The organism is Kitasatospora sp. MAP5-34 (genome assembly GCF_029894335.1).
Lineage (GTDB): Bacteria > Actinomycetota > Actinomycetes > Streptomycetales > Streptomycetaceae > Kitasatospora.
The window spans coordinates 111782-169125 of the sequence record NZ_JARXZC010000006.1 but is presented as its reverse complement, the minus strand read 5'-3'; the positions used below and the strand labels follow the sequence as shown (position 1 = coordinate 169125).

The window sequence follows — 57344 nt, the reverse complement described above, 5'->3', positions numbered from 1 at the left end:
CGCCGTACGGCAGGAACGGGTCCTGGACACGCCAGTCGGCGTTCGCGGCGCCCTGGCGGGGCGTGGACACCGTCCAGTACTCGGCGGGCAGTCCGGAGCCCGGCCACATCCGGCGCGGCAGGGTGTGCACGACGGCGGTCGGGCCGCAGCGGGCCCAGCGGTCGAGCACGTCCTTGATCCGCCCGTCGCGCCACGCCGACCCCGCGCCGTCGCTCAGCAGCAGCACCAGGCTCTGTCCGGTCGGGTCGGCGAGAGTGGCCGGGTCGAGCAGCGCCGGGTCGCCGTCGGCCGAGTACCGGTACGGCGTGCCGCTCAGCCGGACGGGCTGCGCGCCGCGTGCGCGCAGCCCGAGCACCCGGACCTGCCGGAAGGCGCCGCTGCGTTCGAGCAGCAGCCGCAGATCGGCGGCCGTGCGGCGCCAGAGCAGCATGGAGACGCCGTCGTCGACCACCAGGTCGCAGCGGAGCCACCGTTCGCGGGCCGGGCGCAGGACCGCGTCCGGCAGGCCCGTCTCGGCGGCCTCGGCGGCGGTGGCGGCCTCGTCCAGCTCGGTGCGCCAGGGGCTGGCGCGGTGCCGCTTGAGCGGTCGCAGCGCCCGGGCGAGGGCCAGTTCGTCGGGGAACGCCCGGCGTTCGGGGACCCGGACCGCCTGGGCCCGCTGCCGGGCCTGCGGCCGGCTCTGCTCCTGGTTCTGTTCCCGGCTCTGCTCCGGCCGGGGCCGGGACTCGGGCGGCGCCAGGGCCGACTGCCCGGCCGGTCCGCCGGAGTCCAACGCCTCGTGCAGGGCGTGCGACTGCGGGGTTTCTGACGAATCATCAGATGTGGTCTCGGCGGCGGCCGTCGAGATGGCGGCGTCAGCCGGCGGCCGGGCCGCGCCCGCTGTCGGAGCGAGTGCGGGCGCGGGCTCGGGCTCGGGCTCGGCGGCGGGCAGCCGACCGGCCAGCCAGAGCGCGTCGAGCAGCTCCTCCGGAGCCAGCTCGATACCCGCGCCGGCCAGCACGTCCAGCGTCCGGCTGAGCGCCGTCTGAAGACCCATGCCCCGTCAGACCGCCCCGCCCAGGCGGTGCAGCACCGCGTCGAGCAGTCCGTCCGCGTCCAGCCCGAGCCCGCCCTTGCGCAGGAAGACGGCGTTGAGCAGCTGGTCGGTGGCCAGCTCGCCGTGCGCCCGCCGCTCCAGGAAGGCGGTGAGCACGTCCTCGGCCTGCGTGAGCGCGTCCGGGCCGAGGTGGGCGGCGACGATGTCGCGCAGCCGCCGTTCGTCCGGGTCGGGCAGGTCGAGGCGGAGGCAGCGACGGAGGAAGGCAGGCGGGAAGTCGCGCTCGCCGTTGCTGGTGATCACCACGACCGGGAACTCGGAGCAGCGCACCCGCCCGCGCACCACCCGGGCCCGGCGACCGTCGCTGTCGGCCGTGAGCACCGCCACCTCGGCGCTCTCCTCGGGGAGCCGGGCCAGCTCCGGGATCTCGTACGCGCCCTCCTCGAAGACGGTGAGCAGGTCGTTGGGCAGGTCCACGTCGCCCTTGTCCAGCTCGTCCACCAGCAGCGCGCGCGGTCGGTCGCCCGGTACCAGCGCGGTGCCGACCGGCCCGAGCCGCAGGAAGCTGCCGATGTCCGGTTCGGCACCGCCGTGCTCGCGGACGAGCGTGCTCTCCCGCAGACGGCCGATGGCGTCGTAGCGGTAGAGCGCGTCCTGCAGGGAGGACCGGCTGTTGACCGGCCAGTGCAGCACCTCGCCGAGGCTCAGTTCGCGGGCGATGGCGTGGGCCAGCGAGGACTTCCCGGTGCCGGGGTGTCCGGTGACGAGCAGCGGGCGGCGCAGGTGGAGGGCGGCGTTGACGATGTCGGCCTCGGCACGGCCGATCAGGTACGGGCGGGGTGGCGGAGCGTCAGCCGGGGCGCCCTCGGGTGAGGAGCCGTCGGGTGACCGGCCGTCGGGTGCGCGCCCGAAGCTGCGCCACGGCGGGGCCTCGGGCATCGCGGGCGTGCGGGGGACGTTGTCGCCGTGGAACAGGCGCCAGTCCGGCGTGGGGCGCTGGCTCATGCGGTGCTCGTCTCCTGGTCGTAGCTGCTGTCGTATCCGTCGTCCGGCGCGTAGTCGTCCGGGTCGGCGAGTTCCAGTACGGGCGGTGGCGGCCGGGACGGATCCTCCAGGGCCAGTACCGGCCGGGCCGGCCAGCCGGCGGCGTCGGCCCAGGCGGCGGCGCGGTAGCTGCGCACCCGCTCGGGCAGCCCGTCGGCGGGTCCGGCCGGGGCGATCTCGCCGAAGTGCGCCGCCGTGACCTCCCCCGGCGCGTGCCGGTCCCAGAGCACCACGGGCACCCCGAGCCGCAGGCAGATCGCCGCGACGGCCGGCCGGCCCGCACGGTCGGCGGTGCCGAGGACGATCCGCGCGGTATCCAGATCCCGGTAGACGGCACCTTTGACCTGGCGCAACTCCTGTCCACCAGCCACAAGTTGCAGCGGCTCGGCACGGTCCCGGTTGGACCAGCGGCGGCGTAACGCCTTTGCCCGCTCACGCTCCCGCACCGGCGAGAGCGAGCCGGCCAGCCGGACCACCACGGGGTGGGCCAGGCCGAGCGGCTCGGGCTCGCCGTCGTACTCCGGGTCGTCCGGGTCGGCACTGTCCCACTCCTCGGCGGGCAGGCCGAGTTCGGGCTCGTCGAGGAAGAACTCCACCACCGGCCCCGGCCGGCCCTCGGCGCCGGACTCCTCGGGCTCGTCCCAGCCCGCGAGGGTGGCGCGGACCAGCCGGGCGACCTCGTCGGGCCCGAGCGGGTGCGGGCCGGAGAGCGGGACGGCCCGCAGCTCACCGTCGCCGGGGTCGGTCCACAGGGCACAGCGGAACCGCCCGGCGGCATCCCGGCCACCGTGCTCGTAGCGGGTCAGCCGTACCGCGACGCGGGGCGCGACGGCGGCGGACCGGGCGTCCTGGCCGCGCGCGGCCCACTCGGCGGCTTCGGCGGCGTACTCGTCCAGGACGGCGTACGGCGCGCCGAGCCGGCCCGCGACCCGGCGGGACCAGGCGCGCAGCTCCTCCCCCGCGCTCTGGCCGGCGCACTGACCCGGGTGCCGCCCCGGACGCTGCTGTCCGGCCGCCTGGTCGAAGGCCGCCGCGCCGTACTCGGCGACCTTGAGCAGCGCGGGTGGGCGGGGCCGGCCGGGCCCGGCGATCGAGTGGCCGCCCGTGTAGACCTCCAGCCGCTCGACCAGCGTCTCCGCGAAGTCCCGTTCTCCGCCCGGGAGTCGGCGCGGCAGCACGAGCCCGGGCAGGACCGCCTGCGCCGCCTCGGCCAGGGCGGGCGGGTGCTGGGAGCCGAGCAGGTCGATCAGCCAGTCGTACTCGCTCGGCGAGAGCAGCTTGGCGGCGCCCGCCGCCCGCCCGAGCGCGAGGAACCGCTCCGCGTCGGCCGGCCGTTCACGTACCAGGCTCTCCACCAGCGCGGCGAGCGCGCGCGGCGTGGCACAGAGCGTCTCGGCCAGCACCTCCGGGGCCGGCGCACTGCCGGCCGGACCGGCGGGCAGGCCGCACTCGGCGGCGACGTACCGGGCGTGGTGGCCGCGCTCCGCCGGATCCGACAGCAACTCCCGTACCAGGATGGCAAGTCGTCGCTGTTCATCGCGCGCAGCGGACCCCGGCGGGAGGGTGCCGGGCTCCGGTGGCAGCAGGGCCCCGAGCGCGGCGGCGCCGAGCACGCGTTCCAGTTCGGCCCGGATGGTCTGCCAGGAGAGGGCGAAGGCGCGGTCCGCGTAGCTGCGGCCCGGCTCGGCCCGCGTCCCGATGAGCTGACCGACCACCAGGCCGACCACCGCCTCCTGCTCGTACGACCAGAGCGGACCGCCGCTGTAGCCGGGGCCGATGGCCGGGCCGGTCGCGAGGTCGGTGTCGAGGTAGGACGCGTCCGGCTCGCACAGCTTGACGCTGGTGTCCACGTACGAGACCCGGTGCCCGGTGCCGTACCAGGCGCGCACCTTCTGCCGCCGGGCCATCCGGTTCCAGCGCTGGGGGCGGACCTGGCCGGGCGGCCGGGTGGTGAGCTCCAGCACGGCCAGGTCGCCCTGCCACTCGAGCGCCCCCAGCACCGCCGGGCCGCCGCCCGGGGCGCGGGGCGGGATCCACGTCCGGATCACGGCCTCGGCGCTGCCGTCCGGGAAGTCGAGCCTCAGGGTGACACCGCCGGGGTGGCGCGGCTCGAACATCGACCGGCCGAGAGCCGCATTCACGACATGCGCGCAGGTCAGCACCGACCGGCCGGCCAGGAAGACGCCGCCGCCGACCGGTTCGGCCGCCGAGGTGTCCAGTACGGTCGCGAAAGCCGCGCGCAGCGCCCGCTCGGCAGTGTCGGCGTCAAGGTCGAACCACCCCACGACTCAGCGGGCCTGCGGCAGCGCGACGCCGGCGACGGGATCCTCGCTCGCGGCAGTCGTCCGCGGCGGGAGCTGCCAGGTCGCGGAGATCGTCAGGCTGGCCTCACCGCTGCCGCTGACGATGCCGAGCTTGAGGTCGGAGCCGAACTGGACCCCGAACTCGACCGACACCTCGTGCGGCCGGTACGGCACCGAGGCGATGGTCTCGTGAACCTCCTGCAGCAGCGGTACCAGCGGGCGCAGCGCGTTGCGCAGCGCGTCCTGCGCGAGCTTGGTGACCTTGGCCGGCTCCCGGCCGCCCTCCTCCTCGCCGGCCCGCCGGCCCACCGGCCGGGCACCCCCGAGGCCGGGCGGCAGCGCGCCGATCGGGGCCTGCGGGTACGGGGCCTCAGCCGGCCGGGCCTCGGGCTGCGGGGCCTCGGGCTGCTGCTCCCGGGGGGCCGGGAAGGTTCGCAGCATGACTGACGATCCGTCGTCGAAGGAGAACTCGATGTAGTCCGACATGGTGACGATTCTGCCGAGTCCTGATCTTCGCCGCAGCCGGATCGGCCAAATCCCTTACCCGAACCGTCAGCGCACGCCCTGGTCCGGGACGTGGGCGGTCCGGACGGTGGGGTTGTCGTCGCCCGAGGTGGTGCCGACGGAGGAGGCGATGTTGGTACCCACTCCGGCGAGGAGGAACAGCACCAGGAACGCCGTGCCCCAGCCGCTGAGCCGCAGCGGGCGGCTGGCGGAGTGCGTCTCGGCCTGCGGGTACGCGGCGTCGCCGAACAGGCCCTTCGGATAGGCCGAGGTGAGCATGAACACGTACGAGTTCAGCCGCATCGAGTAGCGGAGGGTGGCGGCGACGGCCTCGAACAACGGCCTGGGCATCCCGCCGGTGATCAGGACCACCAGCCAGATCAGGAAGGAGAGGGCGAACCAGCCGCTGCTGACCACGCTCTCGATGATCGCGGCGGGGAACATCAGGATGATCCGGAACAGGACGGCCAGCCGGTTCAGCTTCCCGGGGCGGAGCTCGATCTGCGTCGGGTGGTCGGCGGGCGCCCACAGCGCGAACGGCGGGTACCGGTCGACCAGCAGCATCGCACTGGCGCTGACCCGCGTCTGGTAGCCGACGTAGCCGTAGAGGAAACGGGCCACCGGCTCGGGCAGACGGCCCGTGAAGAGCGCCGCGAACCAGCCGACGATGGCGGCCAGCGAGGCGCCGACGGAGAGCACCGCCACCACGATGAACTGCGGCAGCAGCAACAGCCAGCGCAGCAGCACGGTGAGGCGGCGCTGCCGCGCGGGCTCCGGAAGGTCGAGCACCGGCAGCCACTCGGCCTGCCCCTGGTCGGGCACACTCCACCCACCTGCTGCCATGGCTGCTCCCTTGCTGTGCTGTGAGGCCGGTCTACGTTCCCCAAACTGACAGTCCGCCGGGCGATCGGCCCGGCGAGTGGGCCGTACAGGTGGCCGCACGGCGCCCGGCCGGCGGCGGCACGACGGGGTTCGGACGCAGGCTCTCAGCGGCCCGGCGGGGTGGTGAGGCAGTCCGGGTGGCCGCGCAGGGCGCGGCGCGCGTAGTAGGCGAAGGACGCCTGGTTCCGCTTCGGGGTGCTGACCCAGTCGTGCGCCTCGCGGGCGAGCTGCTCCGGGATCTCGCGGATCGTCCCGGCCGCCATCGCCAGCAGCTGCAGCTTCGCGGCCCGCTCGAACAGCACCGCCAGGACGCACGCCTCCTCGACGCCGGCGCAGGCGACCAGCTGGCCGTGGTGGGCCAGCAGCAGCGCCCGCTTCTCCCCCAGGGCGGCCGTGATCAGCTCGCCCTCCTCGTTGCCCACCGGAATGCCCGGCCAGTCCGCGAGGAAGGCGCAGTCGTCGTAGAGCGGGGAGAGGTCCATGTGGGAGACCACCAACGGCTTCTCCAGCATGGACAGCGCCGAGACGTGCAGGGGGTGGGTGTGGATGACGCAGTTGACGTCCGGCCGCGCCCGGTACACCCAACTGTGGAACCGGTTGGCCGGGTTGGCCATCCCGTCGCCCTCGAGGACGTTCAGATCCTCGTCCACGAGCAGCAGGTTGGCGTCCGTCACCTCGTCGAAGCCCAGCCCGAGGCGCTGGGTCCAGTACGTGCCGGGGGCCTCGGCGCGCATGGTGATCTGCCCGGCGAGGCCGGAGTCGTGCCCGGCGTCGAACAGGATGCGGCAGGTGAGTGCCAGCTTCTCCCGGGCCGTCCAGGTGTTGTCGGGGATCTCGCTCCGCATTCTGCGGTGGGCCAGCTGCACCAATTCTGCTTTGGTCGCGCCGAGCGTGTCTGCCATGACTTCTCTCCCTGACTCTCGTCTCCGGACGGCCGACGCGCCCAACGCTATGTCCGGCGCCCCCGGCCCGAGGTCAGAACCCCCAGAGTCCCTTGCCCGGGAACAAGTATTCGCATGGTCATGGTGCACGACAGTACTGACCTGCGCCGCGTGCCTCGACCGGGTATCGCGGCGGTGCGGACTCCACCGGAAATCGGGGAACCGCCTCCGCCCACTGCCCCGGCCGCTAACCTGGCCGGGACCGGGGGGTCTGGACCGGAGGGAGACCGGATCGTGGGGGGCAGGAAGGTGGCGCTCGACGCTGCCGTCGGTCGGGCCGGAACCAGCGGCCGGGCGAAGGGCTACGTCTGCTTCGCCGCGCAGGACTGGTGGTACCACAACAGGGCGCACTCCGACGTGCAGTTGATGCTCAATCTGGCGCGGCAGCGGCCGGTGCTCTTCGTGAACAGCATCGCCATGCGGATGCCACTGCCGGGCCGCAGCTCGCAGCCGTTCCGGCGGATTCTGCGCAAGGCCCGCAGTATGGCGCGCAAGGTGCAGCGTCCGGTGCCGGAGGTGCCCGGATTCGCCGTCATGACACCGGTGTTGCTCCCCTTCTACGGCAGCGCGACCGCCCGGGCGCTCAACGCCCGGCTGATCGCGCTGCAGGTCAGGATGGCGGCACGGAGTCTGGGGATGGCCACCGACGTGTGTGTGGCGACCATCCCGACGGCGGCGGACGTCGTCGAGCACCTGCCGCACCGGACGCTGGTCTACAACCGCTCCGACCGGCACTCCGCCTTCCCGGAGGCCGACACCGCCTCGGTCGAGCTGCTGGAGCGGAGCCTGATGCGCCGCGCCGACCATGTGCTGTACGTCAGCAGCGAGTTGATGGCGGCCGAGCGCGAACTCACCGGCGAACGCGCGGTGTTCCTGGACCACGGGGTGGACCTGGAGCACTTCACGGCGGCGACCACCGAGCCGGCCGACCTGGCGGCGATCCCGCACCCGAGGATCGGGTTCTTCGGCGCGCTGGACGACTTCGTGGTCGACTTCGACCTGCTGGCCCGGGTCGCCAAGGAGTACCCGGACGCGCAGTTGGTACTGATCGGCTCCACCACGCACGACCTCGGGGCGCTGACCGGGCTGCCGAACGTGCACCACCTGGGCTTCCGTCCGTACGCCGAGATCCCCGCCTACGGACGGGGGTTCGACGTCGCCCTGATGCCGTGGCTGGACAACGACTGGGTCCGGCACTGCAACCCGATCAAACTCAAGGAGTACCTCGCGCTCGGCCTGCCGGTGGTGAGCACCGACTTCCCCGAAGTACGCCGCTACGCCGGGCAGATCGCCGTCGCCGACTCCACCGAGGCGTTCCTCGCCGCCGTCGGCTCGGCGCTCGATGAGCAGGACGATCCCGGCGCGGCCGAACTCCGGCGGGCCGCCGTGGCGGAAGACTCCTGGCAGGCGCGCGCGACCGACCTGCTCGAACTGGTCGAGGGCGCGCCGCAGGCCTGAAGGAGTTCCACGTGCGACCTCGCCTTGCCGTACTGCTCGCCCTGAGTCTCACCCTCGCCGCCTGCACCTCCGGCGGACGGCCGCCGCACCCTCCGCCGCCCCGGCAGGCCGGGCCGCCTACCAGCATCTTCGGGTCGGCCGTGCCGTTGACGCCCTCGTTCGAGGACCCGGCCGCCACCACGCTGGGGGTGCGGTTCACCTCCACCCTCCCCGGTGTGGTGACCGGCATCCGCTTCTACAAGGGCGCCGGGAACACCGGCGTGCACGTCGGCGCGCTCTGGGACGCCCAGGGCAGGCGGCTGGCCGAGGTCACGTTCCAGCACGAGACCGACTCGGGCTGGCAGCAGGCCGACCTGGCCCAACCGGTCCGGATCACCGCCGGGGCGACGTACACCGCGTCCTATCTGGCCCCGGTCGGCCACTACGCCGCCATCCCGAACGCCTTCGACGGGGGCCCGGTGGTGCTCGCCTCCGGGCCGCTGACGGCGGTCGGCGGCGGGTTCGCGAGCGGCAGTGCGATGGCCTTCCCCGGCCAATCGCACGAGAACACCGACTACTACGTCGACGTGTCGTTCTCCCCCGACGAGTCGGTCACGCACGTCCCGGACGTCTTCACCCCGGCGTACTGGTCCAAGTGGCCTGCCACCAACGGCTGGAGAGACCCGGCAAAACTGCCCGTCAGCGTCTGGATGCAGGACCCGACCACGCCGTACGACGGCTCGGACGACGCGCACGCCTTCCGTTCGCTCGGGGTCGACACCTTCGTCGGCCTCTGGGGCTGGCCGACGGACGACCACGGGCAGGTCCGGGCGGCGGCCGCAGCCGGGATGGCGGTGATCGCCGGCGGCCACGCCTGCGACCCGGCGCCGGGCGGGCCGGGCGGCTGGCCCTGTGCCACCGCCGACCTGCCGCTCGCCGCCCAGGCCGAGCGGGTCGGCGCGGCCACCCTGACGGGGTACCAGCTGGCCGACGAGCCGGACATGAACGCCCCGAACGGCACCGCCGCCGGGGCCGGCTGTCTGCCGCCGGCGAAGCTGCGGGACTTCGCCGCGAGCCTGCGCCGGCAGGACGGAGCCCGGCCGGTGCTGGTCAACTTCGGTACGGGGGTGGCGGGTGGGGCCCGCAGCGTCGGCTGTCCGACCGACTTCAGCCAGTACACCGCCGCCGCCGACATCGTGTCGGTGGACTTCTACGGCGTCAGCGACCCGTCCTCCCCGCCGAGCACCAAGGGCGTCCGGACGTACGCGAGCACCGCCGCGCGGACCCGCCTGCTGTCGCCCGGCAAGCCGGTCTGGGTCTTCCTCGAGACGCCGGTGCGGATCCAGGCCGGCTCCCGCACCGCGACCGGGGCGAAGGCCGCCTCACCGGCCCAGGTCCGCGCGGCGGCCTGGGCGGCGCTGGTCAACGGCGCCACCGGGCTCAGCTGGTTCTGCCACTCGTTCGTCTCGCAACCCCAGGTGGATGCCTGCCTGCGGGACGCGACCTCGGCCGCCACCATCAAGCAGGTGGACGCGGACGCCCAGACGTACGCCGCCTACTGGAACGCCCCGCCCGTCCTGGTGGGCGTCGCGGCTCAGGGCGCTCCGGTGACCGCCACCCTGCGGACGGCCGGCGGCCGCACCGCCGTCCTGGCGGTGGCGACCGACCGGCCCGACCTGCCCGAGGGCGGCCCGTCCACCGTCACCTTCACCGTCCCCGGCCGGTACAGCGGCCAGGTCCGGACGGACGACGGACGGGTCCTCACCGCCCGGCAGGGCGTCTTCACCGACACCTTCACGGCCTACCAACCGCACGCCTACACACTGGGGTAGCGACTGCGCGCTGACGCGGAAGTTGCCGGTCAGGCCCGGGAGTTGAGCAGTAGCCGTAGCGCCGCACGCGGGCCCTGAAGGAGGTAGCGGCGGGCCAGGCGGCGTGGTTCGAGGACGAGCCGGTAGAGCCACTCCAGGCCGCTGTCTCGCCAGCGGTCCGGTGCCCGGTCGACCACTCCGGCCAGGAAGTCGGCCGCCGCTCCGACGGCCAGACCCACCCGGATACCGCTGGCCACGGCCTGTTCGGCGAGCCACGCCTCCTGGCGGGGCTTGCCCAGGCCGACGACCAGCAGGTCCACCGCTGCGAGCCGGACCTGCTCGGCCAGGGCCGCCGCCCCACCGGGAGCGGTGAGTTCGGCCCGGCTCGGCGCCCAGTAACCCGCGACCGCCAGTTCGGGCCACTCCTCGGCGAGGCGTACCGCCAGCAGCCGGTGAGTCTCCTGCTGCCCACCCAGGAAACCCACCCGCGCGCCCGTCGAGGCGGCGACGGCGAGCAGGTCGGGGAGCAGGTCGGCGCCCGTCAGCCGCTCCCACCGGCTGCCGGTGAGCCGGCGGGCCTGCCAGACCAGCGGCATCCCGTCGAGCAACACCAACCAGTCGGCGTCCTGTTCGGCCCGCTCGACCAGCCCGGCGTGGGCTCCGCCACGGCCGAAGTGGTGCAGGTGGTCGAGGTTGCTGGAGGCCACCACCAGCGGGCGGGCGAGCGGGCCGGTGAGCCGGTCCTTCACCCGCAACAGCAGCCCGGCCAGGTCCCAGCCGTCGGCGGGCGTGCCGCCGAGCACCAGCCGGCGGGCCTCCCCGGCGCGTCCGGCTCCGTACGATCCCGTCATGTCCCCACTTCCCTGGGCACGTTGCGCCTCGGCAGCAGGCGCCGCCGTGGCGAGGAACGCGGTCGGCGGCGGCGCAGATACTCGTCCGTCCAGAGCGAGACGGCCACCCCGCCCACCGTGCCGAGCGCGGCAACCCCGATCAGCCCACGGCTCTTTACGCCCATGACGGGCAGCGCGGTGGCGGGGACGAGCTCGTCGCTGGTGATGTACTGCTGCGCGGGTACGTTCAAGCCGTCCTGCAGCATTCGCAGTTGGGCGGCGAAGGCCTTGATGATGATGTCGACCTCGCGGTCGGTCTCCGTCGGGTCCGTCCCGCGCACGCTGATCTCCACGGTGGGGACCACGTACGCCTCGGTCTTGGTGGTACCGGTGTTGCGCGGCTGCAGGTCGTACGCGCCACTCACCCCGGCGCTGCGGAGTTCCGCCTCCCCGGACCGGCTCTTCAGCACGGTCACGACGGCAGCACCGATGATCGCCAGCGAGGGTCGGAAGTCGGTGAGTCCGCCCGGGTCCTGCCGGGCCTCGGGCGGCTTCACCCGGACCACGGCCGTCGACATGTAGACCAGCCCGGGTTTCACCACCACCAGAGCCCCGGCCAGTGTCAGCCCGGCAGCGAGCACGAGAACCAACCAGCGGCGCATCAGCGCGCGCACGACATTACGGAAAGACACGGCCACCCCCAACCCGTCGGTCATGCTCTCACCCCGCCGAACACGATGACGGCAGTTCGAGGATTGTTCTCCGCCGGATCCTCATTCCAACTACGCTCGTCCCGGGGTGGCTTGAGGGAGCGGTCAGTCCTGCCCAGAACCACCGCGAGACTGGGGGGACGTACGGCCCCAGGGGGAGATATGTTGGACATGCGCGAGGTCCTACGAGTGATCCGCAAGCGCTGGTACGTCACACTGCCGATCGTGCTGGTCACGGTCTGCCTGTCGGTCGTGGCCAACGCCGTTCTTCCGACGACCTATCAGTCGGAGTCGTCGATATCACTGCTGAATTCGCCGGACGTGTCGGCGCTGCCACCGAACAACGGCAATCCGTTTCTGAGTTTCAGTCAGGCGTTGACCGTGACGGCCGACTTCCTCGGCCGCCGGCTAGCCTCGGACGAGTCCGCCAAGGCGCTGGCGAAGCGCGGACTCACCGGCACTTACGGGGTGAAGCTGGCCGACAACGCGATGGGCCCGTTCCTCACCCTGACGGTGACCGGGAACGACCCCGCACAGGTGCGGAAGTCGATCGACATCCTGAACGCCTTCACCGCCGAGCAGCTCAAGGCGATGCAGAGTGAGCAACAGGCCCCGGCCGGCTCGCAGATCGCCTCCACGGTGATCGTGCCGCCGCAGGCGCCGCAGGCGCAGACGAAGACCAAGCTGCAGTCCGTCGCGCTGATCGCGATGGGCGGTCTGGCCATCGCCTTCCTGTCCGCCTTCCTCGCCGAGAACCTGCTGGGCATCCGGCGGCGGGCCTGGTTCGGGCGCAAGAAGGCCAGGAAGGCCGAGCACGCGGAGCAGGCCGAACAAGCCGAACAAGCCGGGCAGGCCGGGGATCCGCAGGCCCAGACGTCCGTTCCCGCCGGGAGGTAGCACCGAATGACCCGTGGGGACGCCACGCTCGAGCCCGTCGCACCCCCCTTACCGGCAGCCGCCGGCCAGGGCGCCGCCCGTGGCGCGTACGGGGTGGACGCGGTCACGGTACTGACCGGGTACCTCCTGCTGGCCATGTTCATCCCGTCGAACCTGGTGCTGCCGGGCATGGGCGGGGTGGGCACGCCCGCGAACGTGGTCGCCCTGATGGCTCTGATGTGGTTCCTGGCGGCCTGGTTGACGGAGCGCATCACGCCCGCCAAGGGCACCAGGGCGCCGCGGATCGCGATGGTGGTGTACGCGTCGGCCGTGCTGCTCGGGTACATCGCCTGCGCGGGACGGCCCGCCATCACGAAGGAGATGCAGGGCGCCGACCGGGGCCTGATCGCCTTACTGGTCTGGACCAGTCTGGTGGTGGTCTCGTCGGCCGGCATCCGGGACCGGGCCAGGCTGGAGGTGCTGCTGCGCCGGATGGTGGTCTTCGCGAGCGTCGTCGCCCTGCTGGGGTGGTACGACTTCGTCACCCACACCAACATCGCGTCCTCGCTGCACATCCCGGGCCTGCAGGAGAGCGCCGCCCAGGTGGCCCCGATGAGCCGGGGTGCCTTCACCCGACCCCGGGGCACCACCGGGCACCCGCTGGAGTTCAGCGGGATACTGTCGATGCTGCTGCCGTTCGCCGTCCAACAGGCCTTCGACCCGGCCCGGTTCGACCGGGGCAGGCTGCGCCGCTGGCTGCCCGTGCTGCTGATCGGCGGCGCGCTGCCGATCTCGATCTCCCGCACCGGCATCATCGGCGTCGTGGTGGCGCTGTTCGCCATGCTGCCCGCCTGGCGCCCGCAGCGCCGGGGCTACGTGCTGGGCGCCGTCGGCGTCGGCGTGGTGGGCATCGGCGCGGCCGTGCCCGGGCTGCTGTCCACCCTGACCGGGCTGTTCAGCTCGTTCTTCAGCAACACCGACAGCAGCACCCAGGCCCGCACCGGCGACTACGCCAAGATCTGGGAGTACATGCAGAGTTCACTGTGGTTCGGCCACGGGATGGGCACCTTCATGCCGGAGCTCTACTTCTTCACCGACAACATGTACCTGTTGACCGCCGCCGAACTGGGCGTGTTCGGCATCCTGGCACTGCTCTTCGTCTTCCTCACCGGACTGCACACCGGCGGCGCCGCCCGGCGCCTGTGCCAGGACGACGCCTCGCGCGAGCTGGCCCAGTGCTTCGTCGCGGCGGCCGCCGTCGCCCTGGTCACCAGTGCCACCTTCGACTCCCTGGGGTTCCCGATGTTCGCCGGCATGTTCTTCCTCCTGCTGGGCGCGGGGGGCAGCTTCCTCGGAAGTGTCCGCTCCCCCGCCCGGCCGGGGGACCTGACGGGAGCCGGCCGGTGACGCTCGCCGCCAAGGTACGGTCGGGCGCCCGGCTGAGCCTGCTCAACACCGTGGTGATCCGGATCGGCAACTTCGCGGCCGGCGTGGCGCTGGCCCGGGGTGTGCTCGGCCCGCGCGAGTGGGGCCTGTACGCAACCGGGATGGTCGCGCTCGGGGTGCTGCTCTCCGCCAACGAGATGGGCGTCAGCCTGGCGATCGTCCGCTGGGACCGCGACGTACGGGAGTTCGCGCCGACCGTCCTCACCCTCTCCGTGCTGTCCAGCACCGCGCTGTACGGGGTGCTGTTCGTCGCCGCGCCCGGCACGGCCCGGCTGCTCGGCTCGCCGGACGCCACCTCGATGCTGCGGGTGCTCTGCCTGTCGGTGGTGATCGACGGCATCGCGTGCGTACCCAACCAGATCATCGCGCGGGAGTTCCGGCAGGGCGCCCGGATGGCACTGGACCTGCTCAACTTCCTGGTCACCACAGCGACCACGCTGGTCCTCGCCTACCACGGCGCGGGCGCGATGAGCTTCGCCTGGGGCGCGCTGGCCGGCAACCTGTGCGCGCTGGCGGGGTGCGCGATCGCGGTGCCCGGAGCGCTGCGGCCGGGCTGGAAGACCGCCGAGGCACGGGCGTTGGTCTCCTTCGGGCTGCCACTCGCCGGCGCCAGTCTGCTGGTGCTCGCCATGCTCAACGTGGACTCGGTGGTGACCGGCGCGCTGCTCGGGCCCGTGGCGCTCGGCTTCTACCAACTCGCCTTCAACGTCTCCAGTTGGCCCGTCCGCAGCATCTCGGAGGCCGCCCGGCGGATCTCCTTCGCGGGCTTCTCCCGGGTCGCGGACTCCAAGGAGGCGCTCTCCGACGCGTTCGGGCGGGGCCTCGGCCTGCTGATGGCGGCGGCCGTGCCACCGTGCGTGCTGCTCGCCACCCTCGCGGCACCGGCCATCGACACCATCTACGGCCCCAAGTGGGCACCGGCCGCCGGTGTGCTGCGCTTCCTCGCCCTGCTCGGACTGCTGCGGATCGCCTACGAGTTGGCCTACGACTGCCTGGCGGCGGCCGGGCGGCGCAGTTCGCTGATCGGCGTGCAGGGGCTCTGGCTGGCCGCGCTCGTCCCCGCGCTGCTGCTCGGCGCGCACGGCTGGGGCATCGGCGGGGTCGGCGCGGGCCATCTGGTGGTCGCGGTAGCGGTGGCGGCGCCCGCCTTCGTCTGGGGGCTGCGCCGGACGGGCATCCGGGGCGGGGTGGTCCTGCGGGCCTGTGCCCGGCCGTTCATCGGCGGGTTGGTGATGGCGGCCGAGTCCGTCGCGGTCTTCCGGTGGTGCGGCGAGACCCGCTGGGGAATGTTCGTGGCGGGCGCGGTGGCGCTGGCCAGCTACGTGCCGGTGGTACTGCCGATGCGGCAGCTGCTGCGCGGCGACCAGCCGGCTGTTGCTGTGGCAGCGGCCCCGCAGTTGGAAGGCGAGCTACGATGAAGGCGGTCCTGCGGCGGGGCAAGCAGGCCCTGCGCGACACGTTCGGGTTTCTGCGGCTGATGGAGACCAGGAACAAGGCCGTACTGGGCTGGACAGCCGTCGGGCTGCGCCGCCGGGAGAACGCCGAGGTGCGCCGCCTGGCTGCCACGCTCGGGTCGCGCCCGCCCGCCCTGGTGGTCACGGTGATCCCGACCTTCCGCAGGCCCGACGGCCTGCGGCGGGCAGTGGACACGGCGTTGGCGCAGACCGTCGCCGATCACGTGGTGATCGTGGTGGACGACGGCGCCGGACTGCCCGAACTGCCCGCCGACCCACGGCTGATCGCGGTGAGCCTGGAACAGAACACCGCCGTGGCCGGGGTGGTGCGCAACGTGGGCATCCGGCTGACCTCGTCCCGGTACGTCGCCTTCCTGGACGACGACAACGAGTGGGAGCCCGACCACCTCGCGGTGGCCCTGGCCGCCCTGCAGGCGCCCGGCGGTCCCGACGCCGTCTACACCGCGCTGCGGCGGATCCGGCCGGACGGCAGTGACATGGACGTGTTGTCCGTCCCGTTCGACCGGCGGCACGCGGCGGAGGAGGGCTTCCTCGACACCAACGCAGTGGTCGCCCGGCGCACCCGGGCCCTGCGGTTCAGCCGGCTGCGCCGGCCACCGCAGGTGGTCCCGCGCGAGGACTGGGAGCTGGTCTTCCGGTACAGCCGCAGCCGCACGGTGGTGCACCTTCCGGTGCCCACCGTGCGGTATCTGGTCAACCCCGAGAGCTACTGGAGCACTTGGGTCGACTGACGCTCCTGGGCAACCACCTTCGGCTCGCAGACCATGAAGACGAAGTCGTGCCCCAGCTCCGGCAGTACGGCGTCCTCCGCCGCGAAGGCGCGCTCCACCAGCGCCGCCGTGGCGGGGGTGCCGTCGCGGAAGTTCTGCGCGATGCCGGACAGTGCGACGTGCAACACCGTTCCGCCGTACGGGCGTTCCTCCAACACCTGGTAGCGCTCGCGCAGCGCGGGCAGCAGCCTGGCGGCGTCGACCGCCTCCGAGGGATCGTCCAGGCGCATCGACAGCAGGCTCGGCCGCACCGCACGGCGCTTGAGCCGCCCGTCGGCCAACCTGCGCCGCTCCTCGGGCAGTTCGGCGAGCAGAGCGTCCACCGCGCGCAGCTGGCCGTCCGTCCACTGGAACTTGGTGGGGCCGACGAACTCGTCCACGATCAGCAGCCCGCCGGGGTTCAGCAGCCCGGCGATGAGGTCCATCGTCTCGTCGAGGCGGTCGAAGTGGTGCAGCGACTGCAGGCCGAGGACGATGTCGTACTTCTCTCCGGCGCGCAGCAGTTCGCTGACGTCGGCGGCGCGGAAGCTGAGCACGTCGGCCAGGCCGAGCTGCTTGGCCTGGCCGGTGGCGTACTCGATCCGGTCCGGGGAGATGTCCACCCCGGTGATCTGCTCGAAGGCGCCCGTACCGGCCCAGATGACCTCGTTGCCGCCGGTGCCGCAGCCGAGCGAGAGCGCGCGCAGCCCGGTGCGCCCGGCCAGCCAGGTCCGGGCGACGTGCTCCGGGAAGCCGACCTCCGGGTCACCGCTGGCGAACGTGTTCCAGCGGCGGACCACCGCCGGGACGGCCCACCACTCCTGCAACGACGGGTCCACGGCGGACCAGTGGGTCACCACCCGCTCGGTGCCGCGCACCCGCACCTTGGAGACCAGCTTGTCGAGCTGCCCCCGGCGCAGTTTGCGGCCCACCCGGAGTGCGTCATGACGGTTGATCAGATTGCCGAACACGCTGTCCCGGCCCTCCTGTTGGCTTCCGGCAGTTCATCTGGATACCCCGCCCGGGTATCGGACCTGGAGCTTAGATGCCGCGCAGCCGCCACGACCGCCACCAGAGCCGCTCCCGGACCTTGGCCACCACGGCGGTGAGGACGAGCGGCTGCAGGTACGGCATCACCCGCGCACCGACCCGCCGGCGCAGTTGGAGCCCCCGGTACTCGGGCAGGCTGCGGTAGGCGGGCCAGCACTCGGCGGCGAAGGCGACGAGTTCGGCCTCCGGCACCTCGCCGGTGCGCCCACGGTCGTAGGCCCGGACGGCCCGGCGCAGGGCGAAGCGGGCAAGCTTGCGGTTCACCGTGTCGGCGAGCCGGGCGGCGTCCGGGAGTTGGTCGGCGCAGCCGGTGACGACGGCGTCGTAGGCGGCCTTGCACTGCCGCAGGTCGTCCATCTGGCCGCCGAACTCGGTAGCCGACATGTTCCCGCCGTGCTTGCGGTAGTACGCCTGGTCGACGCCGCGTACGTAGCCGACGTCGGCGCGCGAGGCGAGCCGCATCCACATCTCGATGTCACCGGCGTGCGGGAGTTCGGGGTCGTAGCCGCCGACCTCCTGCTGCAGCGAGGTGCGGACCACCACCTCGGGGGAGGTGATGCAGCCGTGCGCCTCCTTGAACCGGCGCTCCAGCCACCACTTCCCGGGGAACACCGTGGTGCCGCGCAGCTCGGTGCGGGCGGGCGGCAGCGGGGTGCCGTGCTGGAAGTGGATCGGGTGGCCGTAGACGAAGCCGACCTCCGGGTGCGCGTCCAGCAGTAAGACCGCCCTGGTCAGCGCGCCGGGGGTGAGGCGGTCGTCCGCCGACAGGAGCACGGTGTAGTCGCCGTCGGCCCACTCCAGCAGACCTTCGTTGTACGTCGCGATGTGGCCCTTGTTGACCTGGTGGACCCGGACCTCGATCCGGGGATCGCCCGCGGCCAGCTTCAGCGCGGCCTCGGCCGAATCGTCGGGCGAGCAGTCGTCGATGATCAGGACCCGGACGTCGACGCCCGGTTGCTCGTCCAGCACGCTGCTGACGCAGTCGGCGAGATAGTGCCCGTACTTGTAGCACGGGATCACCACGCTCACGGTGCTCACTACTTTGGTGTCCTCTCGGTCGGTGGAACCAGGTGTCGGCGAGATCAGGGTCTCGGCGGTGAAGCCGGTCCGCTCCCGTCGGCTGACGGGAGCGGACCGGCTCGGGAAGTGTGGTACCGGCTCAGCCGGCCGGCTGGGACATGGTCGGCGCCGGCGCCGGGGCGACCGTCCCGGGCTCGGTGCCCGGGACAGCCGTCGTCGGGCCGCCCGCCAGCCTGCCGGTGACGCTTCCGAGGAGACCGCCGAGCAGGCTGCCGACCGGCCTCGACATACCCCCGACCAGCGGGAGTTGCAGCGAGCTGGAGGCGGCTGAGGCCGACGCGGGCCGCACGTTGGTGAAGACCGGGTCCACCCAGTAGTTGGTCGAGCTGAAGGTGCTGGCCGGGAAGCCGGTGGCTCCGTAGTGGTAGATGCCGTTGGCACTGCCGGGGCCGTCGGCCGAGGCCGTCATCGGGTACGCGGAGTAGCCGGCCGTGAAGTAGCCGCCGCTCGCCGAGTAGTGGCCGTTCGGGGCGAAGTACGAAACCACGTAGCTGGTGTTCGCGGTGATCGCCACCGGGGTGGTGAAGGTCAGCTGCTGCCAGCCGGAGGCCGTCTCGCCGGTGAAGGTGCCGGTGGCGAGCTGGGTGCCGGTGTTGCTCCACAGCGTCGCGGTGTGGGTGCCGGTGTTGGCGACGGACTTGTAGAACCGGACACCCGTGATCCACCCGTTGATCGAGGTGCTGAAGCGGGTGCCCAGTTCGACGGAGGTCGGGTCACCCGAGTCGATCGAGGCCGGGGCGGTGGCGGAGTTCCACAGCGAGCACGGGCAGGTGACGGCGGGCGGGGTGGCGCTGGTGGTGAACGTCCAGGTGACCGGGGCGGCCATCGGGTTGCCCCACGGGTCGCTGGCCTTCACCGTGGCGGTGTAGCTGGTGTTGAGCGCCAGCTGCCCGGTGGGGCGCAGCGTGGCGGTGGCCGTTCCGCTGTCGTAACTGACCGTGGCCGGAACGGACTTGCCGCCGCCGGCCGGGGTCAGGGTGAACTGCAGCGCGGTGGTGTCGATGGTGTGGCTGAAGGTCGCCGTCGGCGCGGCCGTGATCGCCACGCCGGTGCTGCCGGTGGCCGGGGTGAACCCGGTCACCGTCGGCGCGCTGGTGGTGTCGCCCGAGGTGTCGAGCACCGCGTCGACCCAGTAGTTGGAGCTGTGGTAGCTGCTGCTCGGGAAGCCACCGCCGGTGTTGTAGCGGTAGAGCGCGTTGTCGCCGTCGGCGCCCGCCATCAGGGCCTTGATCGGGTCGAGACCCGCGCCCTGACCGGTGAAGTAGCCGTCGTCGTAGGAGTAGTGGCCGTTCGGGGCGTAGTAGGAGGCGATGTAGGTGGTGTTCGCCTTGACCGGGACGGGCGTGGCGAAGACCAGCTGCTGCCAGCCGGAGGCCGTCTCACCCGTGAAGGTGCCGGTGGCCAGCCGGGTGCCGTCCGTGCTCCAGAGGCTGCCGGTGTGCGTGCCGGTGTTCAGCGCGGACTTGTAGAACCGCACGCCGGTGACCGAACCGTTGACCGTGGTACGGAACTTGACCCCGACCTCGATCGAGCCGGCGTCACCCGAGTCGGCGTGCGCCGGGACGGCCGAGGTGGGCCAGATGGTGCAGGGGCACTGCTGCGGGCCGACGGTCAGCGGAACGGTGACGACCGTGCCCGTGATGACGGAGTCGTTCACCCCGCGGACCTGGATCTGTGCCGCACCCTGGGCCAGCGGTGTCCAGGTGTAGCTCCAGGAGGTGGTGCCGGTGGCGCCCTTCCAGGTGGTGCCCCCGTCGATGGAGACCTCCACCCGGGCCACCTGGCCGCCGCCGAGGTCGGCGGCGGTGCCCGAGACTGTGACCGGCTTCTGCACCGGTACGGTGACCCCGGCCGTCGGCGTGGTCACCAGTACGGTCGGGCCGGTGGTCTCGGTCGAGGCGGTGGCCGGGACCAGGCCGGACTGCAGGGTCGAGGGCTGGACGCCCATGTCGGCCAGCAGGTTGACGGTCGCCTGCTGCATCCGGGGGTCCTCGGCCGTGGTGTTGCCCACGTGGAGGGTGTCCAGGCCCCAGGACCACTGGACCGTCCCGGCGCCGAACACCAGCGCGTTCGAGACCGGGTCACGGTAGATGGTCGGGCTGTTGGTGGCGATCCCGTTGCCGTACGTATTGCCGTTGTCCAGCAGGTAGTTGCCGTCGGTGACCGAGACGGTGGTCGAGGACAGGTCGATCGAGCCCGGGGGCCGCGAACCGTTGTCGATGTCCGAGTCCCACTCGTAGCCGAGCGTGCCGGTCGGGAAGGTCGCGACCTGGCCGGGCGGCAGGGTGGCGATCGAGGTGTTGCGCCACATCCGCAGCTTGCCGTACGCGGCGGGCACGGTCATCGCGTCGTTACGGTAGCCGTTCACCTGGAACAGCTGGCCGGTGAGGGCGTTCTGCGGCTTGCCGCCGCCGCGTCCGGCGCCCACCGGGTCCATCCAGGTGCCGGTCCACTGGCCGCTCGGGTCGGGTACGCCGTCGACGCCGGGGATCTGCAGCTTGGTCTCCTTGTAGCAGACCAGGGTGCGGTTGGCGGTGCCGGAGCTGTCGGTGGACGGCTCGAAGCGGGTCCGCCAGAACATCTCGTTGCCGGAGAAGAAGGCCAGGTTGACGCCGGCCGCCTTGGCCGCCGTGACGTTGTCGCGCTGCGCCTGGTTCCAGTACTCGTCATGCCCGTTGGACATGAACACCTTGTGGTTCTGCAGCAGGACGCCCTTGGTCGAGACGTCGATGCCGGACAGGTAGCTGACGTCGTACCCGTTCCGCTCCAGCCAGCCGATCATCGCGTACTCGGAGCCGTAGATGCCGTTGTCGGCGCCGATGTCCAGCGGGCGGTTGTAACTCACCTTGTACGCACGGCCGTCGGGCGCGGGCCCGGAGCCGCCGTAGAGGTTCTGGCCGCCCCAGCTGTTGTACGCCTGCCAGCTCTCGTCCGAGGTCTGCACCACGATGTTCGAGTGGCTCGACTCGTCCCGGATCACGATCGGGTAGGGCATCAGGCCGTTGCCGTCGGTCTGCTCGATGTTGGCGAGGTAGAGCCCGGAGACGGCGTCGCTCGGCACCGTCCAGGTGACGGTGGTGGTCCAGTTGCCGCAGTCCACCAGCCCGGTGGAGGCGTCGGAGAGACAGTTGGGCTGGGTCTTGGCCGGGAAGGTCGCGGTGGGCGAGGCCGGCATCTTGCGGGCCCGGTTGCCCTGGTACCAGCCGAGACGGTAGATCTCGATCTGGTACGGGACGGGCGACTGCACCTTGAACTCGACGGTGTCGCCGGGCTTGTAGCTCTCGTGCGAGGTGAAGCCCTGGATGGATCCCCAGGCGTTCGGGGAGTACCAGTCCGAGAGCGGGCTCCCCGGCTTGGAGTTCTCGCAGGCCACCGGGTTGACGACCGGTGTGGCGCAGGGGTCGGCGGCGTGCGCGGTCGGCGAGGTCAGACTGGTGACCGCCAGCAGGAGTGCGGTGGCCAGCAGGAACCGGGCGAGGCCGCCGGTCCCTTGGAGATATCGTCGTACGAGACTTCCGGTCGGGGATCGCCCCATGGTGTTGCCGATCTTCATGTTCGCTCTACTCCCGATTGTGCCAAGGAACTTCAAGGCAGTGGCGCGGGCGCGTGAACCCGTCCGACCGCCCCCGCCGCCGCGCGGAGGAAGCGGGCCGGAGTCCCGGCCCACACCTCCTGCGGTGGGACGTCGTGCAGCACCACCGATCCCATGCCGACCAGCGACCACTGGCCGACGGTGGTGTACTCGCGTACCAGCGCGCCCGCCCCGAGATAGCAACCCCGGGCGAGCCGTACGCCGCCGCCGAGCCGTACCCCGCTGGCGAGGGTGGCGAAATCACCCACCTCGGTGTCGTGCGTGAGCACGGTCTGCGGCATCACCGCGACGTGCGCGCCGATCTCGGCCCGCGCGGTGACGACCACCTGGGCGAGCAGTACGGTGCCGTGGCCCAGCTCCGCGTGCCGGGCGATCTGCGCGGTGGGGTGGACCACGGTGGCGTACCGGTCGTCGGGCAGCCGCAGCCGGTCGGCCAGCTCCGAACGGCTGGTGTACACACGCGGGTTGACGGTACAGAGCACCACCTTGGCGCGCGGCAGGTCGTGCACCGCCTCGGCCGGGCCGAGCACGGGCACGCCGTCCACCTCGGTGCCGTGCAGCGCCGGGTTGTCGTCGAGGAAGCCGCGCAGCCGCCAGCCGGCGCCTGCCGCGCGGGCGGCCTCGGCGGTCTCCCGCCCGAAGCCGCCCGCGCCGACGATCACCAGGTCCTGGCGGCGCGCCCGACGGGTGACGGGATGTCTCACGAGGGGTCCTCCGGCCTCGCGAGCTCGACCAGGACGCCGCCCCGGGCGAGGCTGAGCGTGGCCGCCTCCAGGATGTCGAGCACCCGCAGGCCGGCCCGCCCGTCGGTGAGCGGTGCGCGGCCCTCCCGGATCGAGGCCGCGAACTCCTCCACCACCCCGCCCAGCGCCTCCTTCTCGCCGAGCGCCGGCGCCACCATCTCGCCGGAGCGGTAGCTGACCTGCAGCTCGCGGCGGGCCCCCGGGTCGAGGTCCTCCGAAGCGGTGAGGTCGACTCCCCGGTCGAAGAGCGAGATCCGCTGCTGGGGGTTGAGGTCGTCCCAGATCACGGTGCGCTTGGAGCCGCCGACCATGGTGGTGCGCACCTTGGTCGGGGAGAGCCAGTTGACGTGCGCGTGCGCGATCGCTCCCGAGGCCAACTGCAGTGTCAGGTACGCCACGCAGGACCGGCCGACCCCGATCGGGTCAGCTCCCTGCGCGGCCACCGCAACCGGCCGGTCGCCCTCCGGCAGCACGAAGTCCAGGATGGACAGGTCGTGCGGCGCGAGGTCCCAGAGCACGTCGACGTCCCGCTGGACCAGGCCGAGGTTGATCCGCACCGAGTCCACGTACTGGATGTCACCGAGCTCCCCCGCCCGGACCAGCTCGCGGATCCGGGTGACGGCCGGGGTGTAGCAGTAGGTGTGGTCGCACATCAGCACCAGGCCGCGCCGCTCGGCCTCCTCGACCAGCACCCGCCCCTCGGCCCCGGTCGCCGCGAGCGGCTTCTCGACGAGTACGTGCTTCCCCGCGCGGAGCGCGGCGAGGGCGACCTCCAGGTGCGTACCCGCCGGGGTGGCGACGGCGACGGCCGCCACCTCCGGGTCGGCGAGGACGGCGGCGTAGTCGTCGGTGGCGGTCACCGTCGAGTACTCGCCCAGCACCCGTTCGGCGCGGGCGCGGTCCAGGTCGCACACCCAGCGCAGCTGGAACTCGGGCGATGCCTGGAAGTTGCGGACCAGGTTCGGCCCCCAGTATCCGGCCCCGACCACGGCGAGCCCCAAGGTCGGTCGAACGGCTGTCACGTCGTGCGGTCCCTTCGGAAGATCTGACGGTTCGTCAATAGTCGTTACGGGTACAGACATCCCAGCAGGAGTCTTGGCGGGCATCTCAGTAGGCGCCCTTCCCCCGGGCCACCGCGCCGGTGGTGCGCAGCAGGATCAGCGCGTCCAGGGAGTGCGACCAGTTGTCGACGTAACTGAGGTCGAGCCGGACGGCCTCGTGCCAGGGCAGGTCGGAGCGGCCGCTGACCTGCCACAGCCCGGTCAGGCCCGGTTTGACCAGAAGCCGGCGGCGGGTCACCTCGTCGTAGTCGAGGGTCTCCTCCGGCAGCGGCGGCCTGGGCCCCACCAGCGACATGTGACCGGCCAGCACATTGATCAACTGCGGTAGCTCGTCCAGCGAGTAGCGCCGCAGGAAGCGCCCGAGCGCCGTGGTCCTCGGGTCCTTGCGGGCCTTGAAGAGCGGGCCCTCGGTGTTCAGGTTCAGCTCGGCCAGCTCCGTCCGGAGGGACTCGGCGCCAAGCAGCATGGTGCGGAACTTGAACATGGTGAACGGCTCGCCGTTCAGTCCGACCCGGCGCTGCTGGAAGAACGCGGGCCCCGGGCTGCTGAACCGGACCAGCATCGCCAGCACGAGCAGCAGCGGGGTGAGCAGGAGCAGCCCGGCGGCGGCGGCGAGCCGGTCCAGGATCTCCTTCGGCAGCCGCGCCGTACCGGACCGGGCCGGTGCCCGGACGTGCAGCAACGGCACCCCGCCGACCGTCCGGACGCTCAGCCGGGAGGCCGCCACGTCGGTGAGCATCGGGCCGAGCAGCAGCTCGACCCCTTCGGCGTTCAGGGCCCAGCCGAGCCGGCGCAGCGCCGTCTGGTCGAGGGCCTGGTCCGGCAGGACGATGACCGACTCGCAGCGGGTGCGGCGGACGGCGGAGAGGATGTTGTCCCGGCCGCCGAGCACCGGCAGCTTGGGGTCGGCCGCCTTGCCCGAGTCGGGACGGGTGGTGAAACAGGCCCCGACCAGGCGCAGTCCGCGCGAGGCCCGCCCTTCGATCGACTCGGCGAGCGTGGCGACCGAGTCCGGATGGCCGACCACGAGCACCCGTCGCGGGTCTTCGCCCACCCCGAGCCGCCCGCGCATCGCGCCGCGCAGTGCGGTGGTCAGCACCGCCGCGCCGGCCAGGCCGACCACCGCGTCGTGGACCAGCCGGTCCGGCCCGAGCGCCAGCTCGGAGCCGAGCACGGAGAGCGCCCCGAGGGCCAGCGCGGCGCGGATTATCCGCCGGTGGTCCTCTGCTCCGTAACCTAACTGCCGCTTCCCGTACGCTCGGACGGCGAGTAGCGCGGCCGGCCACAGCAGCGGCAGGAGGGTGAAGACCTCCGACCGACCGTGGCACAGGTAGACGACGAACGAAGCGGTGGCCGCAGCCATCACGTCCGCCACGATGAGTTTGAGTAGATGGTCGTGCTGCCACTTCCCGCGCAGTTCGCGCGGTGCTATGACATCACGCCTTTTATCCGCATAAGAGGCCGATTCGACGGCCATGCTGCCCCCCAGCCGGTGCGCCCGACAGTTGATGTCCATGCTTGAACAGCGAGCAGCCGGCTCCGATATCCCCCACCAGAGCCCCGACTTGCTCGCGTCGCACCCCACGCGATCCCCAGGAGCAAGGTAGCGGCCCGGCCGGGCCCGGGGCGGACAAACCACAAACAATCTCTACAACTATGTGGCTGTCCGGTGGAGAGCGGACGAGAGGATTCAACATGCGCCCGGCGTCCGCCCCCGGGTGCGCCGGGCGCGCACCACCGGCTCCGGGCCGATCACCTGATCGGCGAATCTCCTGACCACAGGGCCTCCCCCGTCGCATACTTGGCCCCGCACCACCCACGACCGGCCGACAGTGAGGGGCCGGTGCGGGCGCACCGAGGGGTTTCGATGAGGTCTGCGAAAGTCGCAGTGGTTGTGGTCACCTGGAACAGCGCCGAGGTGCTGCCCGGGCTGCTGGCCTCCCTGGAGCAGGGGCTCCAGGGCGTCGAGTGGAGTCTGACGGTGGCCGACAACGCCTCTGCGGACGAGACACTGACGGTTGTTCAGAGTTCCGTCCCGTCGGCCGGGTTGATCCAGACCGGCTACAACGCGGGCTACGCCGCAGCGATCAACAGCGCGCTGGCACAGCTGGAACCGTGCACCGCCGTACTGATCCTCAACCCCGACGTCCGGCTGGCCCCCGGCTGCGTCGCCACCATGCTCGCGCAGCTGGACGAACCGGGCACCGGCGTCGTGGTGCCACGGCTGGAGAGCGAGAGCGGGGTGCTGGCGCACTCACTGCGCCGCGAACCCGCCCTACTGCGCGCCTTCGGCGAAGCGCTGCTCGGCAACCGCCGGGCCGGCCGCTACCCGAGGCTCGGCGAGCTGGTGACGGCCGAGGACGCCTACCGCACCACGACCACCGCCGACTGGGCCACCGGCGCGGCGCTGCTGCTCTCCTGGGACTGCGTCACCGCCTGCGGCCCCTGGGACGAGTCGTACTTCCTCTACTCGGAGGAGACCGAGTACGCGCTGCGCGCCCGCGACCTCGGCTTCCGCACCAGGCTCGCCCCCGAGGCCCGAGCCGTCCATCTGGAGGGCGATTCGGAGGTCTCCCCCCGGCTCTGGACGTTACTGACCCTCAACAAGGTGCGTCTCTATCGCCGCCGCCACTCGCTCGCCGCCGCCACCCTCTTCTGGGCCGCGACGCTGCTGCGCGAGCTCTCGCGCGGGCTGCTCGGCCACCACCGCAGCCGCCGCGCAGCCGCCGCGCTGCTGAGCCCGTCCCGGCTGCGCACCCGCCCGACGGCCGAGAACCTGGTCTGACGGTGTACCTCTCCTCCAGCCGGAGCACCCCGGTCGGCCGGACCGCGAGCGCCACCCGCCGGGTGGCCGCCAACGTGGTGATGCTGGGCGTGGTCAGCCTGCTGACCGACATCTCCTCCGAGATGGTCTCCTCGGTGCTGCCGCTCTACTACACCTCCGTCCTCGGGCTCACCATGCTCCAAACCGGCTTCCTGGACGGCCTGTTCAACGGCGCCTCGGTCTTCCTGCGGCTGATCGGCGCCCACCTCGCGGACCGCCTCCGGGCCCGCAAGCCGGTCGCCGTCGCCGGGTACGCGCTCTCCGCGATCTGCAAGCTCGGCCTGCCCGCCGTCGGCGCCTCGCTGGCCGGACTCAGCACCGTACTGGCCGTCGACCGCAGCGGCAAGGGCCTGCGCACGGCCCCGCGCGACGCGCTGATCTCGCTCTCCAGCACCCCCGAGACGCAGGGCCGCGCGTTCGGCGTGCACCGGATGATGGACACCGCCGGTGCCTTCTGCGGGCCGCTGGCCGCCTTCGCCCTGCTGTCGGCGGTCGTCACCGCGTACGACGCGGTCTTCATGGCCAGCTTCTGCGTCGCGGCCCTCGGTGTGCTGGTCCTGCTGCTCTTCGTCCGGGACCGGCGGCAGCCCGCAGCGCCCGCGCAGCCCTCACGCGGTCCGGTGCCCGGCCTCGGTCTGCTGCGGGACCGGGCGTTCCGCCGCACCTGCCTCTGCGTGATGGTGCTGGAGACGGCGACCATCAGCGACGCGTTCGTCTACCTGACGCTCCAGCGGCAGGACGACCTCGCGGCGCGCTGGTTCCCGCTGCTGGCGCTCGGCACCGCCGCGCCGTACCTGCTGCTGTCCCTGCCACTGGGGTCACTGGCCGACCGGATCGGGCCGTGGCGGCTCTACCTGGGCGGGCACGTCTGCTTCCTGCTGGTACTGGCCCTGCTGGCCGGCTCGGCGGCCGGGCCGCTCGCGCTGGTGCTGGTGCTCGGCCTGCACGGCGCCTTCTACGCGGCGACCGACGCCCCGCTGATGGCGCACGCGGCCCGGCTGCTGCCCGAGCACTCCCGCACCTCGGGCTTCGCGGTGCTGCAGAGCCTGCAGGCGCTGGGGATGTTCGCCTCCTCGCTGCTGTTCGGGATCGCGTACCGGCTCCAGGGGCCGCAGTGGACGCTGGAGATGTTCGGAGCGGGGCTGCTGGTCTGCCTGCCGGCCGCCGCCCTGCTGATCAGGAAAGAGAGCACGTGACCGACGCACCCGAGACCCCGGTGCTCACCCGGGGCCGCCTGATCACCTTCGCCGTGGCGTTCGCACTGCTCGCGGCCCTCGGCATCGGCTACGGGATCCACGCCACCCACCGCGACAATCTGACGACTCGTCAGGGTCCGGGCGCCGCACCGGCCGAGCAGAATCTCGACCTCACCGGCGCGACCGGGGAGATCCTCTTCCGGGACACCGAGCCCGGCCCGGGCTACGGCTTCCTGGCCACCGTCCCGCGCGCCGACCCGACCGGTCCGCGCAAGGTCGGACGGACCTCCTGCGAGCGGGTCTACGCGGCGGCCGGGACGGTGGTCTGCCTCAGCACCGAGTACGGCGCCATCCCGAGCCACCACGTACGCATCCTGGATTCAACTCTCAAGCAGCAGCGCGAGATCGACCTCGGCGCCGGCGCACCCAACCGCGCCCGGATCTCGGCGGACGGCCGGATGGCCTCCTGGACGGTCTTCACCTCGGGCGACTCGTACGCCGCCAACACCTTCTCCACCCGCACCTCGATCCTGGACGTCCGCACCGGCACCCTGACCCCGACCCTGGAGGACTTCACCGTCCACAAGGACGGCCAGGTCTACCAGCCGGTCGACCGCAACTTCTGGGGCGTCACCTTCAGTTCGGACGACAACACCTTCTACGCCACCATGTCCCCGATCAGCACCGGCAAGACCTACCTGGTCCGGGGCGACCTCTCCCAGCACCTGCTGACAGTGCTACGGGAGAACGTGGAGTGCCCCTCGCTCTCCCCCGACGGCACCCGGATCGCCTTCAAGAAGCGCGTCGGCACCGACACCTCGCACCCCTGGCGGCTCACCGTCCTCGACCTGGCCACCGGCCGGGAGACCCAGCTCGCCGAGACCCGCAGCGTGGACGACCAGGCCGCCTGGCTCGACGACTCCACCGTCGCGTACGCCCTCCCCGCCGCCCAGCGGACCACCTCCGACCTCTGGACCGCCCCCGCCGACGGCACCGGCTCCCCCGCCCTCCTGCTCCACGGCGGCTTCTCCCCCGCCCCGCTCACCACCGGAAAGCAGTAACACCATGACCGACGAAGCCGGCCCCACCCCCGGATCCGACGCCCGCCGACACCCTTGACAGAACATCACAACCTGTCTAGCTTCTGGACATAACCGCCAACTATGTAAGGCACCAGGCGGCGGACAGGCAGAGGAGCGGCTCATGACCACGACCGAGGCACATGCCCGTGGCCGGCAGCGCACGGCCGAGCGACTGCTGGCCTCCACGGCCAAGCTGTCGTTCGACCCGCTCAAGGACGTCGACTGGTCCGTCCGGCCGGCCGAGGGCAGGTACTACGCGCCTCCCAACCGGCTTTCGCTGTACGGGACTCCGGCCTGGGAGAAACTGACGGAGAGTCAGCGGATCGAGCTCAGCAAGCACGAGGTCGCCAGCATCGCCAGCGTGGGCATCTGGTTCGAGGAGATCCTGATGCAGATGCTGCTGCGGCACGCCTTCGACCGCGACCCGACCACCGCGCACGTGCAGTACGCCCTCACCGAGATCGCCGACGAGTGCCGGCACTCGGTGATGTTCGCCAAGATGATCTCCTGGATGGACGTACCGGCCTACGGCCCCGGCCGCCTGGCGCACGAGCTCGGGCGGCTGTTCAAGGCGACCTCCTCGCACAGCCAGACCTTCGGCGGCACGATGTACGTCGAGGAGATCCTCGACGCCTTCCAGCGCGAGATGATGACGGACGAGAGCCTCCAGCCGCTGCCCCGCCAGGTCTCCCGGATCCACGTGATCGAGGAGTCCCGGCACATCAGTTACGCCCGCGAGGAGCTGACCCGCCGGGAGCTCGGGCCGCTGCGCCGTCGGTACGAACAGCTGATGATCGGCTCGATCATCTACTTCTCCACCACCCGCCTGATCCACCCCGCCCTGTACGCCGCCGTCGGGATCGACCCGCGCGAGGGCCGCCGGATCGCCCGCGCCAACCCCCACTGGCGCACCACCAAGCGGGAGATGGCCGCCAAGGTGATCGGCGTCCTCGACCAGGCCGGCCTGGTCGGCCGGAGCAACCGCTGGCTGCTGCGGGCTGCGGGCGTGGTCTGAACCAGCACGCGGGCGCCGGGTCGACCATCGGGGGATGCCCCGAGCATGGCTAGGCCCTGTCTGACAATTCGCGTCGGATCAGCGCGCGGCGTTGGGCGCCCGGCTGGGCGTGCCGGCGGATCGGCCTCGTACTCGGTCGTACGTGGCCGATCTGCCGGTGCGTCCAGCCGGGATGCCCGGCGTCGTGCGCCCGGCGGGAATTGTCAGACAGGGCCTAGGCTGGTGCGATGGCAAGGTTCAGAGAGACGGTCCGGTCGCTGCTGCGGGAGCGGCTGCTCGACGCCGCGTACGACCTGGTCGCGGCGGACGGGTTCGACCGGTTGCGGATGACCCAGCTGGCGACGGCCGCCGGGGTGAGCCGGCAGACCGTCTACACCGAGTTCGGCGCCAAGGACGCCGTCGGCGCGGCCCTCTTCCAACGGGAGCTCGAACGCTGCCTGCTCGGCATCCAGCAGAACCTGGACGCGCACCGGGGCGACCTGCGGGCGGCGACCGAGGCGGCGGTCGGTTTCACCCTGCGGCTGGCCGCCGACAACCCGCTCGCCAAGGCGATGCTCACCAGCACCGGCAGCCACGAGGACGGGCTGCTCTCGTATCTGACCACGCGCTCCGAGACCGCCTTCGGCACCGCGACCGGGATGCTCAACGCCTACATCGAGGACGTCTGGCCCGCCGTCGACCTCTACTCCCGTGACCTCGCCGTCGACGCCGTCATCCGGCTGACGGCCAGTTGTATCGTCCAGGCCGCCGCGCCGGCCGAGGAGTCCGCCCGCCGGATCGCGGAGATCGTGGCCCGGATCACGCTACCGCCGAAGATCTGACGGGCGGCGGAGTACGGTGATGCCGTCCTCGTCGGCGACCGTCAGATACCCGGCGGCCCGGTAGGTGTCGAGCATCCGGGCCGTCACCGCAGCGGCGCAGGGCGACTTGACGGTCGGGTCGGTCCGGTCGGCGACCACCCAGTCGGGCGGCGCGGCCGCGTGGGGGCCGTCCTCCCGGCAGACCAGGCTGACGGTGGTCCGGTGCACCAGCAGCGGGGCGAGCCGGTTGCTCGACGCCACCGAGGCGCCGTCGGGTATCGCGTCGAGCAGCCGGTGCGCGGTACGGACGTGGGCCGGGATCCGCCAGGTCGAGGGCAGCACCAGTTCGTGCAGCGGGTAGACGGCGGTGCTGAGTACGGCGAACGCGGCGACCCCCGCCAGGACGCGCTTCAGCCTGACCGGCAAGCAAAGCTCCGGCCGACGCCCGAGGACGTCGATCAGGCCCGCGAAGAGGATCGGCATCAGCACCGCGCTGTAGTGGTAACTCGGCTGCCAGTAGTGGACGTTGTCGGCGAGCAGGCGCCAGAGCAGGGTGGGCGCGCAGAGCAGGGTGAGCGGTGAGCGCAGACCGACGAAGGCGGTCGGCGCGGCCAGCATCGCGAACAGCAGCCACTTCACCGGGGGCCAGCCCAGCCTGAGCGGCAGCAGCAGCACACTACCGCCGGACGATCCCGAGCCGACCGTCCCCGAGCCGGCCACGCCGGGCAGTTGGTGCCAGTAGTCGAAGACACCGTGCGGGTTGGCCAGCGGCAGCAGGACCGCCATCTCCACCACCGTCGCGGTCAGCCCCAGCACGACCACCGCCGGGCCCAGCCACCCGGCCCGCCCCCGCCGCCCGTACCAGGCCGTATAGGCCCCGATGGCCGCCAGCGTCAGCCCGAGGTCCTCCTTCACCAGCAGCAGCGGCAGCGCCCAGAGCACGGCCGCCCGCCACCGCCGCCCGGCCAGCGCCTCCACACTGAAGGCCAGCAGCGGTACGGCGAAGCAGATCTCGTGGAAGTCGAACGAGACCGCCGAGACGATCCCCCAGGAGCAGCCCACCGCGCAGCCGATCACCAGCCCGGCGGCCGGCCCGGCCGTCCGGTGGGCCCAGCGGGTCAGCGGGAAGCAGGCGAGCGCCATCAGCGCGGCCTGGGCCACCAGCAGCGTCACCGACGTCGGGAACAGCCGGTACGCGGGGGCCAGCAGCGCGAGCACCGGGTGGAAGTGGTCGCCGAGCAGGTTGAAACCCGGGCCCTTCAGCTCCGCGACCGGCGCCCGGCCGTGCGCGTAGGCACGGACGGCCTGCTCGAAGATGCCGAGGTCGTACGCCGCGCTGAGCATCCGCTCGTGCCGGCGCACCGACAGCAGCGCGTACAGGACGAAGAACAGCCCGGTGACGGCGAGGGCCATCTGCTGCGGGCCGGGCCAGGCCCGCACAGGGCGGGTGGCCGACGGGCGGGCGGCCGGGGGCACCACAGGCCGGGCGACCAGGTTGTCGATCATCTGCACACCATTCCACTAGTTAACTAGTGGAATGGTGTGCAGATCGCCCGACGCTGTCAAGATGCGGCTTGACGGCGGGACTTGACGCACGGCTTGACGAAGGCCCGCTGAGCTGGGCAGGATTCAGCTAGATAACTAGTGAAATGGCGGTAAGCGTGGTCGAGTACCTCATCGACCGGCACAGTGGGCTCTCCCCGTACCTGCAGATCGTGGAGCAGACGAAGCGCGCCCTGCGGCTGGGCGTGCTGCGCCCTGGCGACCAACTCCCCACGGCACGCGAGGTGGTGGAAGCCACCGCGATCAACCCGAACACCGTGCTCAAGGCGTACCGCGAGCTGGAACGCGAAGGGCTGGTCGACAGCCGCCGGGGCGTCGGCACCTTCGTCCGGCGCTCCCTCGCCAAACCGCAGACCATCGCGGACTCCGCGCTGCACACGGAACTGGCCGCCTGGGTCCGCCGCGCCCGCGAAGCCGGCCTGGACCGCGAGGACGCCGCCGCCCTGATCACCACCGCCCTGGACAGCGTCTTCGCCGACCCGGCGACCGGTGCCCCGGCTGCCGGTGCCCCCACGAGCGGCACCCCCACAAGCAGGACCGATACCAGCAGCACCGACGCCGGCAAGGCCGATGAGGAGCCCAGGTGAGCCACCACATACCTGCCCAAGCCGACGACACGCCCGCCCTGGAGGCGGTCGGCCTGGGCCTGAAGTACCGCCGGAACTGGGCGCTGCGCGACTGCGACTTCCGGCTGCCCGCCGGGCGGATCTGCGGACTGGTCGGCCCGAACGGCGCCGGCAAGAGCACCCTGATGTCGCTCGCCGCCCACCTGCTGACGCCGAGCGCCGGCACGATCAGCGTGTTCGGCGGGGCACCCGGCACACCCGAGACCCGCCGCCGGATCGCCTTCCTGGGCCAGGACAAACCGCTCTACCCCCGGCTGACCGTCGCCGAGACCCTGCGCGCGGGCTACGAACTCAACCCCGGCTGGGACCAGGCGGCCGCCGTGCGGATCGTCGAGCACGGCAACCTCTCGATGTCCGCGCGGGTCGGCGGGCTGACGGGCGGCCAACGCACCCGGGTCGCCCTCGCGCTCGCGCTCGGCAAGCGGCCCGACCTGCTGATGCTCGACGAACCGCTCTCCGACGTGGACCCGGTCTCCCGTCAGGAGCTGACCGGCCTGCTGATGGCCGAGGCCGTGGAGAACGGCACCACCGTCCTGATCTCCTCCCACGTGCTCGCCGAACTCGACGGCGTCTGCGACTACGTCCTGGTCCTGGGCGACGGCCGGGTCCGCCTGGCCGGTGACGTGGACGAACTCCTCGACGCCCACCGGCGGATCGTCGGCGCCCACGAAGGCGCCGGCCCGGTACCCGAGCTCGACCGCCACCAGGTGGTCGAGCTCCGGCGGACGGGACGTCAGGTGACCGCCCTGGTCCGGCCGTCGGCGGAGTCGGCGGACATCGACAGCGCCTGGGACGTGGCCGAACCGACCTTGGAGGAACTCCTGCTCTCCTACCTGCGCTCGCCGGAGGCCCCGGCGCTGCTCACCCCCGGCGCCCGTCCGGCCCGAGTACCGGCGGCCGCCCGATGACCACCGACACCCTCACCCCGGCCCGGCCCCGCTGGGGGCTGCGCGGCGTCAGCTGGCTGAGCGGCCGTCAGGAGCGGACGGCCTTCGCCATCGCCGCCGGCGTCCTGCTCGCCGTCTGCGGCTGGATGCTGTACCTGGGCGGCAGCATCAGCGACTACGTCGACGCCAACCACCTCCAGCACTGCAACATCGTGTACTTCCCGCCCGAGTGCCAGACGGTGGACGCTCTCGCGGAGGGTCTCGACTCCAACTGGCAGGTGATGGTGCAGGCCACCAGCTGGATCCTGCTCGCCCTGCCACCGGCCCTCGGCCTCTTCCTCGGAGCGCCGCTGCTGGCCCGGGAGTTCGAGAGCGGCACCTACCGGCTGGCCTGGACGCAGTCGGTCTCCCGGCGGCGCTGGCTGGCGGCCCGGCTGGGCGTACCGCTGGCGGTGACCCTGGTCGGCTCGACCGTGCTGGCCGTGGTGTCGACGTGGTGGGTCCACGTGGTCGAGGGCCGGTTCGCGGTTCCCGGCTACTACCACTGGTTCACCTGGATGAGCCGGACGACCAGCGGCCCGGCCGTGGTCGGGTTCTGCGTCGTCGGGGTCGCGCTCGGCGCGGCCGTCGGCCTGGTGGTCCGCCGGGTGGTGGCTTCGATGGCCGTCACCGCCGTACTCACCCTCGGCCTGCGGCTGCTGGTGGACCAGCTCCGGTTCGTCCTGCTGCCCGCCAAGCGGGCCGTGGTCGCCGTCCATGTGGCCCTCGAACCCACGGGCGCCCACGCGACCCTGTACAACGGGCACCTCAACACGGGTGTACCGCTGGAGTCCTACAACCTCGGCAACGGCTTCCTCACCACCGGCGGACTGCGGATCCCGCTGGTGAGCGACTGGATCGACATGCTGGCCGACGGCACCCCCATCTGCCGCGACGAATCCGGCCAGTGCCTCGCCCACCACACCGAAATCGTCCAGGCGTACAGCGACTACCAGCCGCCGTCCGCCGAATGGCCGATGCTCTGGACCGAGGCGGGGATCTGCCTGGCCGTCGCCGCCGCCCTGGTCGCCTTCTGCTTCCTGTGGATCCGCCGGCTCCGCTGACGCCTACCTGCCTTGGCGATCCGCCGTACCGATCCGTCCCGGCGCCGGCGTGGCCCCTCCGGCCGCGTCGGCGCCGCCATGTTCCAGGTCACTCCGGACCCAGGAAATACCTGACTGCTCAGTTACTGTTGTGTCAGACGAACGTCGCACGACGTCTGCATCGGAGAGAACACATGAGCACGCTCGACTTCCGCATCCTCGACCTGGACTTCCCGGTCGGCAGCAGGAACAAGACCGCGACCCTGATCACCGGCGAGCGGGAGGCCCTGCTGGTCGACGCCGGGTTCACCCGGGCCGACGGGCACCGGCTGGTCGCCGAGATCCTGGACTCCGGCAAGGAGCTGACCAAGGTCTTCGTCAGCCATGCCGATCCGGACTTCTACTGGGGTGCCGAGGTCGTCGCGGACGCCTTCCCGCAGGCAGAGCTGGTCGCCACCCCGCTGGTGATCGAGCACATCCGGGAGTCGTTCGAGGGCAAGCTGAAGGCCTGGGCGCCGGTCGGCGTCAACCGGCCCACCCGGCTGGTCGATCTCCGGCCGCTGACCGACGACATCGTGTTCGAGGGCCACCGCTTCGAGCTGCAGGGTGGCCACCCGACGCTGCCCGACCGGCACTTCCTCTGGCAGCCGGAGCACCGCGCGATCGTCGGCGGCGTCCTGCTGTTCCAGCAGGAGCACGTCTGGACGGCCGACACCGCCGCGCCCGAGCAGCGCGCCGCCTGGATCGAGGTGCTGAACGAGATGGAGCTGCTGGACCCGGCACTGGTCGTCCCCGGCCACCGGCTGCCCGGCACCGCTGCCGACGTGAGCGTGATCCGCTACACCCGGGACTACCTGCTCGACTTCGACACCATCGTCCCGGCCGCCGCCGACGGCGCGGAGGCCACCGAGGAGCTGGTCCAGCGCTACCCCGGGTCGGGCCTGCTGATCGCCGCCCAGATCGGCCCGAAGGTCGCCAAGGGCGAAATGACCTGGGGCTGATGACGACGACCGACACCGCGCTCGTCCGCGCGGCGATGGCCCCCTGACCAGCCCCGGTTGGACTCCCGGCGAGGTCAGCGGGGACGATGGGCGCTCACGGCGACTATTCGAAAGGACATCCGAGCGGTGGCGGAGCAGGAGATCACGAACGGCGCGCAGGCCGCCGCCGCCGCCCGCGTCCGGGCGGTCGGGGTGCTGCTGAACGCCTCGGCTCTCCTGGAACGCCTGCTGGCCACCGCGATCCAGCGGGCGGCGGGCATCAGCCACTCGATGTTCGAAGTGCTGCTGGTACTGGCCGAACGGCCGGACGGCGCTCCGATGAGCGAGCTGTCCGACCGGCTGATCCTCACCAGCGGCGGCGCGACCCGCCTGGTCGACCGGATGGTCGCGGCCGGACTGGCCGAACGCCGCCCTTCCCCGGCCGACCGGCGGGTCCAGCTGGTCACCATGACGGCCGAGGGCGAGCGCACCCTCGTCACCGCCGCCCGCGCCCACACCGAACAGACCGACCGCCTCCTCGCGGCCGCGGGCCCGACGGCCGACCTCACCGCCCTGGTCCCCGCCCTCGACCACCTCGGGCGGCAGGCCCGGGCGCTGCTTCCCCCGCTCGGCTGACCCCTCACAGCTCACCGAGGTTCGCCGGGTCGGTCAGCCCCGCCATCGGGTCGCTCTCCCGGGCGGCCACCCGCTCCGGGGTGTACGCGAGGTCGTCCGGGCTGCGGCAGGCCGCCACCTCGGTCCAGGTCAGCGGTGCGGAGACGCCGGGCCGGGGGCCCGCCCGCAGGGAGTACGGCGCGGCAGTGGTCTTGGCGCTGCTGTTCTGCGACCAGTCGACGAACACCCGGCCGGTCCGCAGCGACTTGTCCATCCGGTCCACGACCAGCTCGGGGTGGGCGGCCCGCAGCCGGGCGGCGAGCTGCCGCGCGTAGTCGGTGGCCACCCGTTCGGGCGCCGGGCGCAGCGGTACGAGCAGGTGCAGGCCCTTGCCGCCCGAGGTCTTGGGCCAGGCGGTCAGCCCGTCCGCCCGGAGTTCCCGGCGGGCGAGCAGGGCGACGGCGCAGCAGTCCACGAGGGTGGTGCCCGGCCCGGGGTCGAGGTCGATGATCAACCGGTCGTGCTCGGCGGGGGTGTGCTGCCACTGCGGGACGTGGAGTTCGAGGGCGCCGAGGTTGGCGGCCCACAGCAGGGTCGGCAGGTCGGCGACGACGACCTGCCGCAGCTCACCCTCCCGGTGGGTGACGTCGAGGGTGGTCAGCCAGTCCGGCGCGCCGCCCGGGACGTTCTTCGCCCAGAACCGCTGGCCGTCCACCCCGGCGGGGAACCGCAGGAAGGAGGCCGGCCGCCCGGCCAGGTGCGGCAGCAGCCAGGGGGCGACGAGCGCGTAGTAGCGCAGGGCGGCGGCCTTCGTCCAGCCGGTCTGCGGGTAGAGGACGCGGTCGAGATGGGTGAGCCGGAGCCGTCGGCCGTCGATCTCGGTGACGGTCGCGGTGGGGTCCGAGACGGCGGGCACGGCGTCATCCGGGGGTGCGTCGGGTGGTGGTCCAGGTGTGCAGCTGACGGGCCGTCCAGGTGTTGACGATCCGCTCCGGGCCGATCCCGGCCGCCGCCGCCCGGGCGCAGCCGTACGCCTGCCAGCTGAGCTGGCCGGGCGCGTGGGCGTCGGTGTCGACGGCAAACAGGCAGCCCGCCGTGACAGCCTGGTGGAGCAGCTGGGTGGGTGGATCGCGGCGCTCAGGGCGGCAGTTGATCTCGACGGCGGTGCCGGACTCGGCGCAGGCGGCGAAGACTTTCGCGGCGTCGAACCGGGACTCGGGGCGTGGCTTGTCGCCGATCAGGCGGCCGGTGCAGTGGCCGAGGATGTCGGCGTGCGGGTTGCGGACGGCGGCGAGTAACCGACGGGTCATCAGCATCGGTTCCATCCGGAGTTTGGAGTGGACGGAGGCGACGACCACGTCGAGGCGTGCCAGCAGCTCGTCCTCCTGGTCGAGGCTCCCGTCGTCCAGGATGTCGCACTCGATGCCGGTGAGCAGCCGGAAGGGCGTGAGCCGGGTGTTGAGTTCGGCGATCACCTCCAGCTGCTCGCGCAGCCGGTCGGCACTGAGGCCCCGGGCGACGGTCAGCCGGGGCGAGTGGTCGGTGAGCACCGCCCAGTCGTGGCCGAGCGCCCGCGCGGTGCGGGCCATGGTCTCGATCGGGCTGCCGCCGTCGGACCAGTCGGAGTGCAGGTGGCAGTCGCCGCGCAGTGCGGCGTACAGCTCCTCGCCGCCGGTGGCGAGCGGCTGGGCGGCGCGCTTCTCCAGGTCGGCGAGGTAGGCCGGGGTCCGGTCGGCGACGGCGTCGGCGATCACCCGCGCGGTGGTCGGCCCGACGCCCGGCAGCGCGGTCGCGTGCGCGGCCAGCGTCTGCTGGTCCGGGTCGGTGGCGAGCCGGACGCGGACGGCGTCGGCCGCGTGGCGGAAGGCCTGCACCCGGTAGGTGGAGGCCTGCTCGCGCTCCAGCAGGAACGCGATCCGTTCCAGCACGTGCACGGGGTCCATGTGGCCCACGTGCCCGGTGTGACGGTTGGGGAAACGCGATTACGGTGGCTCACACCGGGGCAATCGGTACAGAGGGGGCAGATTCCGGAGGAGTACGCCCATGTCGCACCCCGACGTTTCGGACCTCTCGACCGAGCGGACGGAGGGCGTACCGCCCGACGCCCTGCACAACGACGTGCTGCTGCGGGAGCTGTCCCAGCTGCACCGCACCAGGCACGAGACCTTCCTCTACGGCTCCGACGACGCGCTGCGCCGCCACACCCTGCGCACCGGGCAGCTGGAGGCCGAGTTCGTCCGGCGCTTCCCGCTCCGGCAGGTCTCGGCCGGCCGGACCAGGTCGGGCTCGCGCTCCAGGGAGGCCGCCGCCAAGGCGGAGGGCGTGCCGGAGTAGCGGCCGTGGCAACCCCGTCCCCGTAGACCCGGTCCCCCTGGGAGTCCCGCATGCCCATCGCAACCGTCAACCCCACCACGGGCGAGACTCTGGAGACCTTCGAGCCGCTCGGCCACGACGGCCTGGAGCTGCGCCTGGCCCGGGCGGAGGCCGCCTTCCGGGAGTACCGGACGGTCGGCTTCGAGTTCCGCTCGGAGCTGCTGCGCCGGGCCGCCGGGGTGTTCGAGACCGAGCAGGAGCAGCTCGCCCGCACGGTGACCACCGAGATGGGCAAACCGCTCGGCCAGGCCAGGGCCGAGGCGGCGAAGTGCGCGAAGGCGCTGCGCTGGTACGCCGACCACGGCGCCGCGCTGATCGCCGACGAGCTCCCGGGCGAGGAGGACGTCGCGGACAGCGGCGCGGTGGCGGCCCTGGTCCGGTACCGGCCGCTCGGCGCGGTGCTGGCGGTGATGCCCTGGAACTTCCCGCTCTGGCAGGTGATCCGGTTCGCCGCGCCCGCGCTGATGGCAGGCAACGTCTGCCTGCTCAAGCACGCGTCGAACGTGCCCCGGACGGCGCTCGCGCTGGAGGAGCTGTTCTGGCGGGCCGGCGCTCCCGAGGGGTGCTTCCAGACCCTGCTGATCGACTCGTCGGCCGTCGAGGGCGTGATCCGCGACCGACGGGTGGCCGCCGTGACGCTGACCGGCAGCGAGGGCGCGGGCCGGTCGGTGGCGGCGGTGGCCGGTGACGCGCTGAAGAAGACCGTGCTGGAGCTGGGCGGCAGCGACCCGTTCATCGTGCTGCCCAGCGCCGACCTGCAGGCGGCCGTCCGGACGGCTGTCCGGGCGCGGACCCAGAACAACGGGCAGTCCTGCATCGCGGCCAAGCGTTTCATCGTCCACACGGACGTCTACCCCTGGTTCGCCGCCGCCTTCGCCCAGGAGATGCGGGCGCTGCGGATCGGCGACCCGCTCGACCCGGAGACCGAGATCGGCCCGCTGGCCACCCGCCAGGGCCGGGACGACCTGGCCGCCCTGGTCTCCGACGCGCTGGCGCACGGCGCCACCGCCGAGGCGGGCGGCCTGCGCACCAACGGGTCCACCGACCCGGTGGACGGCGCGGGCTGGTACTACCCGCCGACAGTGCTCACCAAGGTCACCCCCGCGATGCGGATCCACCACGAGGAGGCGTTCGGCCCGGTCGCCACGCTTTACCGGGTGAACAGCCTGGACGAGGCGATCGAGGTCGCCAACGACTCACCGTACGGCCTGAGTTCCAACGTCTGGACGAACGACCCGGCCGAGCGGGACAGGTGCATCCGCGACCTCGACGCGGGCGGGGTGTTCTTCAACGGGATGACGGCCTCGCACCCGGCCCTGCCGTTCGGCGGCGTCAAACGCTCCGGTTACGGGCGCGAGCTGGCAGGTCATGGCATCCGGGAGTTCTGCAACGCCACCACGGTGTGGGTGGGGCAGTCGTGAGGCGGCACGCCTGACGTGTCGCGACCTCGCATCGTCACGACACCGCGTGCAGGCGACGGCTGGGGCGGGCGCCCTCCTCCAGCGCGTGCCGCAGTTCGTCGCGGTTCATCGAGGACCGGCCCGGGATGCCCCGTTCGGTGGCCAGCTTGTAGAGCTCCGCCTTGCTGAGTTCCGACAGGTCCCCCGCCCGGTCGGGCTCGTTCTGCCGCGCCGCCCTCTCGCCGGCTGCCTTCCCAGCCTCCGCGTTCCCGCCCGCTTCCTTCCCGCCCGCTTCCTTCCCGCCCGCTTCCTTCCCGCCGACCGCCTTCCCGCCCGCTGCCTCGCTCAGGCTGCGCTGCAGGACCTCCATCAGGTCGACCACGTTGGTGGACTCGGGGGCGGCCGTGGCGGCGACGATCTCCTTCCCGGTCAGCTTCGCCTCGACCAGCTCGCGGACCTGGGCGCCGTAGGTGTCGTGGTACTCCTCCGGGTCCCAGTCGGTGCTGAGCGCCTCGATCAGCTGCCGCGCGGCGGCGAGTTCCTTCTCCCGGGGTTCGGCCGCCTCGGGGAGGTTGTCGACCTCCCGGTGCGGGTCGCGGACCTCCTCCGCGTAGTGCATGGTCTGCAGCACCAGCAGGTCGTGCTCGGCCCGGACGGCAGCCAGGTACTGCTTGCCGCGCATCGAGAAGCTCGCCAGCCCGGCCCGGCCGGTGTCGGCCAGCGCGCGCAGCAGCAGCGCGTAGACGTGCGCATACTCCTTGCCCCGGGGGCCCAGGTAGTAGGTCTTGTCGAAGAAGATCGGGTCCACCTGTTCCAGCTGGACGAACCCGCTGATCTCGATCGTCCGGGAGCGGCCCGGCGACAGCTCCTCCAGCTCGGACGGCTCGAACACCACGTACTCGCCCTCGGCGACCTCGTACCCCTTGACGATGTCCCCGTACCCGACCTCCTTCCCGGTGCGCTCGTTCACCCGGAGGTTGCGCACCCGGTCGGACGTGCCGCGCTCCAGCTGCCGGAAGTGCGGGGAGTGGTCCTCGGTCGCCGAGTACAGCCCCACCGGGACGGTGACCAGCCCGAAGCTCAGCGTTCCGGTCCAGATCGGTCTGGCCATCTCCGGCCTCCTCGCCAGGTGCCCCCTTGGTGCCCCCTTTTTCTCACCCCGTCCATGCTCCTCTTCGCCGTCACGTCAGGCCACTCACCCTGCCCGGAGGCACCCTGGTAGGGGGGATGGAGGGCAGTACGGTGACCGCTCCGACGCAACACCCGTGGACGATCAGCCCGATGCTGGCGACGCCCAGCGAGCGCCGGGAGTTCGGCGCGGGCTGGATCCTGGAGCGCAAGCTCGACGGCATCCGGGCGCTGGCCCACCGCGACGGCGACCTCGTCCGGCTGCTCTCCCGCAACGGCAAGGACCTGTCCGCCGCCTACCCCGAACTGGTCGAGGCGCTGGCCCGCCAGCCGGTGCGCCGGTTCGTGGTGGACGGCGAGATCGTCGCACTCCACCACGGCGTGACCAGCTTCGAACGCCTCCAGCGCCGGATGCAGCTGCGCGAGCCCGCCCGCGCCCGGGCCACCGGGGTCGAGGTGACGTACTACCTGTTCGACCTGCTGCACCTGGAGGGGTACGACGCCACCGGCCTCCCGCTGCGCTTCCGCAAGCAGCTGCTGCGGCGCGCGATCCGGTACGGCGGGCCGTTGCGCTTCACCGTCCACCGCAACGCCGAGGGCACCGCGCCGCTGGCCGACGCCTGCGCCCGTGGCTGGGAGGGCCTGATCGCCAAGCGGGCCGACGCGCCGTACGTCCAGCGCCGCTCACCCGACTGGCTCAAGCTCAAGTGCTCGGCCTCCCAGGAGCTGGTGATCGGCGGTTGGACGGATCCGGCGGGGAGCCGGATCGGCTTCGGTGCCCTCCTGATGGGCCACTTCGAGGACGGACGGCTGCGCTACGCGGGCAAGGTCGGCACCGGTTTCGACGCCGCGACCCTGCGCGCGCTCGGCGCCGCGCTGGAGCAACTGGCACAGCCCGCCTCGCCGTTCGCGGATCCCGTCGCGGAGCGCGGCGCGCACTGGGTCGCCCCTCGGCTGATCGCACAGGTCGGCTTCAGCGGCTGGACCAGGGAGGGACGGCTGCGCCACCCGCGATTTCTGGGCCTGCGGACGGACAAGGACCCGCAGGACGTGACGCGGGAGCGGCCACCGGACGACGGCGCACCAGAGAGTGACACCGCGAGTGACACTTGAGACATGAACGAGTCTCGGCTGCCGGAGGACGGGGACATCTTCACCCCGCCCGTCGTCGTGCGCCCGCCCACGCACGGGGCACGGCCGTACCGCCGCGTCGAGATCTACGGCCGGACGGTCGGGCGGGCGACCGGCCCGGCGGACGTCGCCGAGTTCATCCGACGCGCGGGCGTCGAGGACCCCGACCTGGGCGATCCGGGCCTGGTCGGCTGGGAAGGCGGCGACGAGACGGTGTGGGAAGCCCGGTAAACCGTCGTTACTGCACCTGCTGAACCATCGAGGTATTCCCGCATAACTTCTCACAACCTCGCCAGTGGCACCTGGCAATTCGCCACATCCCTATGCGGTGACGCGGCGGTAACCCCGTTCAGCTGAAAGCTCAAAGAATGCTCAAATGACTCTTGACCTGCACTGATAACTGTCTGTGCGGCACAGGTGAATATAGCGCGATTGAATATAACTATTCGGATTCGGTGACTGTTGCGGAACAGGTTGGTCCGCTTAGGTTTGGGCAACTCTCAACCCCTGCCACCCCCGAGAGGTCATCTCCCCCATGGCATCTGTTGACCAACTCGCCCCCGCAGCCACCCCACCGACCGGTACGCCCGTCCGCAGCAGCAAGCTGCGCCGCGAGGTCGGACTGATCGGGCTGCTCTGGGCCTCCGTCGGTTCGATCATCGGCTCAGGCTGGCTCTTCGGCGCCAAGAACGCCGTCATCGTCGCCGGGCCGGCGGCCATCATCTCCTGGTGTATCGGCGCGGTGGCCATCGCGCTGCTGGCCTTCGTCCACGCCGAACTCGGCGGCCTGTTCGCCGTCGCCGGCGGCACCGCCCGCTACCCGCACTACACCTTCGGCGGCCTGGCCGGCATGTCCTTCGGCTGGTTCTCCTGGCTGCAGGCCGCGACGGTCGCACCGATCGAGGTCGAGGCCATGATCGGCTACGCCGGTCACTGGGACTTCGCCAAGCACTTCCTCAACCCGAACGGCACGCTCAGCGTCAGCGGATTCGTCGTCGCGGTCGCGCTCATGGGCGTATTCGTCGCCGTGAACTTCCTCGGCGTCCGGGTACTGGCCCGGACCAACAACGTGGCCACCTGGCTCAAGATCTTCGTCCCGCTGTTCACCATCTTCGTGCTGGCGATCAGCAACTTCCACGGCTCCAACTTCACCTCGCACGGCTTCGCGCCGTTCGGTGTCAAGGGTGTCCTGGGCGCGATCAGCACCAGCGGCATCATCTTCGCCCTGCTCGGCTTCGAGCAGGCGATCCAGCTCTCGGGCGAGAGCAAGAACCCCAAGCGCGACATCCCGCGCGCCGTGCTCGGCTCGGTCACCATCGGCACCCTGATCTACACCCTGCTGCAGGTGGTCTTCATCGGCGCGCTGCCCGTCGCCGCCTTCGCGGGCGGCTGGGACAAGCTGAACTTCCCCGGCATCAGCGGCCCGTTCGCCGGCCTCGCCACGGTCGTCGGGCTCGGCTGGCTCGCGATCGTGCTCTACTTCGACGCCATCGTCTCCCCCGGTGGCACCGGCCTGATCTACACCACCTCGACCTCGCGCATCTCGTACGGCCTGAGCAAGAACGGCTACGCGCCGCAGGTCTTCGAGCGCACCGACAAGCGCGGCGTGCCGTGGTTCGGCCTGATCATGGCCTTCGCCACCGGCGTGATCTGCTTCCTGCCCTTCCCCAGCTGGCAGACGCTGGTCGGCTTCATCACCTCGGCGAGCGTGCTGATGTACGCCGGCGCCCCGCTCGCCTTCGGCGCGCTGCGCAACCGCCTGCCGGACCGCGAGCGCTCCTACCGGCTGCCGGCCGGTGGCGTGGTCTCCCCGATCTCCTTCGTGGTCGCCAGCCTGATCATCTACTGGTCCGGCTGGGAGACCCTCTCCAAGCTGGGCTACGCCATCGTGCTCGGCTACGTGCTGCTCGGCGGCTACGCCGCGTACGCGATCAAGAAGGGCCTGCCCAACGCCCCTCGGCTGGACTGGAAGGCCGCGCAGTGGCTCCCGGTCTACCTGATCGGCATGGGCCTGATCTCCTGGCAGGGCGGTTTCGGCGGTGGCACCGGCGCGCTGCCGCTCTGGTGGGACATGGCGCTGATCGCCGCCTTCTCCCTCGGCATCTACTACTGGGCGATCAAGGTCGCGCTGCCCGCCGAAGAGATCGAGCGGAACGTGGAGGACATCGAGGTGGTCGACGGGGGCGGCCACTGACCCGCATCGCCTCCCGCAGGAGCCCGGCCGGTCCCCCGACCGGCCGGGCTCCTGCGGTTGTGGGACCGGCCGGTCGGTGATCCAGTGGAGACAGGCCGCAGCGGTGCCGCCGTCGGCCCCTCTGGTGCGCCCGTACCACGCAAGGAGGCCTTGCCGTCATGTCCGAAGCAAACGTCCCGTACACCACCAACAACGCCGGTGTCCCGGTCGAGAGCGACACGGATTCGCTGACCGTCGGACCGATCGGCCCGATCCTGCTCCACGACCACTACCTCATCGAGAAGATGGCCCAGTTCAACCGCGAACGGGTCCCCGAGCGGGTGGTGCACGCCAAGGGCGCGGGCGCCTACGGGCACTTCCAAGTGACCCAGGACGTCAGCCGGTTCACCAAGGCCGACCTCTTCCAGCCGGGCAAGCGGACCGACATGCTGGCCCGGTTCTCCACCGTCGCGGGCGAACAGGGCTCCCCCGACACTTGGCGCGACCCGCGCGGCTTCGCGCTCAAGTTCTACACCGAGCAGGGCAATTACGACCTGGTCGGCAACAACACCCCGGTCTTCTTCGTCCGGGACACCATCAAGTTCCAGGACTTCATCCGCTCGCAGAAGCGCCGCCCGGACAGCGGGCTGCGCGACAACGACATGCAGTGGGACTTCTGGACCCTCTCGCCGGAGTCCGCCCACATGGTCACCTGGCTGATGGGCGACCGGGGCATCCCGAAGACCTACCGCCACATGAACGGCTACGGCTCGCACACCTACAGCTGGGTCAACGCGGCCGGTGACCGGTACTGGGTCAAGTACCATTTCAAGACCGACCAGGGCATCGACTTCCTCACCCAGGCCGAGGCCGACCGGCTGGCCGGCGTCGACCCGGACTGCCACCGGCGCGACCTCTACGAGTCGATCGCGAACGGCAATCCGCCGTCCTGGACGCTGTACGTCCAGGTCATGCCCTTCGACGAGGCGTGGAACTACCGCTTCAACCCCTTCGACCTGACCAAGGTGTGGCCGCACGGCGACTACCCGCTGCAGGAGGTCGGCCGGATGACCCTCGACCGGAACCCGGACGACTACTTCGTCCACATCGAGCAGGCCGCCTTCGAACCCGCCAACCTGGTGCCCGGCATCGGCGTCTCCCCCGACAAGATGCTGCTCGGCCGGATCTTCTCCTACCCGGACACCCACCGGTACCGGATCGGCCCCAACTACGCCCAGCTGCCACCGAACCGGCCGCACGTCCCGGTGCACTCGTACGCCAAGGACGGGCCGATGCGCTTCGACGCGGCGCGGACCGCGCGGCCGTACGCGCCGAACTCCTACGGCGGTCCGGCCGCCCAGCCGGAGCTGTGGGGCGCGCCGCTCGGCTGGGACGTCGAGGGGACGATGGTCCGGCAGGCGTACCCGCTGCACCGCGAGGACGACGACTGGAGCCAGGCGGGCACCATGGTCCGCAACGTGCTGAACGACGCTCAGCGCGACCGGCTGGTGTCGAACGTCGCCGGCCATCTGCTCGGCGGGGTCTCGGCGCCCGTACTGGAGCGTGCGTTGCAGTACTGGCGCAACATCGACAAGGACCTCGGCGACCGGATCGCCAGCAAGGTCAACGGCAAGTAGGCGTACCGGCCGAGGCCGCCCCGGGCCCGACTGCCCGGGGCGGCCTCGGCCTGTGCCGGGCGTGCTGGTGCCACGGGCCTGGCTGCCGTTCCGGGCCCGTTGTCCCGGGCCCGCCGTTGCTCCCGCCCACGCCGATGATGACGGCGACGTCGTCCGAGCGGCGACCACGTCACGCCGCTCCGCGAGCCACGTCGCGTCGGCGTTCCACGTGCGCAGGGTCGCACCGAGTACCGCAGCCACGTCGGGCCCCGGCGTCAGCTTCACCTGCACCACGACCTTCACGGGATGACCAGGTTGAAGCCTCGACGCAGCGCCTCGTAACGGGAGTCACCCGGGACCACCCCGATGGGAACAGCTGCCATGGCGACCTCCTGGACCGACGCCAGAAGAGTGACTGAAAGCTATCACTCGCACACCATGAGCAACTCCGCCATTCGGGTGAATGCTACCGGCACGACCCATCGCCCCGACTGACTCCGACTCGCTCCGCCCGTTGACAACGCGGATCCATCGAAGGGATTCTAAGCAAGCGCTTAGTCACCCACTCCAGCTGCTGAGGACGCCATGAGCGATGAGTACCCAGATGCCCCACCCGGCCTCGACCTCGCGCGGGTGCGCGAGCACCTCGACGACCGGCTGCCCGGCGCGGTACGGGGGCCGCTGCGGGCCAGGCTGTTCGAGGGCGGGCGGTCGAACCTGACGTACCTGCTGGAGGACGGCCACAGCCGCTGGGTGCTGCGCCGGCCCCCGCTCGGGCACGTGCTGGCCACTGCGCACGACATGGCGCGCGAGCACCGGGTGCTGGCTGCCCTGCACCCCACCCGGGTACCGGTGCCGAAGCCGCTGCTGCTGGTCGAGGCCGCCTCGGTGACCGGCGCGCCGTTCTACCTGATGGAGTACGTCGAGGGCACCCCGCACCGGGAGGCCGAGGCGCTCGCCGCGCTCGGCGAGGAGCGGGTGCACGCCCTCGGGATGCACCTCACGGACACCCTGGTCGAGCTGCACGCGATCGATCCGGCGGCCGTCGGGCTGGCGGACTTCGGGCGGCCCGAAGGCTTCCTGGAGCGCCAACTCCGAAGGTGGGGACGGCAGTTGGATGCCTCGCGGAGCCGCGAGGTGCCCGGCATCGACGAGCTGCACCAGCAGTTGGCCGACACGCTGCCCGTCTCGCCCGCCCCCGCCCTGGTGCACGGCGACTACCGGCTGGACAACGTCCTGGTCGGCCCGGACGACCGGATCCGCGCCGTACTGGACTGGGAGATGTCCACCCTCGGCGACCCGCTGACCGACCTCGGGCTGCTGGTGATGTACACCGAACTGGCCCGCCAGTACGACGGCATCCTGCCCGGCGCCGCGCTCGCCCCCGGCTTCCCCGCCACCGCCGAGCTGGTCGCCCGCTACGCCGACGACTCCGGCCGGGACGTCGCGGCGCTCGGCTGGTACGTCGGCTTCGCCTCGTTCAAGCTCGCGGTGGTGCTGGAGGGCATCCACTACCGGTTCAACCAGGGCGGTACGGTCGGCAGCGGCTTCGACCGCGTCGGCGAACTCGTGCCGCTCTTCGTGCAGTTCGGCCTCACCTCGATCAAGGAGCGGTGACCGTGGAGTTCTCCTACGACGGACGGACCGAGGAGCTGCGCGGGCAGCTGCTGGCCTTCATGGACGAGTACGTGTACCCGGCCGAGCCGGTGCTCGCCACCCAACTCGCCGACCCGGAACGCGAACCGTGGACCATCCCGCCCGTCATCGGCGAGCTGCAGGCCGCCGCCCGCGAGAAGGGGCTCTGGAATCTCTTCTTGCCGGGCGAGTTGGGCGCCGGGCTGACCAACCTCCAGTACGCGCCGCTCGCCGAGATCACCGGTCGCTCGGTCCTGCTCGCTCCCGCCGCGCTCAACTGCGCCGCTCCGGACACCGGGAACATGGAGCTGCTGGCCCAGTTCGGCGACGAGGCCCAGCGCAAGCAGTGGCTGGAGTCGCTGCTCGCGGGCGAGATCCGCTCGGCGTTCGCGATGACCGAGCCCGAGGTGGCCTCCTCCGACGCCACCAACATCACCACCCGGATCGAGCGGGACGGCGACGACTACGTCGTCAACGGCCGCAAGTGGTACATCACCGGGGCGATGAACCCGGCCTGCCGCATCTTCATCGTGATGGGCAAGACCGATCCCACCGCCGCCACCCACCGGCAGCAGAGCATGATCCTGGTGCCCCGCGACACCCCGGGCGTCACGGTGAAGCGCGGGATGAAGGTGTTCGGGTACGAGGACACCGACCACGGCGGGCACGCCGAGATCCTGTTCGAGAACGTCCGGGTGCCGGCCGCCAACCTGATCGGCGAGGAGGGCTCCGGCTTCGCCATCGCACAGGCCCGGCTCGGCCCCGGCCGCATCCACCACTGCATGCGGGCGATCGGAATCGGGGAACGGGCACTGGAGTTGATGTGCCGACGGGTCACCGAGCGGGTCGCCTTCGGCCGACCGCTCGCCGAGCAGAGCGTCGTGCAGGACTGGATCGCCGAGTCCCGGGTACGGATCGAGCAGGCCCGGCTGCTGGTGCTCAAGACGGCCTGGCTGATGGACACCGCCGGCAACCGGGGGGCGCACACCGAGATCCAGGCCATCAAGATCGCCGTACCGGCAGCCGTCGAATGGATCCTCGACAAGGCCGTCCAGGCGCACGGCGCCGCCGGAGTCAGCCAGGACACCCCGCTCGCCCAACTCTGGGCGGGCAACCGCACCCTACGGCTGGCCGACGGCCCCGACGAGGTGCACAAGCGCTCGCTCGCCCGCCGCGAGCTCAAGCGCTACCAGCCTATGCAGCAGGAGGGCTGACGTGGACATCCGCGACCAGGTCCGCGACTTCCTCGCGGAGCACGACCCCACCGAGTCGGACCGGCTCGACTTCCTGCGCGCCCGCTTCGACGCCGGGCTCGCCTGGGTGCACTTCCCGGTCGGGCTCGGCGGGTTGGGACTGCCGCGCGCCCTGCAGGCGGTGGTGGACGCCGAGTTGGCCGCCGCCGGAGCTCCCGACAACGACCCGCGCCGGATCGGCATCGGGCTCGGCATGGCGGCCCCGACCATCCTGCGCTACGGCACCGAGGAGCAGAAGTCCCGCTTCCTGCGCCCGCTCTGGACGGGCGAGGAGGTCTGGTGCCAGCTGTTCAGCGAGCCCGGCGCCGGCTCCGACCTGGCCGCGCTCGGCACCCGGGCCGTCCTCGATGGCGACACCTGGACGGTGGACGGCCAGAAGGTCTGGACGTCCAGCGCGCACACCGCCCGCTGGGCCATCCTGATCGCCCGCACCGACCCGGACCTGCCCAAGCACCGGGGCATCACGTACTTCGTCTGCGACATGACCGACCCCGGGGTCGACGTCCGCCCACTGCGGCAGATCACCGGCGAGGCCGAGTTCAACGAGGTCTTCCTGACCGGCGTGCGCATCCCCGACGCGCACCGGCTCGGCGCCGTCGGCGAGGGCTGGCAGGTCGCCCAGACCACCCTGAACAACGAGCGGGTGGCGATCGGCGGACAGGCCATGCCGCGCGAGGGCGGCATGATCGGCGTGGTCGCCGCGACCTGGCGGCAGCGGCCCGAACTCCGAAGCCACGAGCTGCACCAGCGCCTGCTGAGGAGCTGGACGGACGCCGAGGTGGCCCGGCTCACCGGCGAGCGGCTGCGCCAGCAGCTCTCGCAGGGCCAGCCGGGGCCGGAGGGAGCCGCGATGAAGCTGGCCTTCGCCCGGCTCGCCCAGGAGTTGAGCGGTCTGGAGGTCGAACTGCTCGGCGAGGAGGGCCTCGGCTACGACGACTGGACGATGACCCGGCCGGAGCTCGTCGACTTCAACGGCCGCGAGGCCGGGTACCGCTACCTGCGTGCCAAGGGCAACTCGATCGAGGGCGGCACCTCGGAGATCCTGCGCAACATCATCGCCGAACGGGTGCTCGGCCTGCCGTCCGAACCGCGCACCGACAAGGACCTGCCCTGGAAGGAACTCCCGCGATGAGCACGACGCAGCCCGATCTGCTGTACTCCGAGATCGAGGAGGAACTCCGTTCCAGTGTAAGAGCGTTGCTCACCGACCACTGCCCGCCGAGTGCCATTCTCGCCCGCTGCGAGAGCGCGCGGCCGTACGACCTCGGGCTCTGGCGCAGCCTCGCCGCCGAACTGGGCGCGGCCGGGCTCCAGGTGCCCGAGGAGTACGGCGGCGCGGGGGCGAGTCTGCGCGAGACGGCCGTGGTGATGGAGGAGTTGGGCCGCAGCGTGGCGCCGGTGCCGTTCCTCGGCAGTGCCGTGCTGGCCACCACCCTCCTACTGGCCTGCGGCGCAGCCGAGTTGCTGCCCGAGTTGCTGCCCGCGCTGGCTGACGGCACCCGGACGGCGGCTCTCGCGGTGCCGCTCTCCACCGCCCCCGGCGCGGCCTTCCCCACCGGCGTCCGGGCGGCGGCGGACGGGACGTTGAGCGGACGGCTGACCTCCGTCGCGGACGCGTCGGCGGCGGATCTGCTGCTGGTACCGGCAGTTGGCGTCGACGGACCCGGGCTGTACGCGGTGGAGGCGGCCGCGGCAGGCGTACGGGTGGTCCGGCGAACCTCGCTGGACCTGACCCGGCCGGTGTCGGACGTGACCCTGGAGGGCACCCCCGCACGGAAGTTGGCCGGTCCGGAGACCGCCCCCGCCGCGCTGGAACGCGCTCTACTGACCGGGGCGGGGCTGCTGGCCTCCGAGCAGCTGGGCCTCGCCGAGTGGTGCCTCGGCACGACCGTGGCGTACCTGAAGGAGCGCCGGCAGTTCGGCCGGGCGCTCGGCTCCTTCCAGGCCCTGAAGCACCGGCTGGCCGACCTCTGGCTCGAGACGGTCGGCGCGAGGGCCGCCGCCCGGTACGCGGCGGACGCGTTGGCGACCGGCAGCCCGGACGTGGCGGTGGCGGTGGCGGTCGCCCAGGCGCACTGCGGGGCACTGGCCGTACGGGCGGCCGAGGAGTGCGTCCAGTTGCACGGCGGCATCGGCATGACCTGGGAACACCCGGCCCACCTCTACCTGAAGCGCGCCAAGGCCGACCAACTCGCCCTGGGCACACCGGGCCACCACCGGAACGCCTTGGCAGCACTGGTGGACCTGCCGGGGCCGGTCGGGTAGGCAACCAGCACCACAAGGGGCGCGAGGCCGAGCCTCGCGCCCCTTGACTGAACCAGCCTAGGCGAGGACGACGATCCGTCCGGTCGAGACTCCGTCGGCGACCCGCTGGACGCCTTCGGCCGCGCGGTCGAACGGGAGTCGCTCGCTGACCAGTGGGCGGATCACGCCCTTGGCCGCGAGGGCGGTCAGTTCGGTGTGGGCGGCGCGGACGGACTGCGGGTCGCGGGTGGCGTAGAGGCCCCAGTGCAGGCCCAGGATCGAGTAGTTCTTCACCAGCGCGTGGTTGAGGCCGGGCGAGGGGATGGTCCCGCTCGCGAAGCCGACCACCAGGATCCGGCCCTCGAAGGCGACGCACTTGGTGGAGCCGGTGTACGCCGCGCCGCCGACCGGGTCGAAGACCACGTCCGCGCCGCGTCCGCCGGTGGCCTCCTTGACCGCCGCGACGAAGTCCCCGGCCCGCCGGTCGATCACCACGTCCGCGCCCAACTCGCGGGCCACAGCGGCCTTGTCGGCGCCGCCGACCACGCCGATGACGGTCGCGCCGGCCGCCTTGCCGAGCTGGACCGCCGCGCTGCCGACCCCGCCGGCCGCCGCGTGCACCAGCAGCGTCTCGCCCGCGCGGAGCGCGGCCCGGCGGTGCAGGCCGAACCAGGCGGTCTGGTAGCCGATGTGCAGCGCGGCCGCCTCGGCGTCGTCGAGGGCGGCGGGCGCGGGGAAGACGTTCGCCGCGTCCATCAGCGCGTACTCGGCGAAGGCCCCGGCGGGCAGCAGCGGGGTGCCGATCACCCGTTCCCCGGTGGGTTCATCGGCCACCACCTCACCGCACAGCTCCACGCCGGGGGTGAACGGCAGTGGCGGGCGCACCTGGTAGTGCCCCCGGCACATCAGCGCGTCGGGGAAGTTGACCGACGCGGCGCGTACCTTCACCAGCAACTGCCCGGCAGCGGGCTCGGGTTGCGGTACGTCCTGGTGCAGCCGCATCACCTCACCCGGCTCGCCGAGAGCTCCGACCTGCCATGCACGCATCTCGTTCAGCCCTTCTCGGGGGTCTTGGCAGTGCCCTGGTCGATGGTCTGCTGGAGCCGGTTCATGCCGTCCAGCCAGTGGTCCGGCGCGGTGGCCCGGGCCGCGTAGAAACCGGCCGTCTCGGAGTGCGGCAGGATCAGGAACTCCCCGGCCGCGATGGAGCGCAGCGTGGTCTCGGCGACCGCGGCGGGTTCGATCGCGGTGGGTGCCAGCAGTACCTCCCCCGCCCGGCCGGTGGCGTCGAGCATCCTGGTCCGGACGCCCTGCGGGCAGAGTGCGTGCACCCGCAGGCCCCGGTGCCGGTAGGTGGCGGAGAGCCACTCGGCGAAGGCGAGGGCGCCGTGCTTGGTGACGGCGTAGGGGGCGGCGTCGAGCATGGTGAGCAGCCCGGCGGCGGAGACGGTGGCGACGAAGCGGCCTTCGCCGCGCTCCAGCCAGTCGGGGAGCAGCTGCTCGGCCGCCCGGACGTGGGACATCACGTTGACGTCCCAGGCGGTGGCCCAGGCCTTCGGCCCGGCGTCGGCGCCGCCGCCGACCGCCGCGCCCGCGTTGGCGCAGTAGACGTCGATGGCGCCGAGGTGCTTGCGGGCGGCGGCGATCAGCTCGGCGACACCCTCCGCACCGGCCGCATCGCCGGGAGCGGCGAAGCCGCCGATCCGCTCGGCGACCGCGCGGGCCGAGTCCGCGTCGAGGTCGTTGACCACGACCCGGGCGCCCTGGGCGGCGAACGCCTCGGCGAGGGCGGCGCCGATGCCGTGCCCGGCGCCCGTGACGACGACGCCCTGTCCCGCGACGCCCTGTCCGGCGAGGCTCTGTCCGGCGAGGCCGCTCACATGCCACCGCCGAGGGTCACGCCGCCGTCGACCACCAGGGTCTGCCCGGTGATCCAGGAGGCGTCCTCGGAGAGCAGGAAGGCGACGGCCCCGGCGACGTCCTCCGGAAGCCCGAGCCGCTTCATCGGGTAGGCGCGGATCACCTTCTCCTCGCGGCCCTCGTACAGGGCCTCGGCGAACTTGGTCTTGATGATGGCGGGGGCGACGGCGTTGACCCGGATGTCCGGGCCGAGTTCGGCGGCCAGCTCCATGGTCAGCCGTATCAGGGCGGCCTTGCTCACGCCGTACATGCCGATGCCGGCGGAGGTGCGCAGGCCCGCGATGGAGGCGACGTTGACCACCGCGCCGCCGTGCTCGCCCATCCAGGCGGCGTACGCGTGGCGCGTCCAGGCCAGCGGGGCCAGCACGTTGACGGCGAAGATCTTCGCCGCCGCCTCCGGGTCGGTTTCCAGCACGGAACCGTAGACCGGGTTGATGCCGGTGTTGTTCACGAGGAAGTCCAGGCGGCCGAACGCCTCCATGGTGCGGGCCACCGCCTCCTCCTGGTGGGCGGGGTCGTCGGCCTTGCCCGCGACGGCGATCGCGTGGTCCGGGCCGCCGAGGTCACGTACGGCTTCGGCGAGCGGCTCGGCGCCACGCGCGGTGACGCAGACCTTGGCACCGCGCTCGACCAGTTCGCGCGCGATGCCGAGGCCGATGCCCCGGCTTGCTCCGGTGACCACGGCCACCCGGCCCTTGAACGAAGGCGTCATCGCCCATCCTCTCCGACGACAGTGCTGACTGGATTGACTGCGTGGCCTGACTAAGCGCTTGCTTAGCATGTTGGCGGCGGGCCACACTGTCAACCGTCCGGACCGTCCGGCCCCGGACCCGGCACCTCCCGTCTGCGAGGATGACCACATGACCGACCAAGCAGCCGCCGACCTCTGGCCCATAGAGCACCCCGGCACGCACCCTGGGGCGCACGCCGGAGTGCACGCCGGGGAGCGGCCGGAGGCCGCCCGGCGCCTGCTGCTCGCGGCCGTGGACTCCTTCGCCCGGCGCGGCTACCACGCCACCACCACCCGGGACATCGCCACCGCCGCCGGGATGAGCCCGGCCGCCCTCTACATCCACTACCCCTCGAAGGCCGCCCTGCTCTCCGAGATCAGCCGGACGGGCCACCAGGCCACCCTGGACCTGGTCGAGAACGCCGCCCACACCGACGGCGACCCGGTCGACCGGATGCGCCGCCTGGTCGAGGACTTCACCTCCTGGCACGCCCGGGGCCACACCGTGGGACGGATCGTCAACCACGAGCTGCTCGCCCTGCCGGAGGAGGACTTCGCCGTCGTCGCCGAGCTGCGCCGCCGGATCGAGGAGACCGTCCGCCGGCTGATCGACGAGGGCGTTGCCGCCGGGTCGTTCGACGTACCGGACGTCCGCACCGCCGCGCGCGCCGTCACCTCGCTGGGCATCGACGTCGCCCGCTGGTACAGCGAGCGCAGCAGCGAGAGCCCGGAGGAACTCGGCCGCCGCTACGGGGTCCTGGTGCTGCGCATGCTGGGCGCCTCGGGCTGACCGATGACCGGAGCGCCGGACCCGGCGCTCACCCCTTCGGGTTGATCACCGAGAACAGGCCACCCTCCGCGTCCCGCAGCCGGGCCACCCGCCCGTACGGGCTGTCCGCAGGCGCGTCCACCGCCGCCCCGCCCAGCTCGACGGCCCGCTCGACCGCCCGGTCCGTGTCGGCGACCGAGAAGAAGACCTCCCAGTGCGGCGCGACATCGGCGGCCCGCCGCAGGGACGCCACGCTGTGCCCGTCGGCCCGCAGCACCACCCGCTCGTGCTCGTACCGCACCTCGAAGTGGCTCGGGTCCCGGCCGTCCCAACCGAAGACCTCGCCGTAGAACAGGGCCGCCGCGAACGGGTCGGCGGTCCGCAGCTCGATCCAGACCGGCGCCCCGGGCGACTCCACCCAGGTGGCGCAGCCGAGATCCCCCTCCCAGATGCCGAAGGCCGCGCCCATCGGGTCCGAGGCGAGCGCGAGCCGCCCGGCGTCGAAGGCGAGCGGCCCGACGGCGAGGGTGCCGCTGCGCTCGCGGACCCGGTCGGCCGTCACGTCGGCGGCCTCCGTACCGAAGTACGTCGTCCAGGCGACCGGCGGCTGCCAGTCCCCCGCCACCGAGCCGATCCCGGCGACCTCGACCCCGTCGACCACGGCGCGTACGTACGGGCCCCAGTGGTCCGGACCGCGCTCGAACTCCCAGCCCAGCAGCGGGCCGTAGAAGGACTGCGCGACCTCCGGATCGTGGGCCATCAGGCTGACCCAGCACGGGGCCGCCGGCACACAGCGCACCCTGACGGTCTGCTCGCTCAACAGAGCCCCTCCTCCGGTCCTGGCCGACGTACCGGTCCTGGATTCACTCACCGGTGCCGGCTGACTTCAGCGTAGGCGCAGCCACCGGCGACGGCGCGGTCCGCCTCGCGCGGTGGTGGCGCGGTCCGCCTCGCGCGGTGGTGGCGCGGTCCGCCTCGCGCGGTGGTCGGGTACGCGCTGAGATGGGGAGGCAGACGACCGCCGGAGAGGTGAGGAGCTGGGGATGGACGCCGCACACGTGATCGTCGGTGCGAGCCTGGCGGGCGCGAAGGCCGCCGAAGCACTCCGGGAGGAGGGCTACGACGGACCGCTCATGCTGATCGGCGAGGACCCGGAGCGCCCGTACGAACGGCCGCCGCTCTCCAAGGGCTATCTGATGGGCAAGACCGCCCGGGAGAAGATCTACGTCCATCCGGCCGAGTGGTACGCCGAGCACAACGTCTACCTGCGGTTGGACACCACGGTCACGGCCGTCGACCCGGTCGCGCACCGGGTGACGCTGGCCGACGGCATCACGGTCGGGTACGCCAAGCTGCTGCTGGCCACCGGCGCCGCGCCACGCCGGCTGCGGGTGCCGGGGGCCGGACGGGAGAACGTGCTGTATCTGCGGACCGTCCAGGACAGCGACCGGCTCAGGGCCGCGTTCAAGCCAGGCGCCCGGATCGTGGTGATCGGGGCCGGCTGGATCGGGCTGGAGACCGCCGCCGCGGCCCGGGAGGCCGGGGCCGAGGTGACGGTGCTGGAGGTGGCGGAGCTGCCGCTGCTGCGGGTGCTCGGCCGGGAGGTCGCCCAGGTCTTCGCGGAGCTGCACCGCGCGCACGGCGTGCAGCTGCGCTTCGGCGTGCAGATCACCGAGCTGACCGAACAGGGCGTCCGGCTGGGCGACGGCACACTGGTGGCGGCGGACACGATGGTCGTCGGCGTCGGGATCACGCCCAACACCGCGCTCGCCGAAGCGGCGGGGCTGGCGGTCGACAACGGCATCCGGACCGACGAGCACCTGCGGACCTCGAACCCCGACGTCTTCGCGGCGGGCGACGCCGCCAACGCCTTCCACCCGCTGTTCGGCAAGCCGATCCGGGTCGAGCACTGGGCCAACGCCCTGCACCAGCCGCGTACGGCGGCCCGGTCGATGCTCGGCCGGCCGGCCGCGTACGACCGCGTGCCGTACTTCTTCACCGACCAGTTCGATCTGGGGATGGAGTACACCGGGTACGTCGAGCCCGGCGGCTACGACCAGGTGGTGTTCCGTGGCGACCCGGGCGCCCGCGAGTTCATCGCGTTCTGGCTCTCCGGCGGGCGGGTGCTGGCCGGGATGAACGTCAACGTCTGGGACGTGACCGACCCGATCCGCGAGCTGGTCCGCAGCGGACGCCCGGTGGCCCCGGCAGCGCTCGCCGACCCGGACGTGCCGCTCGACCAGCTGTGAGGCGACCAACCGTACGGCGACCAGCTGCAGCAAATGGGGCGACAGACCCGATGCCGATGGTGCAGGGTTCAGCAGTGCCCAACTTCGCCTCGCACCAGCTGCCGACCGGCTATCGGCACCGGCCGGCCACGACCGGCGACGACCGGGAGATCCACCGGCTGGTCGCCGCCTGCGAGCGTGCGCTGCACGGCCGCGCCGAGACCGACCCCGGTACGACCTCCGCCGACCTCGCGCTGCCCGGACGGGACTTGGCGCTCGACAGCCTGCTCGTGCACGACCCGGCGGGAGAGCTGGTCGCCAGGGCCTGGCTGAAGAGCGCTCTGCGGGCCGAGATCGACGTCCACCCCGGGCACCGGGGGCGGGGGCTGGGCAGCCGGCTGCTCGACTGGGCCGAACAGCGAGCCGGCCGACTGGGCAGCGAACGGCTCTCCCAGACGGTCTCGGACCACGACCGGGCTGCCGTCGCACTGTTGCGGTCCCGTG

The 57344-nt window shown here is 72.1% G+C and carries 51 protein-coding genes (2 of these 51 running past the window's edge); 29 read left to right on the top strand and 22 right to left on the bottom strand.

What is annotated here, in order from left to right:
- The 6 genes from P3T29_RS08900 to P3T29_RS08875 form a co-directional block, all read right to left on the bottom strand.
- Window positions 1-1036, bottom strand: the beginning of a protein-coding gene (locus P3T29_RS08900) for an SAV_2336 N-terminal domain-related protein (RefSeq protein WP_280715748.1). 2504 nt of this gene lie to the left of the window's left edge; only the first 1036 of its 3540 coding nucleotides appear in the window; its start codon is at window positions 1034-1036; its stop codon lies beyond the left edge, outside the window.
- 6 nt (window positions 1037-1042) lie between these two features.
- Window positions 1043-2041 carry a MoxR family ATPase gene (locus P3T29_RS08895; RefSeq protein ID WP_280715747.1) on the bottom strand — a complete coding sequence of 333 codons (999 nt, stop codon included), beginning with the start codon at window positions 2039-2041 and terminating at the stop codon, window positions 1043-1045.
- The gene (locus P3T29_RS08890; protein ID WP_280715746.1) at window positions 2038-4365 is read right to left on the bottom strand and encodes a trypsin-like peptidase domain-containing protein; all 2328 of its coding nucleotides are present in this window, start codon (window positions 4363-4365) and stop codon (window positions 2038-2040) included. The genes P3T29_RS08895 and P3T29_RS08890 overlap by 4 nt, the downstream gene beginning before the upstream one ends.
- A 3-nt stretch (window positions 4366-4368) precedes the next feature.
- Window positions 4369-4869, bottom strand: coding sequence for a CU044_2847 family protein (locus tag P3T29_RS08885; RefSeq protein ID WP_280715745.1), 501 nt, complete (start codon window positions 4867-4869; stop codon window positions 4369-4371).
- 66 nt (window positions 4870-4935) lie between these two features.
- Window positions 4936-5730 carry a DUF4389 domain-containing protein gene (locus P3T29_RS08880; protein ID WP_280715744.1) on the bottom strand — a complete coding sequence of 265 codons (795 nt, stop codon included), beginning with the start codon at window positions 5728-5730 and terminating at the stop codon, window positions 4936-4938.
- Window positions 5731-5873: 143 nt separating this feature from the next.
- Complete coding sequence (locus tag P3T29_RS08875) at window positions 5874-6671, bottom strand: aldolase (protein ID WP_280715743.1); 798 nt, start codon at window positions 6669-6671, stop codon at window positions 5874-5876.
- A gap of 273 nt (window positions 6672-6944) precedes the next feature.
- On the opposite strand from P3T29_RS08875, the gene P3T29_RS08870 reads away from it, so the two are divergent.
- Entirely contained in the window at window positions 6945-8168 is a 1224-nt protein-coding gene (locus P3T29_RS08870) for a glycosyltransferase (RefSeq protein WP_280715742.1), read from the top strand.
- An 11-nt stretch (window positions 8169-8179) separates the two neighbouring features.
- Window positions 8180-9979, top strand: a complete 1800-nt coding sequence (locus P3T29_RS08865; RefSeq protein WP_280715741.1) for a DUF4082 domain-containing protein — start codon at window positions 8180-8182, stop codon at window positions 9977-9979.
- 29 nt (window positions 9980-10008) lie between these two features.
- Here the strand turns inward: P3T29_RS08865 and P3T29_RS08860 are convergent, their stop codons facing one another.
- Window positions 10009-10809: a WecB/TagA/CpsF family glycosyltransferase gene (locus P3T29_RS08860; RefSeq protein ID WP_280715740.1), complete on the bottom strand. Its 801-nt coding sequence runs from the start codon at window positions 10807-10809 to the stop codon at window positions 10009-10011.
- Window positions 10806-11480: a hypothetical protein gene (locus P3T29_RS08855; RefSeq protein ID WP_280715739.1), complete on the bottom strand. Its 675-nt coding sequence runs from the start codon at window positions 11478-11480 to the stop codon at window positions 10806-10808. Before P3T29_RS08855 ends, P3T29_RS08860 begins: the two co-directional genes overlap by 4 nt.
- A gap of 180 nt (window positions 11481-11660) precedes the next feature.
- Here P3T29_RS08855 and P3T29_RS08850 point away from each other — a divergent pair, with 180 nt between their 5' ends.
- From P3T29_RS08850 to P3T29_RS08835, 4 genes are all read left to right on the top strand, one after another.
- A complete protein-coding gene (locus P3T29_RS08850; protein WP_280715738.1) occupies window positions 11661-12395 on the top strand; it encodes a chain length determinant protein in 735 nt (244 codons plus the stop codon).
- 93 nt (window positions 12396-12488) lie between these two features.
- A complete protein-coding gene (locus P3T29_RS08845; protein ID WP_280715737.1) occupies window positions 12489-13781 on the top strand; it encodes an O-antigen ligase family protein in 1293 nt (430 codons plus the stop codon).
- Window positions 13778-15238 carry an oligosaccharide flippase family protein gene (locus P3T29_RS08840; RefSeq protein ID WP_280715736.1) on the top strand — a complete coding sequence of 487 codons (1461 nt, stop codon included), beginning with the start codon at window positions 13778-13780 and terminating at the stop codon, window positions 15236-15238. Before P3T29_RS08845 ends, P3T29_RS08840 begins: the two co-directional genes overlap by 4 nt.
- Entirely contained in the window at window positions 15235-16026 is a 792-nt protein-coding gene (locus P3T29_RS08835; protein WP_280715735.1) for a glycosyltransferase family A protein, read from the top strand. The genes P3T29_RS08840 and P3T29_RS08835 overlap by 4 nt, the downstream gene beginning before the upstream one ends.
- On the opposite strand, the gene P3T29_RS08830 is transcribed toward P3T29_RS08835, so the two are convergent.
- The 6 genes from P3T29_RS08830 to P3T29_RS08805 all read right to left on the bottom strand — a co-directional run bounded on the left by P3T29_RS08830 (window position 16002) and on the right by P3T29_RS08805 (window position 25047).
- Window positions 16002-17015 (bottom strand): class I SAM-dependent methyltransferase, encoded by a 1014-nt coding sequence (locus tag P3T29_RS08830; protein WP_280715734.1) that lies wholly within the window; start codon window positions 17013-17015, stop codon window positions 16002-16004. The two genes, P3T29_RS08835 and P3T29_RS08830, sit on opposite strands and share 25 nt — an antisense overlap.
- A 70-nt stretch (window positions 17016-17085) precedes the next feature.
- Complete coding sequence (locus tag P3T29_RS08825; RefSeq protein ID WP_280715733.1) at window positions 17086-18132, bottom strand: glycosyltransferase family 2 protein; 1047 nt, start codon at window positions 18130-18132, stop codon at window positions 17086-17088.
- A gap of 121 nt (window positions 18133-18253) precedes the next feature.
- Window positions 18254-21727 (bottom strand): DUF4082 domain-containing protein, encoded by a 3474-nt coding sequence (locus P3T29_RS08820; RefSeq protein ID WP_280715732.1) that lies wholly within the window; start codon window positions 21725-21727, stop codon window positions 18254-18256.
- Between the two features lie 32 nt (window positions 21728-21759).
- Window positions 21760-22470 carry an acetyltransferase gene (locus tag P3T29_RS08815; RefSeq protein ID WP_280715731.1) on the bottom strand — a complete coding sequence of 237 codons (711 nt, stop codon included), beginning with the start codon at window positions 22468-22470 and terminating at the stop codon, window positions 21760-21762.
- Window positions 22467-23531: a Gfo/Idh/MocA family oxidoreductase gene (locus tag P3T29_RS08810; protein ID WP_280715730.1), complete on the bottom strand. Its 1065-nt coding sequence runs from the start codon at window positions 23529-23531 to the stop codon at window positions 22467-22469. Before P3T29_RS08810 ends, P3T29_RS08815 begins: the two co-directional genes overlap by 4 nt.
- An 85-nt stretch (window positions 23532-23616) precedes the next feature.
- Window positions 23617-25047 carry an exopolysaccharide biosynthesis polyprenyl glycosylphosphotransferase gene (locus P3T29_RS08805; protein ID WP_280715729.1) on the bottom strand — a complete coding sequence of 477 codons (1431 nt, stop codon included), beginning with the start codon at window positions 25045-25047 and terminating at the stop codon, window positions 23617-23619.
- Window positions 25048-25437: 390 nt separating this feature from the next.
- On the opposite strand from P3T29_RS08805, the gene P3T29_RS08800 reads away from it, so the two are divergent.
- The 5 genes from P3T29_RS08800 to P3T29_RS08780 all read left to right on the top strand — a co-directional run bounded on the left by P3T29_RS08800 (window position 25438) and on the right by P3T29_RS08780 (window position 30508).
- Entirely contained in the window at window positions 25438-26355 is a 918-nt protein-coding gene (locus P3T29_RS08800; RefSeq protein WP_280715728.1) for a glycosyltransferase family 2 protein, read from the top strand.
- Between the two features lie 2 nt (window positions 26356-26357).
- Window positions 26358-27590 (top strand): MFS transporter, encoded by a 1233-nt coding sequence (locus tag P3T29_RS08795; protein ID WP_280715727.1) that lies wholly within the window; start codon window positions 26358-26360, stop codon window positions 27588-27590.
- Complete coding sequence (locus tag P3T29_RS08790; protein WP_280715726.1) at window positions 27587-28651, top strand: hypothetical protein; 1065 nt, start codon at window positions 27587-27589, stop codon at window positions 28649-28651. The genes P3T29_RS08795 and P3T29_RS08790 overlap by 4 nt, the downstream gene beginning before the upstream one ends.
- Window positions 28652-28793: 142 nt before the next feature.
- Window positions 28794-29687, top strand: coding sequence for a diiron oxygenase (locus P3T29_RS08785; protein WP_280715725.1), 894 nt, complete (start codon window positions 28794-28796; stop codon window positions 29685-29687).
- Window positions 29688-29914: 227 nt separating this feature from the next.
- A complete protein-coding gene (locus tag P3T29_RS08780; protein ID WP_280715724.1) occupies window positions 29915-30508 on the top strand; it encodes a TetR family transcriptional regulator in 594 nt (197 codons plus the stop codon).
- On the opposite strand, the gene P3T29_RS08775 is transcribed toward P3T29_RS08780, so the two are convergent.
- Complete coding sequence (locus P3T29_RS08775; protein WP_280715723.1) at window positions 30491-31993, bottom strand: DUF2079 domain-containing protein; 1503 nt, start codon at window positions 31991-31993, stop codon at window positions 30491-30493. The two genes, P3T29_RS08780 and P3T29_RS08775, sit on opposite strands and share 18 nt — an antisense overlap.
- 143 nt (window positions 31994-32136) lie before the next feature.
- On the opposite strand from P3T29_RS08775, the gene P3T29_RS08770 reads away from it, so the two are divergent.
- The 5 genes from P3T29_RS08770 to P3T29_RS08750 all read left to right on the top strand — a co-directional run bounded on the left by P3T29_RS08770 (window position 32137) and on the right by P3T29_RS08750 (window position 36261).
- The gene (locus P3T29_RS08770) at window positions 32137-32637 is read left to right on the top strand and encodes a GntR family transcriptional regulator (RefSeq protein WP_280715722.1); all 501 of its coding nucleotides are present in this window, start codon (window positions 32137-32139) and stop codon (window positions 32635-32637) included.
- Window positions 32634-33584 carry an ABC transporter ATP-binding protein gene (locus P3T29_RS08765; RefSeq protein WP_280715721.1) on the top strand — a complete coding sequence of 317 codons (951 nt, stop codon included), beginning with the start codon at window positions 32634-32636 and terminating at the stop codon, window positions 33582-33584. The genes P3T29_RS08770 and P3T29_RS08765 overlap by 4 nt, the downstream gene beginning before the upstream one ends.
- Window positions 33581-34666, top strand: a complete 1086-nt coding sequence (locus P3T29_RS08760; RefSeq protein ID WP_280715720.1) for an ABC transporter permease subunit — start codon at window positions 33581-33583, stop codon at window positions 34664-34666. Before P3T29_RS08765 ends, P3T29_RS08760 begins: the two co-directional genes overlap by 4 nt.
- Before the next feature lie 173 nt (window positions 34667-34839).
- Entirely contained in the window at window positions 34840-35646 is an 807-nt protein-coding gene (locus tag P3T29_RS08755) for an MBL fold metallo-hydrolase (RefSeq protein WP_280715719.1), read from the top strand.
- A gap of 126 nt (window positions 35647-35772) precedes the next feature.
- Window positions 35773-36261: a MarR family transcriptional regulator gene (locus tag P3T29_RS08750; protein WP_280715718.1), complete on the top strand. Its 489-nt coding sequence runs from the start codon at window positions 35773-35775 to the stop codon at window positions 36259-36261.
- Between the two features lie 4 nt (window positions 36262-36265).
- On the opposite strand, the gene ligD (P3T29_RS08745) is transcribed toward P3T29_RS08750, so the two are convergent.
- Window positions 36266-37156, bottom strand: coding sequence for a non-homologous end-joining DNA ligase (ligD, locus tag P3T29_RS08745; protein ID WP_280715717.1), 891 nt, complete (start codon window positions 37154-37156; stop codon window positions 36266-36268).
- Between the two features lie 4 nt (window positions 37157-37160).
- Window positions 37161-38183 (bottom strand): PHP domain-containing protein, encoded by a 1023-nt coding sequence (locus tag P3T29_RS08740; protein WP_280715716.1) that lies wholly within the window; start codon window positions 38181-38183, stop codon window positions 37161-37163.
- Between the two features lie 100 nt (window positions 38184-38283).
- On the opposite strand from P3T29_RS08740, the gene P3T29_RS08735 reads away from it, so the two are divergent.
- Both P3T29_RS08735 and P3T29_RS08730 read left to right on the top strand, forming a co-directional pair.
- Complete coding sequence (locus P3T29_RS08735) at window positions 38284-38574, top strand: DUF6158 family protein (protein WP_280715715.1); 291 nt, start codon at window positions 38284-38286, stop codon at window positions 38572-38574.
- 50 nt (window positions 38575-38624) lie between these two features.
- The gene (locus tag P3T29_RS08730; RefSeq protein WP_280715714.1) at window positions 38625-40034 is read left to right on the top strand and encodes an NADP-dependent succinic semialdehyde dehydrogenase; all 1410 of its coding nucleotides are present in this window, start codon (window positions 38625-38627) and stop codon (window positions 40032-40034) included.
- A 34-nt stretch (window positions 40035-40068) separates the two neighbouring features.
- On the opposite strand, the gene P3T29_RS08725 is transcribed toward P3T29_RS08730, so the two are convergent.
- Window positions 40069-41124, bottom strand: a complete 1056-nt coding sequence (locus P3T29_RS08725) for a Ku protein (RefSeq protein ID WP_280715713.1) — start codon at window positions 41122-41124, stop codon at window positions 40069-40071.
- Window positions 41125-41294: 170 nt separating this feature from the next.
- Here P3T29_RS08725 and ligD (P3T29_RS08720) point away from each other — a divergent pair, with 170 nt between their 5' ends.
- From ligD (P3T29_RS08720) to P3T29_RS08685, 8 genes are all read left to right on the top strand, one after another.
- The gene (ligD, locus tag P3T29_RS08720; RefSeq protein ID WP_280715779.1) at window positions 41295-42254 is read left to right on the top strand and encodes a non-homologous end-joining DNA ligase; all 960 of its coding nucleotides are present in this window, start codon (window positions 41295-41297) and stop codon (window positions 42252-42254) included.
- 3 nt (window positions 42255-42257) lie between these two features.
- Window positions 42258-42503, top strand: coding sequence for a hypothetical protein (locus tag P3T29_RS08715; RefSeq protein ID WP_280715712.1), 246 nt, complete (start codon window positions 42258-42260; stop codon window positions 42501-42503).
- A 304-nt stretch (window positions 42504-42807) separates the two neighbouring features.
- Window positions 42808-44466, top strand: coding sequence for an APC family permease (locus tag P3T29_RS08710; RefSeq protein ID WP_280715711.1), 1659 nt, complete (start codon window positions 42808-42810; stop codon window positions 44464-44466).
- A 158-nt stretch (window positions 44467-44624) separates the two neighbouring features.
- A complete protein-coding gene (locus tag P3T29_RS08705; RefSeq protein ID WP_280715710.1) occupies window positions 44625-46082 on the top strand; it encodes a catalase in 1458 nt (485 codons plus the stop codon).
- A 564-nt stretch (window positions 46083-46646) separates the two neighbouring features.
- Window positions 46647-47678, top strand: a complete 1032-nt coding sequence (locus P3T29_RS08700; RefSeq protein ID WP_280715709.1) for a phosphotransferase family protein — start codon at window positions 46647-46649, stop codon at window positions 47676-47678.
- Between the two features lie 2 nt (window positions 47679-47680).
- A complete protein-coding gene (locus tag P3T29_RS08695) occupies window positions 47681-48910 on the top strand; it encodes an acyl-CoA dehydrogenase family protein (protein ID WP_280715708.1) in 1230 nt (409 codons plus the stop codon).
- 1 nt (window position 48911) lies between these two features.
- Complete coding sequence (locus P3T29_RS08690) at window positions 48912-50081, top strand: acyl-CoA dehydrogenase family protein (protein WP_280715707.1); 1170 nt, start codon at window positions 48912-48914, stop codon at window positions 50079-50081.
- Window positions 50078-51214, top strand: coding sequence for an acyl-CoA dehydrogenase family protein (locus P3T29_RS08685; protein ID WP_280715706.1), 1137 nt, complete (start codon window positions 50078-50080; stop codon window positions 51212-51214). The genes P3T29_RS08690 and P3T29_RS08685 overlap by 4 nt, the downstream gene beginning before the upstream one ends.
- A gap of 57 nt (window positions 51215-51271) precedes the next feature.
- Here the strand turns inward: P3T29_RS08685 and P3T29_RS08680 are convergent, their stop codons facing one another.
- Genes P3T29_RS08680 through P3T29_RS08670 form a run of 3 tightly spaced genes read right to left on the bottom strand, consistent with a single transcriptional unit; the run spans window position 51272 to window position 53825 of the window.
- Window positions 51272-52240: an NADPH:quinone oxidoreductase family protein gene (locus tag P3T29_RS08680; protein WP_280715705.1), complete on the bottom strand. Its 969-nt coding sequence runs from the start codon at window positions 52238-52240 to the stop codon at window positions 51272-51274.
- A 5-nt stretch (window positions 52241-52245) separates the two neighbouring features.
- Entirely contained in the window at window positions 52246-53073 is an 828-nt protein-coding gene (locus P3T29_RS08675; protein ID WP_280715704.1) for an SDR family oxidoreductase, read from the bottom strand.
- The gene (locus tag P3T29_RS08670; RefSeq protein WP_280715703.1) at window positions 53070-53825 is read right to left on the bottom strand and encodes an SDR family oxidoreductase; all 756 of its coding nucleotides are present in this window, start codon (window positions 53823-53825) and stop codon (window positions 53070-53072) included. The genes P3T29_RS08675 and P3T29_RS08670 overlap by 4 nt, the downstream gene beginning before the upstream one ends.
- A 148-nt stretch (window positions 53826-53973) precedes the next feature.
- Here P3T29_RS08670 and P3T29_RS08665 point away from each other — a divergent pair, with 148 nt between their 5' ends.
- Window positions 53974-54633, top strand: a complete 660-nt coding sequence (locus P3T29_RS08665; protein WP_280715702.1) for a TetR/AcrR family transcriptional regulator — start codon at window positions 53974-53976, stop codon at window positions 54631-54633.
- 28 nt (window positions 54634-54661) lie between these two features.
- Here the strand turns inward: P3T29_RS08665 and P3T29_RS08660 are convergent, their stop codons facing one another.
- Window positions 54662-55432, bottom strand: coding sequence for a VOC family protein (locus P3T29_RS08660; protein WP_280715701.1), 771 nt, complete (start codon window positions 55430-55432; stop codon window positions 54662-54664).
- Between the two features lie 223 nt (window positions 55433-55655).
- On the opposite strand from P3T29_RS08660, the gene P3T29_RS08655 reads away from it, so the two are divergent.
- Complete coding sequence (locus P3T29_RS08655; protein ID WP_280715700.1) at window positions 55656-56861, top strand: FAD-dependent oxidoreductase; 1206 nt, start codon at window positions 55656-55658, stop codon at window positions 56859-56861.
- Window positions 56862-56935: 74 nt separating this feature from the next.
- On the top strand, window positions 56936-57344 hold the start of the coding sequence (locus tag P3T29_RS08650; RefSeq protein ID WP_280715699.1) for a GNAT family N-acetyltransferase. Its footprint extends 518 nt past the window's final position; only the first 409 of its 927 coding nucleotides appear in the window; it begins with the start codon at window positions 56936-56938; the stop codon falls past the right edge of the window.

Coding starts and splice junctions, on each gene's coding strand:
- P3T29_RS08860 (WP_280715740.1), bottom strand. CDS start 10,809: ATGACGGGATCGTACGGAGCCGGACGCGCCGGGGAGGCCCGCCGGCTG.
- P3T29_RS08775 (WP_280715723.1), bottom strand. CDS start 31,993: ATGATCGACAACCTGGTCGCCCGGCCTGTGGTGCCCCCGGCCGCCCGC.
- P3T29_RS08760 (WP_280715720.1), top strand. CDS start 33,581: ATGACCACCGACACCCTCACCCCGGCCCGGCCCCGCTGGGGGCTGCGC.
- P3T29_RS08805 (WP_280715729.1), bottom strand. CDS start 25,047: ATGGCCGTCGAATCGGCCTCTTATGCGGATAAAAGGCGTGATGTCATA.
- P3T29_RS08670 (WP_280715703.1), bottom strand. CDS start 53,825: ATGACGCCTTCGTTCAAGGGCCGGGTGGCCGTGGTCACCGGAGCAAGC.
- P3T29_RS08735 (WP_280715715.1), top strand. CDS start 38,284: ATGTCGCACCCCGACGTTTCGGACCTCTCGACCGAGCGGACGGAGGGC.
- P3T29_RS08895 (WP_280715747.1), bottom strand. CDS start 2,041: ATGAGCCAGCGCCCCACGCCGGACTGGCGCCTGTTCCACGGCGACAAC.
- P3T29_RS08730 (WP_280715714.1), top strand. CDS start 38,625: ATGCCCATCGCAACCGTCAACCCCACCACGGGCGAGACTCTGGAGACC.
- P3T29_RS08755 (WP_280715719.1), top strand. CDS start 34,840: ATGAGCACGCTCGACTTCCGCATCCTCGACCTGGACTTCCCGGTCGGC.
- P3T29_RS08700 (WP_280715709.1), top strand. CDS start 46,647: ATGAGCGATGAGTACCCAGATGCCCCACCCGGCCTCGACCTCGCGCGG.
- P3T29_RS08770 (WP_280715722.1), top strand. CDS start 32,137: ATGGCGGTAAGCGTGGTCGAGTACCTCATCGACCGGCACAGTGGGCTC.
- P3T29_RS08850 (WP_280715738.1), top strand. CDS start 11,661: ATGTTGGACATGCGCGAGGTCCTACGAGTGATCCGCAAGCGCTGGTAC.
- P3T29_RS08710 (WP_280715711.1), top strand. CDS start 42,808: ATGGCATCTGTTGACCAACTCGCCCCCGCAGCCACCCCACCGACCGGT.
- P3T29_RS08665 (WP_280715702.1), top strand. CDS start 53,974: ATGACCGACCAAGCAGCCGCCGACCTCTGGCCCATAGAGCACCCCGGC.
- P3T29_RS08875 (WP_280715743.1), bottom strand. CDS start 6,671: ATGGCAGACACGCTCGGCGCGACCAAAGCAGAATTGGTGCAGCTGGCC.
- P3T29_RS08880 (WP_280715744.1), bottom strand. CDS start 5,730: ATGGCAGCAGGTGGGTGGAGTGTGCCCGACCAGGGGCAGGCCGAGTGG.
- P3T29_RS08685 (WP_280715706.1), top strand. CDS start 50,078: ATGAGCACGACGCAGCCCGATCTGCTGTACTCCGAGATCGAGGAGGAA.
- P3T29_RS08820 (WP_280715732.1), bottom strand. CDS start 21,727: ATGAAGATCGGCAACACCATGGGGCGATCCCCGACCGGAAGTCTCGTA.
- P3T29_RS08740 (WP_280715716.1), bottom strand. CDS start 38,183: ATGGACCCCGTGCACGTGCTGGAACGGATCGCGTTCCTGCTGGAGCGC.
- P3T29_RS08725 (WP_280715713.1), bottom strand. CDS start 41,124: ATGGCCAGACCGATCTGGACCGGAACGCTGAGCTTCGGGCTGGTCACC.
- P3T29_RS08680 (WP_280715705.1), bottom strand. CDS start 52,240: ATGCGTGCATGGCAGGTCGGAGCTCTCGGCGAGCCGGGTGAGGTGATG.
- P3T29_RS08785 (WP_280715725.1), top strand. CDS start 28,794: ATGACCACGACCGAGGCACATGCCCGTGGCCGGCAGCGCACGGCCGAG.
- P3T29_RS08800 (WP_280715728.1), top strand. CDS start 25,438: ATGAGGTCTGCGAAAGTCGCAGTGGTTGTGGTCACCTGGAACAGCGCC.
- P3T29_RS08705 (WP_280715710.1), top strand. CDS start 44,625: ATGTCCGAAGCAAACGTCCCGTACACCACCAACAACGCCGGTGTCCCG.
- ligD (WP_280715779.1), top strand. CDS start 41,295: ATGCTGGCGACGCCCAGCGAGCGCCGGGAGTTCGGCGCGGGCTGGATC.
- P3T29_RS08715 (WP_280715712.1), top strand. CDS start 42,258: ATGAACGAGTCTCGGCTGCCGGAGGACGGGGACATCTTCACCCCGCCC.
- P3T29_RS08835 (WP_280715735.1), top strand. CDS start 15,235: ATGAAGGCGGTCCTGCGGCGGGGCAAGCAGGCCCTGCGCGACACGTTC.
- P3T29_RS08655 (WP_280715700.1), top strand. CDS start 55,656: ATGGACGCCGCACACGTGATCGTCGGTGCGAGCCTGGCGGGCGCGAAG.
- P3T29_RS08780 (WP_280715724.1), top strand. CDS start 29,915: ATGGCAAGGTTCAGAGAGACGGTCCGGTCGCTGCTGCGGGAGCGGCTG.
- P3T29_RS08885 (WP_280715745.1), bottom strand. CDS start 4,869: ATGTCGGACTACATCGAGTTCTCCTTCGACGACGGATCGTCAGTCATG.